Here is a 55,989-nt window from a genome sequence, read left to right as displayed (position 1 = left end):
GCAGCGGCCGCCATCGAGGCCGAACTGCTCGACGACGACGGCGTCGGACAGGACCGGATCAACGCGCTCGCGGGCGACGTGCTGATCGCGGGCGTCGCGGACCGCCGCGACGCGACGGTCGTCACCGAGAACGTCGACGACTTCGAAGCGCTCGGCGTTCCGGTCAAGGCGTACTGATGACCAAGCGACGAGCTAGCAACTGCCCGTACTGCGGGAGCGCACTGGAAACGAAGGGGTTCGACGGACGCGACCGCCGGTTCTGTCCCGACTGCGAGGAGTTCGTCTTCCAGAACCCGTTCCCCGGAGCGCACGTCGTCGTCCTCGACAGCGGGGGACGGAGTCCCCCGGACAGTGCGGCGACGCCGCACGACGGCGACTCCGTCCTCCTGATCGAGCGCGGTATCGAACCCGACGTGGGCGCGTGGGCGGTGCCCGGCGGCATCCTCGAAGTCGACGAATCGGCGCGGCTGGGCGCCGCGAGAGAACTCGAAGAGGAGACCGGTCTCTCGGTCGATCCCGATGCACTCGAACTCGCTCACACGGATTTCGACGTCGAGGACCCCGACGACGGCTCGTATCTCTCGATCACGTTCGCCGTCGAGCGCGACGACACTCGCGGGACGGTCGACATCGGACCAGAAGTGACCGACGCCCGGTTCTGGTCGCTCGGCGAACTGCCGGGCGAGGCGGAGTGGGTCCGATCGGTCGACCTGCGGCGGGTCGAGGCCGCCGTCGAGCGGTTGCGCGGGGAGGAACTGCGTTTCGAGACCGACTAGCGCCAGAGTTCGCGTTCGACGACGGAGTCGGCGTCGACCGAGAGTCTGGTCTCGGCGACGCCGTCGCGGTCCGGCGCGTCCGAGTAGAGGATGTAGCGACGGCTGTCGTCGCTCCGCGTCCTGACGACCGCCGGGAGGACGTCGTCCGGTTCCGCACCGGCCGGCGGCGGCGGCCCGACCACGACGCGACCCTCGCGACTCTCGGAGGACTCCTTCTCCATATCTCGACACAGGCTCTCTCCGATCATTGTTACGAGCGCGCTACCGGCGATCAGGACCCATTAACGCCCGCCATCCGGGACCGCACGGCCGTGTACCGCCGCGAATCGGTCGCCCGTCCGGCGCTCGACCGACACCGTTTCGTCGCTGGGAGTCGCGAGCACGCACATGACAGGAAGCGTCCACCACACCGGGACGACCGTCGCCGACCTGGACCGCGCCGTCGACTTCTACACCGACGTGTTCGACCTCGACGTGCTCGCCGAGTTCGAATCGTCCGGCGAGGCGTTCTCGACCGGCGTCGGCGTCGAGAACGCCACCGGCCGCTTCGCCCACCTCGACGGCGACGGCACCCGCGTCGAACTCGTCGAGTACGAGCCCGAGGGCGGGGACGCCCGCGCCGACTCCGTCAACGACCAGGGTGCCAAACACCTCGGCTTCGGCGTCGACGACGTCGAGGCGTTCTACGAGGGCCTCCCCGAGGACGTGGAGACGGTCAGCGAGCCCCAGACCTCCTCGACCGGCACGACCATCCTCTTCGTCCGCGACCCCGAGGGGAACCTGATCGAAGTGCTGGACGCGTAGGACCCGACTAATCCACCGTTCCGGCGCGCTGTCTTCTCGGAATCACGACCGATCCACCTGAGTCTCGACGTCACAGCTATCGCCGATTCGCTACCGTTCGGGATGCGTCGGTGCGTCGAACCCGCCCCTGACGAGCGGTTTCGCGACGTGTCGGCGCGCACACGGCGGCACCTCGTACCACCCCTCCTCCAGCGCCCGCTCCACGGGCACGTCGACTTTCCCGTCGGCGCTCGTCCCGCAGTCGCGACACCGGTACCCCTGTCCGGCCCCCGCGGAACTCATCGACCGGCCACACTCCGGGCAGTCGGGATTTGCGCGCTCCGTCGTCACGAGCTCCCGTACCGCGAACTTCTCCAGCTTTAGCGTCCCGTCGCTCACTTCGCCGCAGACGGTCAGGCGGTCGCCGGCGCGGAGCGCCCGCACCCGGTCCCGAAAGCGCTTCGTGGGCTCGAAGGCAGCGGCTTCCAGTCGCTCGCCGTCGGAACTCCGCAGTTCGCAGAACACGTGGCCTCCCTCCCGGGTCTCCGGCGGTCCGACGACTTCGGCGTCGACTCGAAACGCTCGCCCTTCCGAGACGGCCCCGAACCCGTCCGCGGACTGTAGATGTGCGTCGGTCCCCTGGTTCGTCACGAACAGCGCGCGACTCGCGACGGGTTCGCCGTCGATAGACTCGGCCACGGACCGCACGTTCTCCGGGTCGTCGCCGCGGATGCCGTGGAGGATGGGACAGGGCGTTCGCGGGACGCAGACGGGGTAGCCCTCGCCGTGGTCGACGGTGTCCCAGACGGCGGGGTACGCACGCTCGGCGGCGGCAAACACCGACTCCCGATCGACGTCCCGCTCGGTACCCCAGCGGTCGCGCTCGCGGTAGGAGATGCACTCGTAGGTCCAGTCGTCGAACGCGCGCCAGGCGCCGACGGCCGCGAGCGCGCCGATGCGGCCGCGGCCGTTGCCGGCGTGGGCGGTCCGATACCCCGCCTCCGCCGCCAGATCCACCGCGTCGTCGATGTCGTGGTAGTCGCGAACGGCCGCACGCGAGAAGTCGGCGACGGCCGCGGGCACGGCTTCGGGGTCGCCGGGCGCGACGACGACGCCGGGATTCGTCCGCGGGTCGGCGGTCTCGGCCAGGTCGAGGTGTTCCCGGGCGAGGTCGAGGGCGGAGGCCGGGTCGAGGTCGGTATGCACCGCGAGCGCGGCGTTACCGCGGGTCTTGTGCTCGACGCCGGGGTTGAGTCGGACGAGCACCCGGCGCTCGACGGTCCCGCCGGCGGCCCGCACCCGCTGGGCGAGGGTCGCGGCGACGTAGGTCGTACACATCCCGCGCTCGCGGGAATCCGTGTCGTCGAGGCCGATGACGGTCACGGAGACCCGTAGCGCGGTCGACGCCAAACGGGTTTCGACCGCGAAACTGTATATCAATCTATCGATTAGATAGAGAAATCGGGGCGCACGGCCAGTCTACGGGCGGCACAACGCATATATGCAGTGACGTACTTACCTACGACTATGTCACGGTCGGCACTGGTCGGCAACGTCACCGCGATGTTGGAGGACGCGGGCTTCGTGGTGAGCGAACGCTGTGCCATCCGGCCCAAGAGCTTCGACATCGCGGCCCGCCGCGGGGAGGAGACCCTCCTCGTGAAGATACTCGGAAACATCGACGCGTTCGACGGCCACACCGGCGCGGAGATGCGCCGGCTCGGCACCTATCTCGGCGCCACGCCGATGGTCATCGGTCTCCGAACGAGGGACGAAGAGCTGAAACCGGGCGTCACGTACTTCCGCCACGGCGTCCCGGTGCTCTCGCCCGACACGGCCATGGATCTCTTCGTCGAGGAGGTCCCGCCGCTCATCTACGCCGCGCCCGGCGGCCTCTACGTCAACATCGACAGCGAAGTCCTCGCGGACGTCCGCGAGAACAGAGACTGGTCGCTCGGGCGACTCGCCAACGAACTCGGCGTCTCCAGACGGACGGTCTCGAAGTACGAGGACGGCATGGACGCCTCCGTCGAGGTGGCCAGCCAGCTCGAGGAGCTCTTCGACGCGCCGCTCACGGCGCCCGTCGAGGTGCTCGACGGCGCCGAGGAGGTCCGCGACGACGAACCCACGCCCGAAGACCCCGAGGTCGACCCCGAGGACGAACCCATCGTCGCCGTCCTCACCCGCGTCGGCTTCGACGTCCACCCGACGGACCGCGCGCCGTTCAAAACGGTCAGCGAGAACGAGCGCCGGGAGGAGGAGATGCTGACGGGTCACTCGGAACTCACGAAGACCGCCGAGAAGCGCGCCCGGATCATGTCCTCCGTCGGCAAAGTCACCCGGACCCGCTCGGTGTACGTCGTCGACCGGGCCACGCGCGAATCGATCGAAGGTACCGCCATCGTCGAGGAAGCGGAGATGGAGAACATCGAGGAGGCCGACGAACTCCGCGACATCATCCGCGAACGCGCCGACCCCGAAGGCAGTTCCGCGTAGGCCCGGCCCGATTCTCGACTACGACAGCGTGTAGAGCGACAGCGTCGTCGGTTCGGGCCGCTCCGCGCGCGCCCTGTCCCGATTCGCCGGGAGCGTCTCCCAGCGGAGGGCGCGCGTCCGTCCGTCGTCGCCCGCTCCGGCGGACGAGTCCACGGCCCACTGGACCTCGTAGTCGTCGCGCTCCGCCGGTCGACGCAGTTCGTCGGGGAGCCCGTGCCACGGCGCGTCGGTCCGCTGGGGCGTCAGCGTCTTTCCGTCGAGGAGCCACCGTCCCGGCCCGTATTCGGCGTGCCAGAACGTCTGCACGAGGTCGCCGTCGACGACGCGGACGGGGTCGACCAGAATCTCGTCGTCGAGCGTCCCCTGTCCGCCGAACTCCCAGCGATACGCCCAGTCGCTGATCTGCGTAATCGTCCACTCGTCGGCGCCAGCCGCGTCGCCGTCGCCGTCGAGTCGGGCGGCGTAGACCTGCGTGTGCCCCTCGTCGCCGAACCTGTGATACGACAGGACGGGTCGCCCGTCGGCGTCGAATCCGAGCGCGACGTTGCTGTTGAGCAGTCCCTCGCCCGGCGGGACGGGGTCGACGACCGCGCCGTCGTCGGCGGTGATCGGCAGGTCGAGGGCCGTCCCGTCCGCTCGCTCCCAGTCGACGAGGTTCGGGCTCCGCGCGTAGGAGAGGTCGTGGTTCGTCGCCGCGTCGGGCGTGTTTCGCCACACCCACGCGAGGTGGTAGTCGCCGTCGAGCCCGCGCGTCGGACCGGTCGGATAGGCGTTCATCTCGCCGCGGCCGTCCAGCAGCGGCTCGTCGAGGAGCCGTCGCCACGTCTCGGTCTCGGGGTCGTACCCGTTCAGCAGGCGTCGACCGTCGCCGCTCCCGCCGTCGCGGTACCCGAAGACGAGGTCGCCGTCCGGTCCCGACAGGAACGTCGGATAGGTGACCGCGTCCTCGTCGCGACCCACGAGCCCGTCCACGCGCCGGAGCGTCGTCGCGTCGAGCGGGTCGGCGCTCCGGAAGTAGACCAGCGGGTCGACGTGCATGTTCCCGCTGACGTGGACGTGGCCGGCGTCGTCGACCGCCAGCACGACGTCGTTGTGACTGTCCCACCCGACCCGTTCGTCCAGTCGCGTCCGCGTCCACTGACTCTCCGGGTCCCGGTGGCTCGCCCCGAGGTCGCGCTGAGCAACGGTCAGCCGGCGCTCGGCGTCGTAGTACGCGACGAACTGTCGGCCGTCGTCGGTCGACAGGTCGAATCCGACGGGGTGGCCGGCCCACACGTCGTCGACCGTGACCGCGGACGCTACGCTGCGCTCCACTGGCGGTCGCATAGCCGCCGTTCAGCCGTCTCCGACGTAACTGTTCGGATAGCAGCAGTTCCGACGACCCGAACGAGCACGACCGCGTCCGGCCGGCCCCCCGCCCTCGTCTCCTCAGTCCGTGGAGCGGTCCCTCAGTCCGTGGAGCGGTCCCTCAGTCCGTGGAGCGGTCCCTCAGTCCGTGGAGCGGTCCCTCAGTCCGTAGAGCGGTCCCTCAGTCCGCGGAATGAGTCGGCAGTCGGCGCTCGTCCTCGTCGTCCTTGCGCCGGCGTCGGGCGACGACCTCGCTGGCGACGAACGGCGCGGCGACGATGGCGCCGACCAGTCCCCACAGCGAGGTCTGGAACAGGTCGATCCCGCCACCGCCGCCCGCGGCGGCGCCGGCGGGGTTGCCGACGACGATAGCCCCTTTCATCCCCGCCGCTTTGTGGGGCGTACAGGCGTACTTGACGACGCCCTGACCGTCGAACTGTAGCGCGTAGGTGTCGCCCTCCGACCCTTGCATCTCGCTCTCGAAGTCGTGGGTCTCGCCGGCGACGTTGTGCTGGCCGCCCTTGCCGGTCCACTCCCAGACGACTTTCGTCCCGGGGTCGACCCGCACCGCGGCGGGACCGAACGCGAACGGGCCGTCGTTGCCCTCGGCCCCGACCTCGATGGTCACCTCGTCCTGCCCCGTCCTGTCGACGGTGCCGTCGAAGTTGCCGACGCCGTCGAACCAGCCCTCGTAGTCCGGCTCGACGAACTCGCCGTCCCCGCCGCTCCCGTCGCCTCCGTCGCCGCCGCTCGTCTCCTCGCTCACGTCCCCGGCGGGCGTCGCGGTCGAGCTCCCGGCGGAGACGTCCACCTCGAAGTCGCCGACGATCACGGCGCCTTTCATCCCCATCGCCTGGTGGGGGACGCAGACGTACTTCGTGACGCCCGCCTCCTCGAAGGTGTGCGTGAAGGTGGCACCCGCTTCGGTGATCATGTCGCTCTCGAAACTGCCGTCCTCGGCGACGACGTTGTGCGGCGTGCCCTCGCCGGTCCACTCCCAGACGACGGTCGTCCCGGGGTCGACCCGGACCGCGGGCGGACCGAAGCCGAACGCGCCGTTGTTGGCCTGTGACCCGACGTCGACCGTCACTTCGTCCTTGCCGGTCTCGTCGACGACGCCGTCGAAGTTGCTCACGTTCGAGAACCACTCGCCCAGGTCTGACGACTGCGCGGACGCGGGCGCGGCCCCCGCCGCGGAGAGCCCGCCGACCGTCGCCCCGATAGCGAGGGTCTTCATCACCGTACGCCGCCCCTCGTCGATACCGTCGTCGGAGTTCATACCTGCGGATAGCCGCCTTTCCTAAATAACCTCCTCCGGGGGTTCCCGAGAACTGGGAAGCCCGATCCGGGGTCCCGAACATGTTCGCCCCTCTAACACGCCGGCGAGAACCCGCTTATCGGTATATATCCGCACACCCCCCACGTTCAGGTAGAGCCATGACCCAATCCACGGCCACCCGTCGAACGTTCCTGAAGACCAGCGCTGCGGCGGGCGCCGCCGCAGTCGCCGGCTGTGCCGGCGAGATTCCCGCGGACAAGGTCACCTACACGGAGGCCGACAGCGACCCCCGGTCGCTCGACGCCGCGCGATCGACGACCGTCGACCGCGTCGCCGCCGACCCCACCGACATCCCGGCTCCCATCGACCGTGACGAGCCCGCGACCGTCGAGGTCGAGCTGACGACGAAGGAGGTCACCGCGGAGATCGAGCCCGGCGTCACCTTCGAGTACATGACCTTCGACGGGCAGGTCCCCGGCCCGATGATCCGAACGCGCGTGGGTGACACGGTCGATCTGACCATCCACAACGCCGAGGACAACGGGATGCCCCACAACGTCGACCTGCACGCGGTGCGGGGCCCCGGCGGCGGCGCCGAGGCGACGATGGTCGCCCCCGGCGAGACCGAGCGCGTCCGCTTCAAGGTCACCTACCCGGGCGCGTTCATCTACCACTGCGCCGTCGCGAACATGGACTACCACATCTCCTCGGGGATGTTCGGCATCATCCTCGTCGAGCCCGAAGAGGGTCTGCCCGCGGTGGACAACGAGTTCTACCTCGGCCAGCACGAGGTGTACACCGACGGCGAGACCGGTCAGGAGGGCCACCACACCTTCGACATGGGCGCGATGGCCCGCGAGGACCCCACCTACGTCCTCATCAACGGCGAGAAGTTCGCCATCACGCCCGACAACTACGCCGACATGACCGCCCAGACGGGCGAGACCGCCCGCGTGTACTACTGCGTGGGCGGCCCGAACCTCGCCAGCAGCTTTCACCCCATCGGGAGCGTCTGGGACGAGGTGTACCCGCAGGGCGGTATCGGCGGCCGGCCCCAGCGGAACATCCAGACGACCCCCGTCCAGCCGGGCAGCACCGCCATCGCGACGATGCACTACCCGGTTCCCGGGCCGGTCAAGCTCGTCGACCACTCGCTCTCGCGGGTCGCCCGCAAGGGCGCACTGGCCGTGATCGACGTCCAGGGCGAGGAAGACCCCGAAATCTTCGACCCCGACGCCTGAGGAGCGTCGACGGACCGTCGGGGTTGGCGCTTCGGCGTGAGCGTCGTTCGGCGGTAGCAGGGACTCTCGTCTTTGTACCGTGGCGCGCGCTGTCGTCTCGGAATCGCGAGCGATTCCGAGGGCCGTCAGAGCTGTGCTCTGACGTTGGCGAGTTTCATCTCGCGACAGCAGTCGTGCGAGGTCTTCGCGAGTGAAACGAGCGAAGGCTCGGAAGACGACCGGAGGGAGTCTTCCGGTGAATGACCGAGGGAGCGCAGCGACCGAGGGAATCGGTTGGGGAGGCGTGAGGCGCGGTGCTGTGCGGTGCGGATTCCGGTTTCCTGGTGTCCTGGCGAGCGAAGCGAGCCAGGGCTCAGGAGCGCTTGCTCTCCTGGTGGACTGAAAGGGCGAGAGCAGAGACTCCTAGCGAGCGGGTCGAGGGCGTTCGCCGCGTACGGGCCGCGACGGTCAGACCGACTCCACGGCCACGAACACGATCAGTCGGAACTGTAAACACCGGTCCCGCCGTCGTGTCAGTCGACACAATGGACGCCGATCCGACGATCTACGACGAACGACTCGCCGCCGAGATGGAGCGCGGCGAGTTCGTGCTCGCGGTCGTCACCGCCACCAAGCCCGACTTCTACAAGCAAGCGCCGGTGGTCGCCGCCGCTCGCGAGCGCGGGTTCCCCTGCTTCGTGATCCACACCGGCCAGCACTACGACGACGTACTCGGCCACGGCCTCGAAGAGTACGACCTCGAACCGGCCATCGTCGCCGACCTGGGTATTCGAGGGGACCTCAGCGAGAAGACCGCCCAGATGATGCTCGCCGTTCGGCAACTCGCCGAGCGCCTGGAGGAGTGGCCGGACACGACCGTCCTGCCGCTGGTCCACGGCGACACCCACGCCGCGGCTATCTTCCCGCAGGCGTGGCTGTTCGCCACGAACCAGCAGGTCGCGCACAACGAGGCCGGTCTCCGCGGGATGGCACCCGACTACGACGCGGTCCCGACCGCAGGGGCGGGGACCACCACCGCCACCGACGCCGCCGACGCCGACGCCGCCCACGACCACGCCGACGGCGACTACCCCGACCCCGAAGCCTTCGTCGACGAGCAGTGGAACGGCGAGTGGACGGTCGACCGGACCGAACCGTTCCCCGAGCAGTACGACACGTTCGTCGGGTCGGCGGCCGCCCGGTATCACTTCGCGCCGGTCGAGTTGAACCACGAGCACCTCGAATCGGAGGGGTACCCTCGAACCGTCGACGGCCGCGAGCGCGTGCCGGTGGTCGGCAACTCCGTCGTCGACGCCATCGAGATGAAGCGCGGTCACGACGGTGAGAGCGTCTTCGACGTCTACCCCGTCCTCGAAGACCGGGACGACTGGATCCGCGTCGACATCCACCGCCGGGCGAACCTCCTGCCCGGCCGTTTCGAGGCGCTCGTCGAGGGCGTCCTGGGACTCGTCGAGGACGGCCGCAACGTCAACTTCGTCGAACTGACCGCGACGCGCCACGCGCTCGAACGCCACGGCTACCGCGAGCGCCTGCAGCGGCTGGCCGACGAGCGCGAGAACTTCCTGTTCACCGGGCTCTGGAAAAAACACGCCCACGTCTACGAGTTCCTCGAATCGGGGCAGTGCCTCGCGGAGCTGACCGACTCCGGGAGCATGCAGGAGGAACTCAACCACATCGACGAGGCGTGCTGTCTCACCGCGCGGTTCAACACCGACCGCCCGGAGACCGTCTTCGAGGCGAACACGAACCTGCTCGTCCCGCCGGTCTCCGGCGAGTTCGTCCACGAGATGGTCACGCACGCGCTCGATTCGCCCGACGTGCGCGAGCGACTGCAGTCCGGTCCCGACCTCTACGGCGAGGCCGTGGGCGAGCGCATCGTCGACTTCCTCGCAGAACGCCGCGACGAGGGCGTCTCCGAGTGGTCGCACGAACGCCAGGGCTTCGACGGCGTCGGCGGACAGACCGTCGACTACCTATAGCGGATCGAGTCGCGAAAACGGCACAGAGGTGGGCTTTAACTACCGTACTGCTTCTCGAGATACTCCACGATATCGTCGCTCTCGGGCATCCCGTCGACGTCGTTGTCGTGGTCGACGAGGACCGGGACGCCGGTCTGGCCGCTCACTTCTTCCACTTCGGTCCGCTCGGAGTGCGAGCGGGGGACCATGTGGGACTCGTACTCCAGCCCGAGCTCGTCGAGTTTCTCGATGACTTTCGCGCAGTAGGGACACCCTTCGAGTTCGTACAGTTCGAGGTTTGCCATCACCCGGAGTTGGGGATCGACGGCCAAGAGCCCACCGGTCGCGTGCATCGGCCGTACAGGAGCGTCTGGCCCGAGTACCGCGGCCGCCGTTCAAAGCCAGTTTGAAGCTACCGGGTGAGGTATTTGTGCGCCGGGAGACACTCCGAGTGCGATGGCAACCAGACGCCACCCTGACCGGTCCCCTCCGGGGCCGTCCTCCATCGACCGACGTATCGCCCGCAAACGACCGCGCGACGCCCGCTCGACCCGATCGGGGGTGGTCGCGTGATCGCCAGACGCGTCCTCGCCGCGCTCGTCGTCGCGACGCTGGTCACCGCGCCGCTGGCCGGCGTCGTCACCGCCGACGGCACGGCCGCGACGCCCTCCTTCGAGGAGTCCATCTACTCCGTCCACCAGGGCGAGACGGCCGAGATCGCGATCAACACGACCGACGCCGACGACACTGCTCGACTCACCGTCGGCGACGCCGCCGAGACGAACTTCGAGGTCCGGGCGACGGTCACCGACGCCGACGGCGACGGCACCGTGACGGTCCGGTTCGACACGGGCGCGGTCCACGAGTCCGGGCCCGGGTCGTACCTCACCGTCGCCGGCGACGACGCGATCGACAACCGGACCGAGGTCGCCGGCGTCGTCAGCCCGCTCGACCCCGCCTCCTACGACCTCTCGCTGGGCGACGCCGACGACCCGCACTCGATCGCCTCGCTGGCGCTACTGGCCGGCGACGGGACGGACGAGGGGGATGGGACGCCGAGCGACGGCACAGCGACGCCGAAGCCGACGCACGACGGGACGACGCTGGACACGACCGACGGTGAGGTCCGCGTCGCCCCCGCGAGCGAGCAGACGATCTCCGGCGAGACGACGCTGGACCCCGGGACCACCGTCTCGATCCGCGTGACCTCCGCCTCGTCGTCGTCACCGTTCCTCATGACGGTCGAGGCGACCGTCGACGACGACGGCACCTTCGCGGGCACGTTCGACTTCAGCGGGATGTCGTCCGGGACGCCGTTCGACGTGACCGTCCGCGACGGCGACAGGACCCTCGCCCGCGGCTCCGGACTGGTTACGGACTGCGAGACCGACTGTCCGGCGGCGACGGCGACGTCCGGCGGGGGCGACGGCGAGACCGCGACGCCCGCGCCGCTCGACGCAGACGAGATCCAGGTCCGTGACATCAACCGGGTCGACCGGGGTGACGTCGCTCGGATCCCGGTCACGTTCGGCGACGCCGACGCGCTGACGATCACCGTCGGCGACGAGGAGGCCGTCAACTACCAGACGACTGCCGTCGTCCGCGACACCGACGGCGACGGCCGTGCGGTCGTCCTGTTCCGCACGAACGCGACGGCCGACGCCGACAGGCCGGCGCTCGCCGTCGAGGAGAACGGGGAGTCCCGGCCGGTGAACGTCACGAGCGAGACGACGCTCGACTCGCCGGTCGACCCCGCGCCGTACTCGATAGACGTGTACAGCGGCCCCAGCACGGACGGGAACCCGGCCGATATCGGCACGCTCGTCGTCGAAGCGGCCGACGGGAGCGCGGACGGGTCCGACGACGCCGGTAGCGACGAGTCCGACGCGACCGACGCCGCGTCGGGCGACTCCCCGGCCGTGACCGTCGCCGCCGACGACAGCTCCGGCGCCTTCCTCACCGGCGTCGGCGCGCTCGCGCTCGGCGGCCTGATCGCCTTCGGCGGCATCGCCGTCTTCCTCGGCTTCGTCCGCGGGTAGTCGGCACTGGTCGAACGCGTCTCTCCGTTCCGCTCTCCGTCTGTTGCTCTGACTCTGACTCCGTCGACTGTTCCGTCTCTCGCTCCGAACGAGCTTCAGAAGCGATTTTCCGAACGTCCCTCAGAAATGATTTCCGAACGAGCCCGCCGCCAGAGTTCACCGCACCGAACAGTCGCTCACCGGTCGAGCGCGAGCGCCACGACGGCGGCGAGGGCGAGACAGGCGAAGAAGAAGAGGACGCCGGGTTCGATCACGTCGAAGACGAGCCAGCCGAGCGAGCCGGGCTCGCCCAGCGTCGCGTTCGGGCTGGCCGGGCCGGCACCGTTCCCGCCGACCGCCGGTCGGGCGATCCGTTCGGCGCCCCACTGGACGAACACGGCCGCGACCGAGAGCAGGCCGATGCCGCCGACCACGTCGGTCAGCGTCCGGTGGACGCGCGGTCGCATCTCGCTGTTCCCGACGATGACGAGCGGGTCGCTCGCCGGGCCGTAGACGGTCATCTCGTTGCCCTTCTCCGAGTAGCGGGTGTCGATCTCCTCGACGAGGCCGGCCGATTCGAGGTTCGAGAGGTGGTAGTGGACGTTCTGGACGGAGCTGTCGATCCGCTCTGCGATCTCCGAGGCGGTGCGAGGCTCCTCGAACAGCGACCGGTAGACCGCCCGCCGCGTGTCCGTCGCGAGCGCGTCGAGGACGTCGTCGGTCTCCTCGCCCTCGACGTCGAGGACTCGCAACGCTTCGTCGCTCGTGGCCGACCGGTCCTGGATGCGGCCGATGAGTCCGGACATGGTTCTTGGAATCGATCCAGACGGCAGTCATATAGCCCTATCCGTAGCTCAAAGCGCGATTTAAGCGGCGGCCGCCCAGTCGATCGGCGACCGTAGCGGATGGATACGGACCAGCCCCGTCACCCGGTTGCGTTCGAGGTGAGGTCGACCGCGCGACCGGGGACGACGAGGCCGTGACCGGCGACGGTGTCGGTGCCGTTCGGGCCGACGTCGACGGCCGTCCGTTCGAGGCGGTGTTCGACCTGTGTCGGCGTCGCGTCCGGCCGGGCGTCGAGGAGGAGCGCGGCGAGGCCGCCGACGTAGGGCGTCGCCGCCGACGAGCCGACGAGGGGGTCGTCGTACCCCCTGATTTCGTGTCGAGCGGGCGCGACCACGTCGACGCCGAGGCGGCCGTCGACGGTGGGCCCGCGGGAGCTGAACGGTTCGACCCGCTCGGCGACGGGGTCGTACGCGCCGACGCCGACGACGCCCTCGCCGGTCGCCGGTGCGGCCACGCTCCCGGCGGGGAGCGCCTGCTGGAAGCGGTGGGTCGGCGACGTGAGTCGGAGCCGCGCGCCGGTCGCGTTCGCCGGTCCGCTGACCGCGACGTAGTAGGTCCCGCCTTCGAGTTGGGCGTTGATCCGGGCGTTGGGCACGTCGTCGTCCTCGTAGGGCTGCGAGCGGGCGACCAGTCGCGACTCGTTCCCCGCCGCCCGGTAGAGCTCGACGCTGTAACTCTCGTTCGCGTGCGCGCGGTCCCAGGCGAGCCAGATCTCCGTCTGACTCCCCCGGCCGGCGACGTAGTTGCGCGTCGTGTCGTCGAAGCGGACGCGCCCGTCGCGGACGTCGTCGTAGCGGCCGCGCCAGTGCCCGCGGGCGAGGTTGCCGGTCGGCGCGACGAAGACGGTCCCCTGCCGGCGCGCCCAGTCGCCCAGTCGCTCGACGGCGGCGCTCCCGTCGCCGAGCGTCCCGTAGAACGACACCGGCGTCACGACCACGTCCACGTCGGCGGTGACGAGCCACGTCACCGCGCGACGGAAGTCGGTCGTCCCGTCGAAGGTCGCGAGGTACAGGTCGGCGTCGGGCGCGGTCCGCGCGAGGACGGCCGCCGTCGCCGTCCCGTGACGGTTCCGGCCGCCGTTCGTCACCGTCCCGTCGCCGAAGGCGCGCGCCGCGGCGACCCGCCCCGCGAGGGCCGGGTGGTCGGTGTCGAAACCGGTGACGCCGACGACGCCGACGGTGACGTTCTCGCCGGTGATCCCGGCGTCGTGGAGGTTCTGCAGGCCGGTGTCGGTCGGGTGGCGCTGCTGTCCGGGACTGCCGGTGGCGTCGGGGACCGACAGCGCCAGGGCGCCGACGGCGGCCGTCAGGCAGAGGAGGGCGACCGCGACGACCCCCAGCGCTCGCGTGCGGGGGTTCATGCGGGGAACTATCGGGACAGTGCGACTGCCGCCGAAAAAACGCTACCGGTGCGGCCCGTCGCGACGACGTTACTCGTCGAGGAAGTCGGGGTCGAGGCGCTTCTCTTCGCGCTCGGCCCGGAGGTGCTCGCGGAACTCGTCGGGGTCCACGTCGCGCCCCTCGCGTTCGGCCCGGTCGCGGACCGAGACGGTCCCGGCCGCTTCCTCGTCGGGACCGACGATCAGCATGTACGGGACGTTCTCGTCGTGGGCGCGGCGGATCTTCCGCTGGAGCGTGTCGTCGCCGTCGGCGACGGAGGCGCGGAAGCCGTCCGCGTGGAAGTCGTTCTTGAGGCGGTGCGCGTAGCCCAGCACCTCCTCGTTGAGCGGGAGCACGCGCACCTGTTCGGGCGCGAGCCACAGCGGGAACCGACCCGCAAAGTGCTCGATCATGACGCCCATGAACCGCTCGAACGTTCCGAGGAGGGCGCGGTGGATCATCACCGGCGTGTGCTCGTCGTTGTCCTCGCCGACGTAGTTCAGGTCGAACCGCTCTGGCTGGACGAAGTCCAGCTGGACCGTGCCGACGGTCCACTCGCGACCGATGGCGTCCTCGGCGTCCGCGGCGATCTTCGGGCCGTAGAAGGCGCCCTCGCCGGCCTCGACCTCGTACCCCTCGCCGAGCGCGTCGAGCGAGCTACGGAGGTCCTCCTCGGCGCGCTCCCAGAGGGCGTCGTCGCCGAAGGAGTCGTCGGGCTGGGTCTCCAGCTTGAAGGTCACGTCGAGCCCGAAGTCGTCGAGCACCTCGTCGATGACCTCGAGGGTGCGGGTGACCTCGCTCTGGATCTGGTCGCGGCGGACGAACGCGTGGCCGTCGTCCTGCGTGAAGCCGCGCACGCGGAGCATGCCCGAGAGCTCGCCCGAGCGCTCGTTGCGGTAGCAGGTGCCGAACTCCGAGTAGCGCTTCGGCAGCTCCCGATAGGAGCGCCGTTCGCGCTGGTAGAGGTGGACGTGGTTGGCGCAGTTCATCGGCTTCAGGCCGTACTCGTCGCCCTCGTCGCTCTCCGTGCGGGCGCTGGCCTGCTCCCAGTGGAACATCTCGTCCTCCTCGCAGAAGTGCTCGTAGTGGCCCGAGGTCTTCCACAGGTCCGTCTTGTTGAGTTCGGGCGTCCACACCTCCTCGTAGCCGAGTTCGTCGTTCTTCTCGCGGATGTACTCCTCCAGTTCCCGGCGGATGGCCATCCCGTCCGGGTGGAAGTGGACACAGCCCGGAGAGTGGTCGGGGATGGAGAAGAGATCCATCTCGCGACCGATGCGGCGGTGGTCGCGGCGTTCGGCCTCCTCCTTGCGCTCCCAGTACTCCTCCAGATCGGACTCGGACTCGAACGCGGTGCCGTAGACGCGGGTGAGGGGCGCCTCGTCCTCGTCGCCGCGCCAGTTGGTGGCGGCGATCTCACGGAGGTCGACCGCGCCGATCTGTCCGGTCGAGGCGACGTGGGGGCCGGCACAGAGGTCCGAGAACTCCCCCTGACTGTAGAAGGAGACCGTCTCGATGTCCTCGTCCGCGCCGCGCTCGCCGCTGGCGAGGTCCTCGAGGATCTCCTCCTTGTACGGGTCGCCCGCGACGCGCTCGCGGGCCTCCTCGATCGAGACCTCCTCGCGTTCGATCGCGAGGTCGTCCTCGAGTATCGACTCCATCTCGGCGACCAGGTCGTCGAGTTCGTCCTCGTCGACGTCGACGCCGTCGAAGTCGTAGTAGAACCCCTCCTCGGTGGGCGGGCCGGTGGCGAGTTTGGCGTCGGGGTAGCGCCGCAGGACGGCCTGCGCGAGGACGTGGGCCGCGGAGTGGCGCATCACCTGCAGGTACTCGTCGGCCGAGGGCGTGACGATCTCGATGGTCGCGCCGTCGTAGACGGGGTCGGCCTTCGAGACGAGTTCGCCGTCGAGTTTCCCCGCGACGGTGTCGTCGCCGAGGCCGGGACCGATCTCGTAGGCCACACCCTCGACTGTGGTGCCCGACGGAACGTCGAGCGTGTTTCCATCGGGCAGTTCCACCGTGACTGAGGATTCCTGTCGTGACATATCATCGGCCTCCTGACCGCCACGCGTCGCTTGTCAACCGGTTGCGAGCGTGAGAACGTGGCAGTGACTGATTAGAGGGCGGAGAGCCCGCCTGTAAAACAGACACCTGCCATCTTGCACTCGGCTAACGCGCAATCGGGTATAAGAGTTGTGACGTGCGACGGCCGTCGAACGGCTTTGTTAGTCATTACCACGCCCGATCTCGGCCGATACGGGTCTCGGGTTCGACCCGTCGGAAGTCGCGCTCGCGCCGGTCAGACGTCCACCTCGTCGGGCGCGTCGGCGAGCAGGTCGTCGGCGGTCAACAGCGACTGGAGTTCGAGGTCGTGGTCGGCGAGGTTCTCGGCGGCGCCCTCCTGTCGGTCGACGACGACGACCACGCGGTCGACGACGGCGCCCGCCTCGCGCAGGGCCTCGGCGGCGTCGACGGCGCTCTGGCCGGTCGTCGCGATGTCCTCGAGGACGACGACCTCCTCGCCCTCGGTGAGTTCCCCCTCGACGAGGTTCCCGGTGCCGTACTCCTTCTTCTGCTTGCGGACGATGACGTAGGGGTTGCCGGATTCGACGCTCGTGACGGCGACGAGCGGAACGGCGCCGAGCGCGACGCCGGCGAGTGTCGTGTCGCCTCCCTGCTGGCCGCCGACGCGCTCGGCGAACGCCTCGGCGATGAGTTCCAGGGAATGGGGGTCGGTCTCGAAGACGTACTTGTCGACGTAGTAGTTCGAGGTGCCGCCGTGGGAGAGCTCGAACTCGCCGAACTTCACGGCGTCGGCGGCCCGGAGCGCGTCGATGAGTCCCTGCTTGTCCATACGCGTGCTGTCGACACCCCGGCGTTTAGACGGTTCGATATCGGGCGCTGTCCCCGGGTGCGGTGGCCGCGGAGGGTGTCCGGAACCACTATGCGGCCTGACCGCCGAGTAGACGACAATGAGGGTCTTCGGGTCCAGCGGCGTACGCGGCGTGGTCAACGACGACCTCACACCGGAGGACGCGACGGCGGTCGCCCAGGCCACCGGAGCCGTCTGGACCGCCGACGGGATCGACCGCGCGGCCGTCGCGCGAGACACGCGAGCGACCGGCGAGATGCTCGTCGACGCCGTCGCGAGCGGCCTCGCGAGCGTCGGCATCGACGTCGACCGCCTCGGCGTCGTCCCCACACCCGGCCTCCAGGCGTACGCCGAACGCGAGAGCGTCCCCGGTCTCATGGTGACTGCCTCGCACAACCCGCCCGAGTACAACGGGATCAAACTCGTCGGCGCCGACGGGGTGGAACTCCCCCGCGAGCGCCTCGAAGCCATCGAGACGCGCCTCCTCGACGAGTCGGTCGACCGCGTCCCGTGGGGCGAGACCGGCGACAGTCGCCGCGTCGACGGCGCCGGCCGGACCTACGTCGACGACCTGCTGGCCGCCGTCGACCGCGAGGGGATCGCCGACGCGGACCTGACCGTCGCGCTCGACCCGGGTCACGGTGCGGGCTCCGTCACGAGTCCCGACTTCTTCCGTCGACTGGGCTGTCACGTCAAGACGATCCACGCCCAGCCCGACGGCCACTTCCCCGGGCGCGACCCCGAACCGGTCGCGGACAACCTCGGCGACCTCCGGCGGTTCGTCCGCGCGACCGACGCCGACCTCGGGGTCGCGCACGACGGCGACGCCGACCGCGCCATCTTCGTCGACGAGCGCGGCGAGTTCGTCGAGGGCGACGCCGCGCTGGCCGCGCTGACGGCCGCCGCCATCGACGAGGGCGACACCGTCGTCTCGGCGGTCAACGCCTCACAGCGCCTGGTCGACGTGGCCGCCGCCGCCGGTGCGGACCTCACGCTGACGCCCATCGGGAGCACGTACATCGTCTCGCGCATCCGCGACCTGCAGGCGACCGGCGAGTCGGTCTCCGTCGCCGGCGAGGGCAACGGTGGCATCCTCTTCCCGGGGTTCCGGATCGCTCGCGACGGCGCCTACACCGCCGCGCGGTTCTGCGAACTCCTCGCCCGGAGCGACGGGTCCGCCAGCGACGTCGTCGCGCGCTACGACGATTACGTGAACGTCCGCCGCGACGTCGAGTACGACGAGGACCACCAGCGCGAGGCCATGCTCGACGCCATCGAGCGGGCCGCTCGCGACTCCGTCGCCGACCTCGACACCACCGACGGCTACCGCCTCGACTACGGCGACGGCTGGGTGCTCGCCCGCCCCTCCGGGACTGAGCCCGTCGTCCGCATCTACGCGGAGGCCCGCTCGGCCGACCGCGCCGAGGACCTCGCCGACCAGCTGTACGACGCCGTCGCCGGCGTCCGCGTCGACTGACTCGCCGTCCCGAACCCCCTTCGTTTCGTGTCGAACCCGCCCGTCAACAGCTCAGGGTGACGACTCGGACGACGGCGTCTCCGCCTCGAGTTCCTCGGCCAGCCAGTCGAACTGCTGTTCGAGTTCGTGGCGGCGCTGGCGCTTGATGACGGTCGCGTCGAGAATCTGCCCCACCAGCGCCACGTCGAGTGCGAAGTCGGTCGTCGCGGTGATCTCTGAGCCGCCGTCGACCGCCTCGACCCAGTACTCCGTGTCCATCACCTCGAAGAAGCCGTCGGCCTGTTCGTACGCGAGGTCGGCCTCGCTGTCGACGACGCGCAGGTCGAGCGTGACCGTCGCCAGTCCGACCTGGTTCTCCAGGTGCATGTCGGCGCCGTCGACGGACACGTCGGTGAAGCCCGCGGCGAGCATGAACTCCTCTAAGTCCTCCATCGCTTCGCGGACTCGCTCGGGCGACGCGTCCAGCCGTCGCGACACCGTGACCGTCTGCATACGCGACCGGACACGCCCCAGCACCGTAGGTGTCACGCCGTACCGGTTCGGCGAACCGCCCGTCGACGCCCTCCCTCACAGGTTCTGTCGGACTCCGAAGCGTCGACAGGGCACCCGAACGTCTTCGGCACAACGCGCTCGCCCGGTCGCGCCCAACTACGGGTATGGCCAGCGAGGGATCGACAGACGCGACGCGGACGCTCGACGCCAGAGAGATCGAGGGCGAACCGTTCGGCGACATCGTGGCAGCTCTGCAGGAACTCCCGGAAGACGGGACACTGGAGCTCGTGAACAACTTCGAGCCGGAGCCGCTGTACGGGGTGCTCGCCGAGCGCGGGTTCGTCCACGAGACCGAACAGGTCGCCGACGACGAGTGGCACGTGTTCGTCAGCCACGCCGAGGGCGAGTGAGCGCACGAGCGGTCGACGCGCTCTCCTCCGTCGCAGCGGTGGTCGAACACGTTCGGGAAGACACGTAGTCGGACGGAGGACCAACCGCCTGTATGGTCAGCGTCCCATCGCCGTTCGGCGGGAGCGACGACTCCTTCGACGCCTACGACGAGTTCGTCCCGGAGCACGTCCCGGTACCGGGCGAGTTTCTCGAGGGCCACGACACGCTCGCCGGGCGCCGACATCTCGCGTTCCACAGGGTGTCACGCGAACTGTTCGAGGAGCGGGCGGTGTACGACATGACGTTCGGGTACAACCTCGCGCGGCTCAACTGCGACACTCGCCACCCCGACGCGGGCTACCGCTACGCCGTCGAGAACCCCGACCGAGTCCCGGACGCGATGGACGAGGGCGAAGACGGCCTCTCGACGGTCGACGAGGACGCGAGGGTGTTGCGCGCCGAGTTCACGCCGACGACGGCCTTTTGCCCGCAGAGCGACACGCTCACGAAGGGTTCCTTTCGCGCGTGGAACGGCCTCGCGGACCGCCACGAGTTCGACCTCGTGCGCGTCCGCGTCGCGCCGATGCACCAGCGCGCGGCGCAGATCAACGCCGCTCTCCGGGATCTGGAGGCGACCTTCGTCGAGACCGGCGAACTGCCCGAACCGTCCGACGACGGCGGGGCGGGGCCGGACACGGAGATCGACGACAGCGAGGTCCCCGGGGCGCCCGGCCGTGACGGGTCGCAAACGCCGTTCTGAGGCGCGGGCGGTCGCCGCGCGGCGTCCGCGACCCGTCACGGCCGCAGCGCATCGACACATCGATAGGTCGTTCGTCCCTTCGTCCGAGTGAATGACGGGTTCGCGCGACCGGTGGTCGCTGGCGGCGATGGTCTTCCTCGTCCTGCTCGCGCAGGTGCTCCTCTACCCGGGAATCGACCGACTGGTCGGCGTGCTCGGGGCGACGACGGACCTCGACGCCAGCATGTGGTTCCTCGCGGCGGAGTTCGCGGCCTTCGTCGCCTTCGCCGGCGTCTGGGGCGCCGCGAGCGACCGGACCGGCAGGCGCACCCCCTTCATCGCCGCCGGCGCGCTGGGCGGGAGCGTCGGCTACCTCGCGCTCGCGATACTCCCCGGACTCGCCGGGCTCACCTTCGGCGCCGTGCTCGTCGTCCGCGCGCTCCAGGGGGCGGCGACCATCGGCGCCTTCTCGCTCGCGATGACGATGCTGATGGACCTCGAGGGGGGACACGGTCGGAACATGGCCGCCGCCGGCGCCGCCATCGGCGGCGGGACGGCGCTCGGCGCGCCGCTGGGCGGACAGCTCTACGAGATCGGTCCGTTCGTGCCGCTGTATCTGGCGAGCGCGCTTCTCGCGGGCGTCGCCGCGCTCGCGCTGATCGTCGCCGACCGGGCGCCCGCCGGCGACCGGGACTCGCTCGCCCGCGCGCTGGCAGGACTCCGGCGGACGCCCGCACTCGGCGTCCCCTACGCCTTCGGCTTCCTCGACCGCCTCACGGCCGGCTTCTTCGCGCTCGTCGGCACCCTCTACTTCCGCTCGGCGTTCGAACTGGGGCCGGGCGCCACCGGCCTGCTGCTCGCGCTGTTCTTCGCTCCCTTCGCGCTCCTCCAGTACCCGATGGGGCTCCTCTCGGACCGCGTGGGTCGCACGGTCCCGATCGTCGCCGGGTCGGCGTGTTACGGACTCGTCGTGATCGCGATCGGGCAGGCGCCGACGGTCGCGCTCGCCGGGGCCGGAATGCTCGCAGTCGGCGTCCTCGGCGCGCTGATGTCTCCCGCGACGATGGCACTCGTGACCGACCTCGCCGCGGAGACCGAGCGCGGCGTCGCGATGGCCGGCTTCAACGTCTTCGGGAGTCTGGGCTTCCTCGCTGGCGTCGTCGTCGGCGGCAGCGTCGCTGGCGCGTTCGGCTATCCCGCCGCCTTCCTCGTCGCCGGCGGCATGGAGGTCCTCGTCGCGCTCGCGACGCTCCCCGTGTTCCTGCGACTCGACGTGGGCCGGACGGCGACGTTCGCCGATTGAGCGGTGAAGATACGTGTCGCCACTCGTACTGGGGTTCTCCAGCTGGACGGACACAGTGTCGGGCAGAAACGTACCGCGCGAACGGAGTGAGCGCGGTTTCACCGGACGCGAGGCGTAGCCGAGCGTCCGGCTTTTTGCCCCGGTACGCCAGAACTGGGAGCGAGCGAACGCGTCGCGTTCGCTCACCTCGCGGGACGCGTACGTCCCGCGGTGTTTGAACCAGAGGAAGACGTTCCGGGCGTGCGGTCTCGCTCCGCTCGACCGTTGCGGGGCTGCGACTTCTGTCAGAGCTACGCTCTGACAACGTCTTGCTCGCTACGCTCGCAAGACTTCCAGGGGTTCAAATCCCGGCCGAACGCGGTTCGACGCTCACGATGTCGAGCACACGCGGTGCTCGCCGAAGTTGTTCGCGTCAGAAGCGCCAGGACAGGGATTTGAACCCTGAATCCCAAAGGGAACACGCTTTCCAGGCGTGCGCCTTACCGTTCGGCCATCCTGGCTCAGGTGAAGATACCGCAGTCGGTCGGTTAATGGCTTTCGTTCTGTATCGGGGATTCGGGGCGGTCGAAACAGCGCGAACCGCTCACTCGCGGTCGAGGACGAGCACGTGGCGGACGAGCGAGCGGTGGACGCGGCGTTCGAAGTGTTCCGTGACTACCCACCCGGCGTCGACCGCCGCCTCGGTCCACGACCGGTCGGCGACGACGACGGCGCGCGGTGCGATCCGTCGGGCCTCCGCGAGCGCGTCGCCGACCAGCGCTTCGAGCGAGTCGCCCTCGATCTTCGACTGGCGGCCGTACGGGACGTCGAAGACCGCGGCGTCGGCGCAGTCGTCGGCCAGCGGGAGGCGCGTCACGTCGCCGCGGCACACGTCGAACGCCCCGTCGGCGCCGAGCGCGTCGCGCAGGTTCGCGCGCGTCCCGCGGGCCATCTTCGCCTGTGCGTCCGACCCGACGACGCGCGCGCCGACGAGTCCGGCCTCCAGAAGGAGGCCGCCGGTGCCGCACATCGGGTCGACGACGGTCGCTCCCTCGCGCGCGCCGGCGACGTTGACCAGCGCGCGGGCCAGCAGCGGGTCCATGCTCCCGGGCTGGAAGAAGGGGCGGTCCGTGGGTCGGCGCTCGCCGAAGTCCCGCCGGCTCTCCGCGGTGAGCCACCCGAGGACGCAGATTCCCGTCCCGTCCGCGGCGTCTGTCGCGTCCGGTTCGGCACTGTTCTCCGCAGTGCTGTCGGCGCCGGGCGGACCCGCGAACAGCGCCCGGAGTTCGTGGTCGGGGTCGTCCAGGTCGACGGCGAAGCCGCGGTCGACGAGCACCTGCCCGAGTTCGCGCTCGACTCGCTGGGTGTCGACGCCGGTCGTCGCGCGCACGTCGACGGCGCGGACGGCGACGCTCCCGGTGCGCTCGACGCTCGCGGCCGCGAGGAGCGCGCGGGCGTTCGCCACGCCGGGGTCGGTGTGGCCGACCACCTCGCTCGCGCGGTGGACGAACGCGAGATCGCGCACGCGCTCGGTGACCGCGCGCGCGGTCGCTAGTCCCGCGCCGACGACTTCGACGCCGGAGGCGGCGCTCGCGGCCTCACACGCCGCGAAACCGTCGTCCTGGCCGCCGAGTTCGAGGACGTACACGCCCGACAGTCGCCCGCCGCCGCCCAAGAACCCACCGGTGACCGGGCGGTCCGCGCCGACGCCTCGCACGCGACGATCCGTCACCCCTCCGACTACCGACCCCTCATAAAACCCACTCCTATCCCCATTAAAAGGCGTTTTTACGGGGATTCCGGGGGTGGCTACGTCACGAAGTTGACGGGTTTCCGGGCGTGACTTGTTAGTCCATCGTATGAAAGTTTATAAACCTTAAATACAACGTTTAAGTCGAGACATGGTTGACCCCAAGGAGACAATCAATATCGAAAACGTCGTCGCCTCGACTGGAATCGGGCAGGAGCTCGACCTGCAGAGCGTGGCGATGGACCTTGAAGGGGCGGACTACGACCCCGAGCAGTTCCCCGGCCTCGTCTACCGCACCCAGGAGCCCAAATCGGCGGCGCTCATCTTCCGCTCGGGCAAGATCGTCTGCACCGGCGCCAAGAGCACCGACGACGTGCACGAGAGCCTGCGCATCGTCTTCGACAAACTGCGCGACCTGAACATCCAGGTCGACGAGGACCCGGAGATCGTCGTGCAGAACATCGTCACCTCCGCCGACCTCGGTCGCAACCTCAACCTCAACGCGATCGCTATCGGGCTCGGTCTGGAGAACATCGAGTACGAACCGGAGCAGTTCCCCGGCCTCGTCTACCGCCTCGACGACCCCGACGTGGTCGCGCTGCTGTTCGGCTCGGGCAAACTCGTCATCACCGGCGGCAAACAGCCCGAGGACGCCGAGGAGGCCGTCGACAAGATCGTCTCCCGGCTCGAAGATCTCGGTCTGCTCGAGTAAGCCGTCCGCTCGCGGAGACCGGTGACCTCGCCTGTCGGTCGGAGCGGCAGCGCGCTGGCCCGCGCTCGCCAGCGATAGCAGGCTACAAGCGGCCCCCCTCCCTACCGCCGGCATGGACATCGTAGCGCAGCACTCGGCCGTCGACGCCGTCGGCCCGTCGACCGCGCTCGCTCCGCTCCAGACCGACGTCACCGGCGGGGGACTGTTCGCACTTCTCGTCACCTTTCTGCTCACCGCGCTCTTCTACGCCGTGACGCTCCACCTCGCGGCGACCTTCTTCATCGGCGACGTGCCCAGCCAGCGGGCGGCCTACGTCGGCCCCGTCCCCGCGCTCGTCTCCATCCTGCTGGGCCGCTACGGCGTGGAGAGCATCGGCTTCGTCACGCCGGGCCTCGGCATCGTCATCGTCTTGCTGGCGACGATGGTCGCCGACGCTATCGCCATCAGCGTCTCCTACCGCATCTCCTGGCGGCCGACCGCGGTCCTCACCGCGCTCCACCTCGCGTTCGCCGCCGTCCTCGGCTTCGCGCTGAACAACATCTTCGGCTTCTTCTGAGTCCGTCTGGTTCCGACCGGCGTCGAACCCCGTCCGCCGCAGCCGACAGCGCGCACGGTCGCTAAGAGATAGCCAGCCCGTCCTAATCCGGCGTTTCCAGCGGTCGGGCGACTGACGGAGACGCCCGTCCCACCGCGGACGCTCCATTTGCGGGGAAACTGAGCGTGCGCGCTCCGCCGATAGAGCGGTACCGACCACGGCGCTCGGGCGGGGCGACGGGTCGCCGATAAGTCGTCGGCGACTGACTCGGAACCGGCGGAGCCGACCGAAATAATTAACAATTCTACACATTTCGGACTGCGTATGGAGAGGCGAGCGTACGCCCGGCGAGACGTCCTCGGAGCGGTGTCGGCGGTCGGCGCGGTCGCGGTGGCGGGCTGTGACCGGCTGGGCGGGTCGGCGGACCAGCGGATCGAGGTCCCCGAGGAGTCGCTCAGGGACGAACCCGTCGAGATCCGACTGCGCGGGTTCGAACCGTCGTCGACCGTGACGGTCCGCGCGTCGACGACGTTCGGCGGTGGTCCGCACTGGGAGGCCGAAGCGACGTTCGAAGCGGACGACCGGGGCGAGGTCGACCTGACGACGCAGGCGCCGACGTCGGGAACCTACGACGAAACCGACGGGATGGGGCTGTTCTGGTCGATGGTCCGCGACGAGGGCGAAGCGACCGGAACGGGGGACGACGGAATGGCGTCTCCATCGCCGACACCGTCGAAGACGACACCCCGGACGGAGGCGATAGCGACGGGTACCCCGGCGGATCCGGGGTTACCGGACGCCTATGACGTGACGCTCCGGGCGGGGACCGACGGCGAGACGCGGACGACGGCGACGACGACGCGACGGTTCGTCGCCGAGGGAGTCGAGCGGACGAGCGTCGAGGAGGACGGCGTGGTCGGGGAGTTCTTCGTGCCGCCGGGTGACGGCCCGCATCCCGGGGTCGTCGCGCTCCACGGGTCGCGGGGGTACCCCATGATACGGCACGGACGTATGCTGGCGTCGCACGGGTACGCGACGCTGGCGCTCCGGTACTTCGGCCCCCACGAGGCGATTCCCGACGAACTGGTCGACGTTCCGCTGTCGTACTTTGAGAGGGCGATCACCTGGCTGCGTGACCGCGAGTCCGTCGGAACCGGGGACGTCGGCGTCCTCGGGAGCTCGCGCGGTGGCGAGGCCGCGCTGCTAGTCGGCGCTCGCGACGACCGCGTGGGTGCAGTCGTCGGCTACGTTCCGAGCGTGTATCTCTGGGGCGGGTGGGAGGCGGACGGCGACGAACTGCCGGCGGTCCCCCGGTTCGGCTCGCCGACCGTGACCGAGAACGGCACGAGTTTCGCGCCGATGTACCGCCAGTCGGTGGAGACCGCCGACGACGAACGCGTCGCGCAGGCGACGATCCCCGTCGAAGATATCGACGCTCCCGTCCTGCTGATCACCGGCGAGGACGACGAGATGTGGCCCGCCGCCTGGTTCGCCGAGGTCGCCGTCCAGCGGCTGTCGGAGGACGGATTCGAACACGACTACGACCACCGCTCGTACGCGGACGCGGGCCACGGTATCGGCATCCCATACGTCCCCACCGCCGAGACGACGTCGTCCGGGACGTGGGCGTTCGGCGGGACGCCGGCCGGGAACGCCCGCGCCGCGGCAGACTCCTGGCCCAGAGTCCTCGACTGGCTGGGGAAGGGGTTGGAGTGAGCGGTGCGAAGAGGAGACTCACTCCACGAGTCGCTCGATCTCGGTGACGAGCACGTCGCTGGCGCCGACGCCTTTGAGCGCGTTGATCGCCTCGAACACCGCGTCCTCGTCGACGACGGCGTGAACGGCCACGTCGTCCTTGCCGGCGATGTCCATCACGGTCGGGCCGCCCATCCCGGGCAGGACCTCCTTCACGTCGTCCAGACTGTCCTCGGGGACGTTCATCATCAGGTAGCGCTTGCCCTCCGCCGAGAGCACGGATTCGAGCGCCATCCGGGTCTGCTGGACCTTCTCGTCGTCGACGACGTCCTCGCGGCCGAAGAGGCGAACCGACGACTCCAGCACGTCCGCCACCTCGGCGAGGCGGTTCATCCGCAGGGTCGTCCCCGTCGAGGTGATGTCGACGATTGCGTCGGCGATGTCGACGTGCGGCGTGAGCTCCGTCGCGCCCGACACTTCCGTGATGTCGACGTCGACGTCGCGCTCGGCGAAGAAGTCGCGCGTGACGTTCGGGAACTCGGTGGCGACGCGGCCGCCGTCGAGGTCGTCGACGGTCTCGATGTCGCCGTCCTCCGGGGCCGCGAGGACGAGCCGACAGGCGCCGAAGTCGAGGTCCAGCATGTCGACGAGGGAGTCAGTGTCGGCCTCGCGGGCCTGGTCGAGACCGGTGATTCCCACGTCGGCGGCGCCGTCGGCGACGTATTCGGGGATGTCGGCGGCCCGCGCGTAGAGGATAGTTACGTCGGGGTCGACGGTCTGGGCGTAGAGCTTCCGGTCGGCCCCGTCGACGACGTGGAGGCCGGCCCGGTCGAGGAGATCGATCGCTGGGTCGTGCAGGCGACCCTTGTTTGGGACGGCGATGCGCATACGCCCACTGGACGGGCCGCGGGCAACTGTCTTTCCCTCTCTCCACGGGCGACGAGCGGTGGGGCCGTCGGGCGAACGTTTATATCCGAACGCGGGGCCAGCGGCTCGTGTGACGACAGTCAGTGCGGTGAACGGTCTCGCGTACGGGTTCAAAGTGATGGCAGTGTTCGGGGTCGTCCTCACGGTGGCAGCGGTGCTGACGGCGGTGGGTACGAACATGATCGCGACCGCCCGGACGGTGAGCTACCTCGGCGGAGTGGCTACGGACTGGCCGCGGCTGATAGCGGGTGCGGTCCTGTCGCTGACCGGCGGACTGACGCTGTACGCCGGGTCGATGGGGTTGCTGTACAAAGTGATCGCCGACGGCGTCCGACGGGGGAACAGCCGGACCGCATGAGGGGCGAACGTGTCGACACACAACCCTTTTCGGCGATCCGGTCGCACCGCCGCTCGTGCCCGCCCTCCAGCCCCACCTCCGAAGAATCGACGCGTCGGGATCGACTCCGGTCCAGTCCGGGGTGAACGCCGGCGCGCTCGTCGACTCGCTCGGTGTGCTCGCCGCGGCGTCGGTCGTCGGCGCGCTCGCGTTCTCCCTGTACGGCCGATACTTGCTCCGGGCCGACGACCGGAGAGCGGCGCTGTCCCGGCTCCGTCGGGCGCTCAGAGTCGGTCTGACGGTCGTCTACGCGGTCACGGTCGTCGGGATGCTCGTCTCCGACTGGGCGACCGTCGTCGCGGCCGCGATCGATCCCGTGCTGGGCGCGGCGACGCAGGTCGGCGACGCCGTCACGCTGACGCTCACGATAGCGACGCCGCTCGTGGCGGTGTTCGCGTCGTACTTCGGCGCGTTCCCCGCGGCACAGGCGCTCCGGGAGACCGACGTGTCGGCGGTCGCCGCCGCCGCCCGCCTCGCCCGCTACGCCGCCGGGATGACCCTGCTGTTCGTCGTGCTGGTCGTCGCGCTGGACGGTCTCCGGGACAGCCCCGCGGTCGCGTTCCCGTTCTTCGCCCTCGTGGGTGCGGTCGTGCTCGCGGTCTGGGTCGCGTCGCCGTGGCTCGTCCGCGTCCTCCAGTCGACGCGCTCGCCGACGGCCGCGGAACGCGACCGCCTCGACCGCCTCCGCGAGGATGTCGAACTGAACGTCCGGGGCGTGCGCGTCCTCGAGACGGCCGACGCGAAACAGGCGTTCGCGTTCGCGCGCGGCGTCCCGGGTCGCCGCCACCTCTTCGTCTCCGACTACCTGCTCGCCGAACTCGACGACGACCGCCTCCGGGCGTATCTCGCGCTCAAGGCCGGGCGGCTGGAGACCCGTCACCTCGAAGCGCGGCTGGCGGTCGTCGCGGGGGCGCTCAGCATCCTCGTGGCGCTGTTCACCGGTTCGGTCTCAGTCCCTGGCGTCGGCGCCGGCGCGGCCGCGCTGGTCGTCGTCGCGGCCGCCGCTGTCGCCCTGTGGGCGGGTCAGCGGCTGGTCTACCGGGCAGACGCCGCCGCCGTCCAGCGAACCAGTCGGGACGCGGTCGAGGCGGCGATCCGGCGGTACGCGGACCTCAACGACGCGCCGCTGGAGCGGGGGCGGGTGGCCGCGCTCCGGCGGATGGAGCCGTCACTGTCGGACCGCATCGACCGGTTGCGGGACCGCGCGTCCCGTGAGTAATTCCGGTCACCGGGTCCGACCGCGAAGGAATAGATTCAGGCACCCGCCGGGCGAATTCCGGGCCATGACCGAACGTCTCGTCGCCGGTGGACAGGTACTGCGACCCGATCTCACCGTCGAGCGTGCGGACGTGCTCGTCGACGACGACAGCGGCGATATCGTCGACGTGGCCGACCCCGGAACGCTCGACGGCGACGACGAACTCGACGCGAGCGACGGGCTGGTGATCCCGGGACTCGTCAACGCCCACACGCACGTCGCGATGACACTCCTGCGGGGCTACGCCGACGACAAGGCGCTCGACGCGTGGCTCCAGGAGGACGTCTGGCCGGTCGAGGGCGAACTCACCCCCGACGATGTCGAGGTCGGCGCGGAACTCGGCTTCGTCGAGATGATCAAGTCCGGGACGACGGCGCTCTCGGACATGTACTTCCACGTCGACCGGACCGCCGACGCGGTCGAGCGAGCGGGCGTCCGGGCGGTGCTGGGCCACACGGCCGTCACCGTCGGTAAGGACGACGAGGCGGCGCGCGCGGACCTCCAGCAGAGCCTCGACGTCGCGACGGAACTCGACGGCGCGGCGGACGGGCGGATCACGACGACCTTCCAGCCCCACTCGCTGACGACCGTCGGCGAGGAGTACCTCCGCGAGTTCGTCCCGAAGGCCCGCGAGGCGGGCCTGCCGATCCACTACCACGCCAACGAGACCGAGAACGAGGTCGCCCCCATCGTCGAGGAACACGGCGTGCGCCCGCTCGAATACGCCGACGACCTCGACCTCCTGGCCGAGGACACCTACGTCGCCCACGGCGCCCACGTCGACGAGACGGAGATCGAACTGCTCGCCGAGCGCGACACCGGCGTCGCCCACTGCCCGGCCTCGAACATGAAACTCGCCAGCGGGATGGCGCCGGTCCAGCGCCTGCGCGACGCGGGCGTCACCGTCGGCATCGGCACGGACGGCGCCGCGTCGAACAACGACCTCGACGCCTTCGACGAGGTGCGCGACGCGGCGATGATCGGCAAACTCGCCGCCGACGACGCCAGCGCCGTCCCCGCGGAGGCCGTCGTCGAGATGGTCACGCAGGGGAGTGCCGACCTGCTTGGCTTCGACAGCGGCCGCGTCGAAGCGGGCGCGAACGCCGACCTGGCCGTGATCGACCTCGACGCGCCCCACCTCACGCCCGCTCACGACCTCGTGAGCCACCTCGCCTACGCCGTTCACGGGAGCGACGTGCGCCACACCGTCTGTGACGGCGAGGTCCTGATGCGCGACCGCGAAGTCCTGACGCTGGACGAGGCCGCGGTGCGCGAGCGCGCGAACGAACACGCCCGAGACCTTATCGCGCGAGCGGAAGCCGACGACTGACCGGTTCGAACCGGCGGACGACCGGAACGGGCACGCGACCCCGATTCGGACGCTTCAGCGGTCGAACGTGTCGATTCTCACTTCCAAGAACGGCTTAAATCGGGCAAAATCGGGCCAAATTGGCGCAACTGTAAGCGGTACCTAAGTGGGATCCAGTCCTGGTGTAGTCCGTATGAGTTCACACACACGCGCGATCGTGCTGGCGGCACTGATGGTCGTCTCGGTGGCGGCACCGGCGATGGGGGCGACGACGGTGGAGTCGCTGAGCGTCGACGTGACGCAGAGCGACGGGGCTACCGTGACGGTCACGAACGGGACGACTGACAACGGCACGGGGGTCGAAAACGCGACGGTCAACGTCACGACGGTGACCGAGAACGTCACGTACGGGGGCGCGGGCGAGTACGAGACCGGGCCGAACGGGACGGTCGACCTCCCGGCGCCCAATCAGACCGTGACGGTGTCGGTCACGGCCGAGATCGACGGCGTGTCCGACTCGACCACGGCCGAGCTGACCACCGGCGAGAACGAGACGACGATGCCGTTCGGACTCCAGGTCGTCGACTTCATGGCCGGGCTGAACGAGACCGAAGGGCCGCGCGGTCAGGCGGTCGCGGCCTGGGTCACGGCGAACAACCCCGGCAACGGGAACGGCCCGCCGGAGCACGCCGGACCGGGCAACGAGACCGCGAACAAGACGCAGGGGCCGCCGGCCCACGCGGGTAACAACAAGACCGAGAACGGGACGCAGGGACCGCCTGCCCACGCCGGTGGCAACCACTCCGAGAACGGCACGCAGGGCCCGCCCGAACACGCTGGCGGCGGCAACGACGACGAAGAGGGCGACAAGAACGATAACGGCGGCAACAACGGCGGCGGGAACGGCGGCGCGAACGGCAAGGAGAAGTAACCGAGTCGCACCGAGGTAGCGGTCGCTCATTTTCCGCACACCGACGCTCCGGGAGCGGACGTGCCGGCGGACGCCGGTGGCGTCTGACTCTCGCACTGTCGGTCACCTGACGGCCACGGTGTAGATCACCTGACGACCACGGTGTCGGCGACGCGGTCGCCGATCCGCTGGGCCGAGTCGGACGCGGCGACCGCGGCGATCCCGACGACGTAGAGCGCGGGGATCCAGTCGACGAATCGGAGAACGTTCCGAACCGCCGCCGCCCGCAGCGAGAGCGGCGACCCGTCGGCGGCGTCGGTCACCCGGATCCTGACGAGGTACTTTCCGACCGTCCTGCCGAAACGCCACTCCATGACGGTGTGATATCCGATCCCCAGTGCGAACCACAGCACGAGCGCGACGAGCGCCGGCGTCCCGCTGAGGTCGGCGTCCACCCCGCTCGCGGTCGCCGTGATATCCCCCGTGATCGCCGTGACCGGGTACACCGCGACGAACGCCAGCGAGAACCAGACGACGGTGTCGATCGCCATCGCCACGCCGCGGATCCCCGGTCCGCATCGCTCTGTACCGTCCGCTGTGTGCCCCCTGCGTTCCCCCATACATCGCGATTGACACTAGCTCTCAATATTTCTTGCCGTTCTGGAGGCTGTCGGGATAAGGACGGTTCGAGGGCGGGGCGAAGACGGAAGAAGACAGAGCGAGGGCGGGGCGAAAACGGAAGAAGACAGAGCGGGGGCGGGGCGCGGATAGCCCGTCAGAAGCTGTCGATGACGGGGATACCGACCGTCTCGAAGTCGGTCATGTCGTCGAGGACGTCGGAGACGTCTTCGAGGCCGATGCGTTCGGTGATGATCGCGGCGGGGTCGAGTTTCCCCGTGGCGACCATCCGGAAGATCTCGTCGTATCGTTCGGGCGGCATCCCCAGCGCGCCGAGGAAGTCGATCTCGCTGGTGACCATCTCGTCGGTCGGGAGCGGGAGGTTCCCGCCCGCTTCCTTCGTCGTCAGCCCCACCTGAACGTGCTGGCCGGTCTTGCCGAGGCTCGCGACCGCGTTGCGACAGGTCGTCTCGATGCCCAGCGCGTCCATCGACACGTCGGCGCCGCCGTCGGTGATAGCCCGCACTTCCGCAGCGGGATCCTCGACCTCGGCGGCGTTGATCGTGTGGACCGCGCCCTGCTCCTCGGCGAAGTCGAGTTTCTCGTCCATGAGGTCGACGCCGATCACGTTGGCGCCGATGGCGTCGGCGATCTGGACCGCAGAGAGGCCTACGCCGCCACAGCCGTGGACGACGAACCAGTCGCCCGCGCCCACGTCCGCCCGGTGGGCCAGCCCGTGGAAGGCGGTCATGAACCGACAGCCCAGCCCCGCCATGTCGACCGAGGAGACGCCCTCGGGGAGGGTGACGAGGTTGTGGTCGGCGTGGGGCACCGGTACCTGTTCGGCGAAGGCACCCGGTGCAGCGGGCTGGAGACCCAGCGCCTGCCGGTTCTCACAGATGTTGGAGTGGCCGGTCTGACAGAGGTGACACGACCCGTCGCCGAGGTTGAACGGGACGGCGACGTGGTCGCCCTCGGAGACGCCGTCGACCTCGTCGCCGACGGCGACGACGTGCCCGGCGGGTTCGTGCCCGAGGATGTGGCCGGGGACGGGGTCGAGGCCGCGCCACTCCCAGTCGCCCTGCCAGGCGTGCCAGTCGCTGCGGCAGACGCCGCAGGCCTCGACGGCGACCACCGCGCCGTGGGGCTCGGGCTCCGGGTCGTCGACCTCCCGCACGTCCAGCGGTTCGCCGTAGTCCGTGAAGACTGCTGCTCGCATACCCGAGACATCGGAGTCGCCCGTGAAATAGTCTCGCCAAACCGGCGCGACTCGGCGGTCCAGAACACCCACGGTACCGGTGAACCCCGCCGACCGGCGGTGCGTTACGCGCGACCGACGGACGTGCCCCTCCGAGAGCCGGTAGTGCCACGCCCAGCCGGCAGTCGGTTTCCGAAGTGATCACAGCGGAGTGACGTGGCTACTCAGGTATCGGTTCTCGTCCCGTTCCGTCAGTCTCCCTCGCCCGTGGGTGAAATAACGTTGATCGGACGGATCTCCACGTCGTCCGAAGCGACGATCCGGACGGTGATATCGTCAGAAGACCTGATGATGACACTTTGTTCCCGGATCTGTTCGCCGTCGATCCGGATCGCGAGTGTCGCCGCGTGGGTGTAATCGAGTCGGGGGACGAAGTCGGAGACGGTCTCGGACTGGTTCGGGTCCAGTTCGCCCGCCGTACTCCGTTCCTCGAAGTCGCCCGACGCGACGACCCTGAACTCGTGACTCCGGTCGTCGGTGTTTTCGACGTCGAGATCGACGTCGTCCGAACCGAGCACTTCCGAACACCCCGAGGAAACCAGTGCCGCGACGGGTACGGAAACGAGAGATAGAAACTTCCGCCTGTTCACGTGGATTCGATCGTTCCTGTCCGGTATATCGTTTCCGTCGCCGGACGCCGCTGTTCGTGGCTGTCGCCACTACGGTAGAACGAGAGGGACAGTCCTCGGAAGCGACGACAGGGTCGGACGTCTAGCCCGTGAACTTGTGGTAGTCGAGGCCCTTGTGTTTCATCTCGTTGTGCTTCTCTTCGAGGAAGGAGTAGACGGTGCCGTGGGGCGCACCTTCGATGATCATCTCGGCGGCTTCGCGGACCACGTCGACCTGTTCGGGGCCGCCGATGATGCCGACGGTCGAGCCGTAGATGACGACGGATGCGCCGCTGAGTTCCTCCATGAGTTCGCGCGTTCGGCCGTCCTCGCCGATGAGTCGGCCCTTGTGGCGCTGGAGGTCGTTCTGGTTGCGCGCCGCGGCGGCCACGTCGATGATGTCGAACATCATCATGTCGTCGTCGAGCAGGCGCATGGCCTCGTCGGGCGCGAACCCGCGTCCGATGGCCTTGACGATGTCCGGGCCTTTCAGGGCGGTGATGGGGTCGCCGGTCTGTTCGACCTTGACCTGCCCCGTCTCGCTGTCGACGTCGAGTCGGACCTCCGCTCGGTCCTCGATCTGCCGCAACGTCTCACCCCCTTCGCCGATGAGCGCACCGATCCGGTCCTGCGGAATCTTCACGTGTTGCATGCCCAACCGTAGGTGACTCCGCCGTTTTAAGGCTTTGCTGGCATCGTCGGCGTGTGACAGGGGCACACGACCGGTCGTCGCGGCGGCGCGATTCACCGAACCGACACGGTAATGTCGGCTCGGAGAAACTATCGGTCGTGGTCCAGTCGCTCATGGGGAGACAGCGCGGGGGGCTCTACGTCGTCGTAGGGTTCGCGCTGTTGCTGAACCCGTTCGTCGTAGGGGCACTCGATATCGGCGACCCGGACAGTCACACGTACGAACCGACGGAGGTCACGTTCCACGACAACGGAACCCTCGACCGGCCGGGCGGCGTCGGGGAGATCGATCCGGCGGTCGCCTGCTTCGAGTCGATCCCGCAGCGGACCTGTATGCTCGAACGGGCGATCCGCGCGAACGGTGGGGTACAGTACGACGGGCTCTCGTCGACGTTTCTCCGACACGACTACCGGTTCGTCTACGTCTACGGCGAGGGATTCTTCGAACCGGTGGCCGACGACCCGGGCAACGGGACCGTCGAGTACACGCTCGCCCCCGTCTCGCAGTCGGCGGCGCTCGACTCGATCTCGGATCCGAGTCGCGAGGCGACGGAGGGCGTCCGCACCGCGCTCGAAACCGGCGAGTACCGAACGAGCGACCCGCTCGACGGCGCGAACGAACTCGTCGTGTACGACGGGTCGTACTACGTCGTCTCCGAGGTCAGTTCCCGGACGACGACGGGCGAACGCCGCACCATCGTCGTCTTCCTGCAGTGGACGCTCGGTGCCGCCGGTGCGTGGCTCGTCCTCCGCGGTCAGCGCCTCCGTGTGGCCGCCGGCGGGTAGCCGCGGCGGACGAGCGATCCACGCCGAGTCACTCGTAGCGCAACGCGTCGATCGGGTCGACCCGGGCCGCGCGCCAGGCCGGGTAGAGTCCCGCGACCACGCCCACGAGGACGCCGACGACGACGGCGAGCGCGGCCCAGCCCGGTGCGAGGGTCAACGGAATCTCGGCGTACCGGGTCGCGACCCACCCGCCGGCGACGCCGAGCGGCACCCCGAGGACGGCGCCGAGCGCGCCCAGCAGGACCGCCTCGGCGAGGAACAGCTGCATCACGTCGCGGCTGCGGGCGCCGACGGCTTTCATGATCCCGATCTCGCGGGTCCGCTCGGTGACGCTGACGAGCATGATGTTCGCGATGCCGACGGCGCCGACGACCAGCGCGATGACGGCGATGCCGGTGACGAAGCGGGTGAGGCGCGTGACGATGCGCTCGATGCGGTCGACGAGGTCGTCGTTGGTCTGGGCCGACACCGCGTACCCGTCGGGGACGAGCAGCGCGGCGTCGGAACGGTCGCCGGCGAAGTACCCGCGGACGCGCTCTTTCGTGGCGGTCGTGTCGCCGGGGTCGGTGACCACGGTCACCTGCGGGTAGACGAACTGGTTCCCGACCGCGTTGGGGCTCTCGACGACCGACTGGTAGAACGGGTCGGCGGGCAGGAACACGCGCGGCTGGTCGCTGAACGAGCTGAAGGGCAGTTGCCCGCCGGTGCCGTTGACGATGCCGACGACGGTGACGTTCTCCCGGTCGCCCGAGGCCCGCGTGACCGTCAGCCGGTCACCGGCCGAGAGGTTCCCGTCGAAGAGCCGCGCGGCCGGCCGGTTGACGACCGCTTCGCGCTCACCGTTGCGAAACGAGCGCCCCTCCTCGAACGTGGCCGTCGCGAACGCGGTGGCGTTGGTCGCAGTGACCTGACTGCGGGCGATAGTCTGGTCGCCGTGGCCGATTGCGCTCACCGGGACGATCCCTCGCGGGACGACCCGCTGGACCCCCTCGATATCGCGCAACTGCCCGAGGTCGTACTCGGTGAACACCGGCTGTCCCGCACCGCCGAAACCGCCCTCGTCCGCCTCGCTCGCGACGAGGTAGATCTCGTTGGCGCTGGAGCCCTCGATCTCCGAGACGACGTCGGCCTTGAGGCTCGCGCCGAAAGTAGCGAACGTGACGACCGCGGCGATGCCGATGACGATGCCGATCACCGTCAGCGCCGCCCGCAGTCGGTGGGCGCGCAGCGAGCGAACGCTGATCCGGAGCGTCTCCGCGGCGTCCATCTACGCGTCCTCCGTCTCTGTGCCGGCCCCTGACCCCTCACTGTCTCCGTCCCCTGTCTCGACCACGGTCTCGACGCCCTCGATCTCGCCGTCGCGGAAGTGGACGATCCGGTCGGCGTGCTCGGCGATGTGGCGCTCGTGGGTGACGAGCAGGATGGTGTTGCCCGCTTCGTGCAACTCCTCGAAGAGGTCCATGATCCGCTCGCCGGTCTCCGTGTCGACGTTCCCGGTGGGTTCGTCGGCCAGCAGGAGGGCGGGGTCGGCCGCCAGCGCGCGGGCGATCGCGACCCGCTGGCGCTGGCCGCCCGAGAGCTCCGTCGGCTGGTGGTCGAGTCGGTCGCCCAGTCCGACGTCCGCGAGCAGTTCCTCGGCGCGTTCTCGCCGGTCCGCGCGGGGCCACTCCTGGAACACCAGCGGGAGCGCGACGTTCTCGACGGCGGTGAGCCGCGGCATCAGGTTGAACGTCTGGAAGACGAAGCCGACCGTCCGCCCGCGGACGCGCGCCCGTTCGGCCTCCGAGAGCGCCGCCAGGTCCTGTCCGTCGAGCCTGACCGTTCCTGCGGTGGGGGTGTCGAGCCCACCGACGAGGTTGAGGAGCGTGCTCTTGCCCGATCCGCTGGGGCCCATCACCGCGGTGTAGGAGCCCTCGGGGAGCGAGAGCGAGACGTCCGACAGCGCGTCGACCGTGGCTCCGCCCTCGTACGTCCGGGTCACGGCTGCCAGTTCCACCACCGTGTCGGCGTCGCCGGGGTCCCGTCCCGCCGCCCCCGGCGGCGGATCGGTGCCCGCCTCCGTCCGCTCGGTCGCGTCGGTCACACCCGTCCCAGGGGTCGCACTCAGATTAATCATCGGACGGTCGTCCCGGCGACCCCGGCGACGTGACAGGCGAAGACGACTCCGTAGAGGACGAGGTGCGCGGGACTGTCCGGCGTGAAGACGACCGCGATTCCGGCCATCACGACGACGTAGGCCAGCGCCGCGCCGGCCGCGAACTCGCGAACGCCGACGCCGGTGAGCGCCCCGAACGCGGCGCCGAGCGCGACCGCCGCGGTAAACACCGCGACGAGCGTCGCGGTCTCGCCGATCGCCGCGGCCACCGCCGTCCAGTAGACGGCGCCGGGCGGCCAGAGGACGAGCGCCGCGACCGCGGCGAAGACGGCACTGGCCGCGACCGCTCTGGCGTCCACGTTCACGGCGGTGGGTTCGACGCCCGCCCGGAAATCAGTTGGCGCGGGCGCTCGGGCCGGCGGTCCGGTTCGGCAATACTCGGAGACGGTTCACGCCCTACTCCGCGGTGGAGACCCAGGCGTCCGGGCCGAGCGCCTTGATCGTCGAGAGGTCCTCCTGGGCCTCGACGCGGCTCGGGAAGGTCGCGATGCTCTCGGCGAGTTCCACGCCGTGGTCGTCGACGAGCCGCCAGGTCCAGCCGTCGTCCGTCCGGTGGAACTCGAAGGCGGCGGAGTCGATCTCGAGGACGCTCGCGTCCTCGAACGCGTCGCGGGCCGACTCGATGTCGCGCTCCGCGGCCGCCTGGGACTCGTGATACCCGGCGGCGGCCCCGATGGCGCGCTGTTCCTCGTCGACGAGGCGCCAGGTCCAGCCCTCCTCGTCCTCCTGGAGTTCGAAGGCCAGTTCGTCGTAGTCGAGAACGTCCGCGTCCGGTGCGAGCGCGCTCACGCGGCCGACCGCGGACTCGACGGCCTCGCGGTCGTCGTACGTCGCCGACGCGCGGGCGAGCGACTGGTGGTCGGCGTCGACGAGTCGCCACGTCCAGCCGTCGTCCGTGCGGTAACAGTCGAACGCGGCGTCCCTGATCTCGTAGACGGTCGTGTCCGCGGCCGAGGCCTGCAGGTCCGAGATCGCCGCCGCGACCGCGTCTCGGTCGTCGTAGGACACGCGACCGGTCGCCACCGGCTCGCGGTCCTCGTCGACGAGTTCCCAGTGCCAGTCGTCGGGGTCGAGGCGGACCGCGAGTCTGCCGACGGTCGCCACCGACGCGTCGGTCGCGTCGGCCGTCATCGATTCGACGGCCGCTTCGGCCTGGTGGCGGGTCCCGAACTCCGACGGCGACTCGGCGACGATCCGGCCGTCGGGGCGGACGAACCGCCACCACCACTCGTCGTCGCCGTCGGCGTAGACCTGGAAGATACCGTCGCGCATCCGGCGCTCCTCGACGTCGCCGACGGAGCCGACGAGGCTGTCCATCGCCTGCCGGGCGCCCTCCTCGGAGTCGTAGCGCGTCGCGCTGTCCGCGATGGTGTCGCCGATGTCGTCGACGAGCCGCCAGCCCCAGCCGCCGTCGTCCTGGAACAGCTCGAAGGCCGCGTTCTCGATCTCGAGGTGCTCGGCGTCGGGAGCGTTCTCCTGCAGGGTCATCATCGCGCTCATCGCGTCGTCCTTCGACTCGTACTCGCCCTGGCCGCTGTCGGCCAGGACCGTCCCGTCCTCGTCGATGAGGCGCCACCGCCAGGCGCCGCCCTCGGCCTCGTACACCTGGAAGGCGGCCGTGTCGAACTCGATGAGGTCCGCCTCGGGCGCCTCGGTTCGGACGCGCTCGACCGCCGCGGCGGCCTCGTCTTCGGACTCGTAGTCGTCCGTGCTCCGGCCGTGGACCGCCCGCTCCGAGTCGACGAGCCGCCAGTGCCACGCGCCGTCGTGGCGGTACGTCTCGAACTCCCGGTCCTCGATCTCGACGACCTCGGCCGACCCGGCGTGGGACTTCAACTCCCCGGCACCGGCCGCGGCCGTCTCCGCGTCGCCGACGGACTCGACGCCGCGAGCGACCGGCGAGCCCGCGTCGTCGACGAGGCGCCACGCCCAGTCGCTCCCGGTCCGGTAGACGTCGTAGCTCGGCTCGCCGGCGACGACGGTGGTCGCGTCCTCGACCGTTTCGAGGAGGTCGTAGACGGCCTCTTCGGCGACGCCCTTCGACTCGTAGGCGTCCGTGCTCGACGCGAGGCGGCGGTGACCGTCGTCCCGGAGATGCCAGCGCCAGCCGTCGTCGGCCGAGCGCAGTTCGACGCCGTAGGAGTCGACGACGAGTTCGGTCGCCTCGCCGACCCGGTCGCGGAACGCGTCGAGGTCGGCCCGGGCCCCCGAGCGGTCGCCCTGGGTCTCGACGCACTCGGCGAGCGGGGTCCGGTCCTCGTCGACGAGTCGCCAGGAGAACTCGGAGCCTCGCTGCTGGACGTCGAAGGCGGCCTCGTCGCGGACGATGACGTCGGCGTCCGGTCCGTGGTCCTTGATCACGTTGATGACCGACTCCGCGGTGTCGCGCGACTCGAAGTCGCGCCCGCCTTCCGCCACGGCGCCCCCGTCGTCGCGCAGGAGGTGCCACTGCCACTCGCCGTCGCCGCTCTCGTACAGCCGGAAGGCCGCGTGCTTGATCTCCAGCAGGCCCGCGTCGGCGACCTGCTCTTTGACCGCCTCGACCCGCTCCTCGGCCTCGAGCCGCGAGAGGAACGACCCCGTGCTGCCCGCGACGGCGTTCTGGTCGATGAACCGCCAGTTCCACTCCGTCCCCCGTTTGAACACCGCGAACAGCCCGCCGCGGTCGGTCTTCCCGAGGGCGATGTCCGGGTGCTCGTACTCGTGGCCGACCGTCGTCTCCGAGAAGTAACTCCGCTCGCCGGTGACGACCGGGACCATGATCACCACCCCGGCCACGATAGCGACGCCCGCGGTGTAGACGGCGATGATCTCCTCGCTGTAGCTCGGCGTCCCGAAGTGCCAGTTCTGCGGGTAGTGAATCGCGAACAGCACGACCGCCGCGAGCCCGACGAGCGTCCCGATGACGGCCGCGTAGAGGCTCCGGTTGGTCACCGGTAACAGCGACACGATCCCGAGCAACGAGATCACCAGCCCCGGTGCGGCCAGGAGCACCGCGACCTTCCGCACCAGGTACAGCGTATCGGTGGCCGCCCCCGACCCGCTCGGCCCGATCAGGTAGACGAGCATCCCCCCGATCGCCAGGAGGTACCCCGTCATGAGCAGGGTGTACCCGTAAACGTCTATCTTCGACTCCGGTTCTCGAACGTACTTCGTGTACAGTTCGAACAGCCGCCCGTCGTAGGGCGTCCCCCGACTGTTCGTTTCTGTCGACATGGCCCACCGAACAGAGGTGGGTATAATAAGTCTTCAGACAGTTCATCGCGCTCTGGGGCTGATTGTAAACCGCGAGCGTCCGGTAATCAGCCGATCAGAAGCCGGATACTGCGCCCCGTCCCCGACTCGTTGACTTCCCGACAGCTCCGCGCGGGAGGGACGTTTCGGTCGGTTCGCCGTCGACCCGCTCCCCGTCCGTGTCGTTAACCGTCTGCAGTCCCAATCTGGGATCATGACAGACGAGCGAGGATCTCTCGCCACGCGGGTCGCGCCGCTGGCCGTCGGCGTGGTCGTGGTCGCCCTCCTGGCGGTCGTCGCGGTCGGCGCCCTCCCCGCGGACGCCCTCTCGTCCGACGATTCACCGGCGGCCGACGAGATACTCGACCGGGTCGAACAGCGCTACGACAGCGCCGAGACGCTGGCCGGTGACGCGACGATCACGACCGAGAACGCCACCGCCGAGCGGTCGGCGAACGTCTCCTTCGTCGCCGAGAAACCCAACAGCACCCGGTTATCAGTCGTGAAAAACGGAAGCGAGTACGTCGTCGGCACGAACGGCACGGTCGCGTGGGCCTACGACCCCGCGAACGAGACCGTCCGCGTGCGCAAACTCCCCGACAACGAGAGCGCGTGGAATCACTCCGAAGCGTACGGGAACTACTCGAAAGCGCACGGAAACCACACCTGGAACGGGACCCACGCCTGGGCCGACGAGAACGGGACCGACGGCCCGGCGAACGTCTCCGTCGAGCGACTCCTCGAGGAGAACGTGAGCGCCGAACTGCTCCGAACGACGACGCTCGACGGCGCCGAGACCTACGTCGTCGGGCTCGAACACGACAACGAGTCGTATCGCGGGAACGCGACGCTGTGGGTCGACACCGACGACTACCGCGTCCACCAGTTCCGGGCGAGTTACGGCGAGAACCGAACGACCGTCGCCTTCGACGGGGTGCAGTTCAACGCCAGCGTCCACGAGAGCACGTTTCGACCGCCCGACGACGCCTCGGTGACGACCGTCTCGCAGGAGCGTTACGATAGCTTCGAGGCCGCACAGGAGGGCACCGACCTCACACTCCAGCGCCTCGACGCGGAGGGGTACGACTTCGACGGCGCGACCGTCGTCACCCGCGCCGGACAGACGGTCGTCGCGCAGGAGTACACCGGCGACGCGGACGTGAGTGTCGTCGCCACCGCCGACGACCTGCCCGGCGGACTGAACGCGACCGAGGGAGAGTCGGTCTCCGTGAACGGCGAGAACGCGACCTACGTCGAGCGCGACGACGGCTCTGCGGTCGTCTGGGAGGACGACGGCGTCACGCGAGCGGTGGTCGGCGACCTCACGCGGGCGGAACTGGTGGAACTGGCCGAAGCGGTCCGGTGACTTCGCGTCGACCACCGTCCGACCCGCTCAGTCGAACACCGACGGCCGCAGTCGCTCGCGCTCTTCCTCGGTCAGCCGATACGGGCCGAGTTCCTCGCGCAGGTCGCCGAGCGCCTCTCGACGCTCCTGATGCTCGGCCAGGAACTCCCCGATCCGCTCGGCGGCGACTTCCTTCAGTTCGCCCGTCAGCAACTCGCCCGAGCGATACTGCGCCGCGAGGTCCTCGACGCGCTCGTCGTCGGGTTCGAAGAACGTGTGCAGGTACTGGTAGGCCACGTCCACGGCGGGGTCGCCGCCGTGCTCGCGGTGTTCCTCGATATCGACCCGTCCCCCGGAGTGGGCGTACTGCATGATCTTCTCCCGGACGGTGTCGCGGTCGTCGGTCAACTCGATAGCAGGCGCGTCCGAGGAGGAGGACATCTTCCCCGGTCCGTCGAGGGCGGGGAGGAACTTCCCGAGGAGCGCGCCGGGTTTGTCCACCGCAAATCGCTCCTTGGCGGCCACGTCGCGACAGACCCGGACGTGCGGGTCCTGGTCGACGGCGATGGGGACCAGCGTCGGGTGGCGCCCGTGGACCAGCTGGGGGAGGAGCAGGTGGGTGGCCTGCATCGCCGGATAGAAGGAGAGACCGACGTTGTCGGGGTCGCCGTAGGTCGCGTCGACGGTGGACTGCGTGATGTCCGCGGCGACGCGCGCGGCCTGCGGGTAGAGGGCGTCGGCGTCGAGGCGGTCGACGACGATGCGCGTGCGCTCGGGGTCGAAGCCGACGGCGAGGAGGTCCCGCAGGTTGCTCCGGGTCGCGGCCTCGATCTCCGAAAAGGAGAGGTCCTTCGCGTAGAACTTCTCGTCGTCCGAGAGCGGGACGTAGACGTACGCGCCCGTCGCCTCCTGCAGTCGCTTCGCGAGGTAGAAGACGAGGACGTGCCCGAGGTGCATCGGGCCGGAGGGTCCGATCCCGGTGACGATCGAGTGTGTCTCGCCGGCCTCGGCGGCGCCGAGATAGGGGTCGACGTCGCGCCCGGCGTAGAAGACCCGTCGGCGGAGCATCGGATGGTCGGGGAACCGTCCGACCTGCTCGTCGGTGAGTCGGTCGGCGCCGAACTGCTCCAGCAGGCGGTCGTAGTCGACCGTCCCCTCGACGTCGTAGGGCGTGACGGTGAACTCGTCGGAGTCCGATCCGGACGGTTCGGTGGCGGGGGTGTTCTGGTCGGCGTGCTGTGCGTCGGTGGCTGTGTCGTCGTGCATGTGTCTCTGTGGGATCTGCGGTGGCTGGCGGGCGAATCGGTCGGAAGAACGAGTGAGCACCGCGCCCCGGGCGGCCGGGTTACGCCCGGACGCCCACGGTCACGACACTGTCCGCTCTCGAAGCACGCGCACGCCAGCGCCACCCGAGAGCGGACTCTCTCATCGGTTCACGGTATTCTGTTCGCGTAGAAATACGTTTCGGAGCACAGTCGTGAGCACGGAGTCCCGTGCTCTGAACGAGCGTCCGCTACAGCGACCGCTAGCTCGAACGGAGCCGCGAACAGCGTGAAAGCCCCGACGCGTTCGACCGTCCGGGGATCGCTGCGCGCGCTCACTCCGTTCGCGTGCTTACGTCGCCCGGGCCGAACGCGTGCTCGTCCGGTTCCTGACGACGCAAGCACCGCAGTGACCGGAGAACGAGGAGCGCAGCGAGTCGGAACCGGACGAGCGCTCGGGGGCTTTCACGCTGTTCGCGGTCGTTCTGACTGCGGTCGCTCGACTGGTCCGAAGCACCCCTCCCCGAGACTCGACGTATCCCACTCACAACTCGAAGTACTCGCCGTCGACGGCGAGTGGCTCCTCGAACGCGTCGTCGGCGTCGAGGAAGTGCGAGACGTGGACAACCCTCGTTTCGGCCGCGTCGAGATCCTCGCCGAGCGCCTGTGCGCCTTCGACGGTCATGTGCTTCGTGCCGAAGGTGCGCGGGACGCCGTCGTCGTCGAAGTGCGCGCCGCCGGCGGGGTGGTGCGCACAGAGGTCGGCGGTGACGATGCCGTCGGCCAGCAACAGGTCCGGGTCGGCGAGGGCGGTGCGGGACTCCTCGCCGATACCGTACGTCGAGTCCCCCGAAATCGAGAGCTTCGCGCCGGTCTCGGGGTCCTCGATGGCGAGGCCGTAGCACACGAGCGGCGGGTGGTCGACGGGGACGAGCGTCACCTCGAACCCGCAGGTCTCGACGGGTTCGAAGGGGGTCGTCGGGACCTCCTCGACCTGTTCGAGGTAGTCGTAGCGCCGGCGGACGGTCTCGGCGACGCTCTCGCCGGTCTGCGGGTCGGTCTCGTCGGCGGCGTACACTGGCAGGTGGTCGATCAGGCGGTAGACGTGGCCCAGCCCGTCCAGATGGTCGAAGTGGATGTGCGTGATCACCGCCGCGTCGGGGAGGGGCACGTCGCGGGCGAGAAACTGGTGGCGGAAGTCGGGGCTGGTGTCGACCAGCAGGGACTCGCCGGTGCGTTCGTTGCGGACGTGGACGGAGAAGCGGGAGCGCTCGACGCCCAGTGCGTCCGCTCGGTCGCAGGTCTCGCAGTCACAGCCGGGCGTCGGCGTCCCCGTCGTGTCGCCCGTTCCGAGGAGGGTGACCTCCATCGGCCGAGGCAAGGGGAGGTGGGCGCCTAAAGGGTGCGGTCGGCGGCGAGGGCATCCGCCCCCGTTTCGGGTGGAACGGCCGCTCGGCTCACTCCGATTCGTCGTCCCACGGTTCGACGCTGACCTCGTAGGCGTGCGTGTTGGTGAGGAGCCGCGCCGTGTCGTCGGCGAACTCGTGGACAGCCTCAGAGACGGGCGGACCCGAGACGGCGGGGGTGCCGGCGGTCTTCTTCCAGTCCTGTAGCGCCCCGTCGACGACGGTGCGGACCGACGACTCGACCTCGGGTAATCGGAGTTCCACCGGGTCGTCGGCGTCGTCGACCGGCGACAGCGTGAGGACGTACCAGACCTCCGTGCTGAAGAAGACCGCGTCGGTCGCGTGGATCTCGCTCCCGCGGTAGGTCGTCCCCTTCTGACTGACGTACTCGCCGAAGAAGTGCTCGCGCACCCACTCGCCGGTCTCCGTCTCGGGGTAGACTGACGGCCAGTCGCGAGAGTCGTCGAGGGCCTCGACGACGACCTCGCGGTGGGCCCCCGGTATCTCCGAAACGGGCGTCACCGAGGCGTCGTCGGGCGGGGTCGCCTCCTCGGCTTTCAGGCCCATCCTGTGCCGTGGGCCGCCCTCGGCCGAGATCTCGTAGACGCCGCCGGCGTCGCCGACGGGGTCGACGATCTCGACCGCGTCGAACGCCGGGAGGACCGGTTCGGGCGCGTAGACGAACGCGTCGGCGGCCGCGCGGACCGGTCCGTCGCCGGTCGCGGCGCCCCGGAGGATCGAGGCCAGTTTCGGCGGGTAGACGGTCAGCGGCGCGTCACCCGACGGATCGCCGGGGTCGAGCACGAGCGACGGGTCGGCCGGCGTCCCGCTCGGCGTTCGGGTGGACCCGTCGGTCGCGGTGCCGGTCGACGTCGGAGAGCGCGCCTCGGTCGGCGTCTCGGCGGGCGTGTCCGTCGGCGTCGCGGTCGACGAGGCGTCGGTGGCGTCGTCGCTCGCGAGACAGCCCCCGAACCCGGCCGCGACGCCGGCGACCAGTCCGAGGTATCGTCGTCGGTCGTCGTCCATCGTGTTCGATCGACGACAGCCTGCGGAAAAGTATCTTCAGGTGGATCAAGCGACCGTTTGACCGGTGGGCAGGTGATGCCGGGCGCTGCCGTGCCGCGGTCGCGACGCGGGCCGCGGGTTCCGCGACCGGCACGCCGAAGGGGTCGGGCGCCGATCCGCGGACGATGCCAACGGACGCGCTCCCCCGGATCGGGCTGGGCACCTACTCCGACGACGACCGCGAGCAGTGGCGCGACAACGTCGCCACCGCGCTCGACGAGGGGTATCGCCACCTCGACACCGCACAGGACTACGGCAACGAGCGGTACGTCGGCGACGGCCTCGCCACCGCGGACGTGGACCGCGACGAGGTGTTCCTCGCCACGAAACTCGCGACCGGGAACCTCGCCTACGACGACGTGCTCGCCACGACCGAGGACAGTCTCGACCGACTCGGGGTCGAGTCCCTCGACCTCCTCTACGTCCACTGGCCGGTCGGCGCTTACGACCCCGACGGGACCCTGCGCGCGCTCGACGAACTCCACGACGCGGGGACGATCGACCACGTCGGGCTGTCGAACTTCTCGCCGGAACTCCTCGACGAGGCCCGCGACCGCCTCGACGCGCCGGTCGCCGCCCACCAGGCGGAGTGTCACCCGCTCCTCCAGCAGGACGAACTCCGCGAGTACGCCCGCGAGCACGACCACTGGCTCGTCGCCTACTCGCCGCTGGCGCAGGGAGCGGTGTTCGACGAGCCCGTGATCGCAGACGTCGCCGAGAAACACGACGCGTCGCCCGCACAGGTGTCGCTGGCGTGGCTGCTCTCGAAGGACAACGTCGCCGTCATCCCGAAGGCGAGCAGTCGCGAGCATCAGCGACAGAATTTCGCCGCTCGCGACCTGTCCCTCGACGGCGAAGACCTCGCGCGCATCGACGGGATCGAACGCGAACACCGCGTCATCGACCCCGACTTCGGCCCCTGGAACTGACGGGCCCCCGCCGGCCGCGGTCGGCGCCGCTCAGACGAGTTCGTTCGTCCGCGACCCGGCCCGCTCCAGCGAGTCGAGCGGATTCGCCCCCTCGTACTCGTAGATCAGCCACTCGCTGTCGTTCTCGTCGACCGCGTCGGCGACCGCGTCCAGGTCGAGGTCGCCCTCGCCGACCGGGACCGACTCCCCGGCGTCCACGTCGTAGTCTTTCAGGTGGACGAGCCGCGAGCGGTCGCCGAGCGCGTGCAGACGCTCGACTACGTCGTCGCCCGCCGCGAGCGCCAGCCCGAGGTCGAGTTCGATGCCGAACGACGTCTCGTCGACGAAGGCGTCGAAGCCGGTCCGGTCGCCCAGGTCGGTGTACTCGTGGTCGTGGTTGTGGTAGTGGAGCGCCATCCCGTGGGCGGAGAGTTCGTCCGCGAGTTTCGCGAGGCGGGCGGCCGCGGCTTCGACGGCCGCCACCGACTCGAAGTGTTCGGCGTCGAGCCACGGGACGACGACGTGGTCGACGCCGAGGTCGTCGTAGAAGGCGACCGTCTCGTCGAAGTCGTCTTCGAGCGCGTCGAGCCCGACGTGTGCGCCGGCCACGTCGAGGCCCGTCTCGTCGAGGGTCGCCCGGACCGCATCCGGGTCGGCCTCGGTGACGCGGTAGGCGAACTCGACACCCTCGAAGCCGGCGTCGGCGACGAGTTCGAGCACCTCGGTGAACGGGCGGTCCACGTCGCGGAGCGTGTACAGCTGGACGGCCGAGCGAGTCATATCGAGAGGTGGGTCGGCTCGCCGAAAGGCGTTGGCCTCCCAGTGAGTCGCGCCGGTTCCCGGCGGTGGCTTTTCGGTCGGGGGCGTCCACCCGTCCGGTAGCGATGGACGAAGACGCCCCGCGGGCGCTCCCCGCCGTCTCCCGACTGGAACCGCGAGACGAACTCCCCGACCCGCTCGAACCGCTCGACGGCGACCGCGTCAGGACCGCCGAGGACTGGCGCGAACGGCGGCGCGAGCTCCGACGACTCCTCCGCCACTACGTGTACGGCTACGCGCCCGAGGCGCCCGACATCGAGACCGAAACGGAGCGCACCGCGGGGGTTCTCGACGGCGCGGCGACGCTCGTCGAGACCGAGATCGGGTTCCCCGACCTGCCCGCCGACGCGCCGTCGATCACGCTCGCGCTCTACCTCCCGACCGAGGTTGCCGACGCCGACGAGTCGGCCCCCGTCCTGCTCGGGCTCAACTGGGGTGGGAACCACGCGGCGGTCGCGGACGAGGCGGTCACGATCACCGACCGCGCCCGCGAGTACGGCGCCGACGAGCGCGGCGTCGCCAGCGACTACTGGTGCGTGGACCGGGTCCTCTCCCGGGGGTACGGCTTCGCCACCTACCACCTCGCCGACGTCGACCCCGACAACCCGGACCGCGCCGACGGGATCCGCCCGTACTTCGACGACGAACTGCCAGGGCCGCCCGGGACGGAGTGGGGCAGCCTCGCCGCGTGGGCGTGGGGGCTCCAGCGCTGTGTCGACGCCCTCCGCGAGCGCGACGGCGTACGGAGCGACGAGATCGCCGTCACCGGTCACTCCCGCTGTGGCAAGGCCGCGCTCCTCGCCGGCGCGACCGACGAGCGGATCGGCCTCGTCGCGCCCCACCAGTCCGGGACCGGCGGGACGGCGCTCAGCCGCGACAACGGGCAGGAGTCCGTCGGCGACATCACCGGCACGTTCCCTCACTGGTTCGCCGACACCTTCTCGGCGTTCCACGGGCAGGTCGACCGGCTCCCCGTCGACGCGCACTGCCTCGCCGCGCTCGTCGCCCCGCGCCCGCTGATCGACACCGAAGGCGCTCGCGACTACTGGGCTAACCCCGGCCGCGCGCTCGACGCGCTCCGGGCGGCCGAACCGGTCTGGGAACTCCTCGGCGAGGACGGGGCCGCCGACGACCTCCCGCTCCACGAGGGCGACGAGATGAGCGAGGAGACGGTCGGGGCGGTCTGTCAGTTCCGCCGCGAGACCGAACACACCCTCGACGCCGGCTACGTCGACGCGATCCTCGACTTCGCCGACGTGCACTTCGACCGGGCGTGACCGACCGGGCGTGACCGACCGTATGCCCACCGTGTGACCCAGTGTGCTCCCTCGCACGGCAGAACCGGTCTGTGTTTCACGCTCCGTATCACAGCGGTCGGTTCGGCTCTCTCTCCACGGGTTTTTTTCAAATGAGTCAGCGTACTGGTCGTTACTATCCGCCGGCTGGTTTCGAAAGAAACTGTGTTTCAGTGGGGTCTAAACGCCAAACGTGCCGACAGGACCGGTGTCGGATCGTGGGCGTAGTGGCTCTCTGTGAATTCCACATACTGATCGAGTACTCGACTACTAGGCTGTCACTCACTTACTCAAACGTTCAGCAAAGTAGAAAATATGGGGGAGTTATACTTGTACGCAAGATATTACACGTATGGGCTCTGGTGAATCGCTAGACTGCGTCGGCTTCGACCGTCAGAACTAGGAAGATGAAGCGGGAAACCGTCGATGCCTATGTCGAAAATTTCCCGCTTCACGAGCAAAGTCGTTCAGTTAGCTAAAAATGCTGTTGGTGGGCGAGGCGAAGTCGCCGCCCCCGAAGGGGGTGGCGGCTTCGCCGAGTATGCGGTAGTGTCGCTGCACTGTCTGCGGGTTTACCTGGAAAAATCCTACCGAGAAGCACTCGATTTGCTAAGCGAGATGCCGCAAATACTCGGGGAGATCGGCCTCAACGCGGCCGATCTCCCCGACCACTCCACGCTAGTCAAGTGGTTTGACAGAATCAAGACAGCGCTCTGGCGAGTGCTGCTGCGCCTTTCGGCGCAGCTGCACGAGCCAAGCGGTCACGCCGCCATCGATGCGACGTTTTTCGACCGCGAAAACGCTAGCAAACACTACTGTCGGCGGACGAATTACCGGGTTCAGACGCTCAAAGCAACTGCTCTCGTCGACACAGAAAACCACGCCATTCTGGACGTTCACTGTACGACGGAGAAACGCCACGACACACAGCTCGGCTGGCAGGTCGCCCGCCGCAACGCGGGCGACCTCGCCAGCCTCGCTGCTGACAAAGGCTATGACTGGATGGATTTACGCGAGAAACTTCGTGAAGAGGACGTAAGACCGCTGATCAAACATCGTGAGTTCCGGCCCATCGATCACGCGCATAACGCGCGGATCGATGGGCCTCGCTACCGCCAGAGAGCAATGTGTGAGACCGTCTTCTCCACGATCAAGCGCACGCTCGGCGACGCCGTGCGTGCGCGAACCTGGTACGGTGAATTTCGTGAACTCGTCCTGATGTGTGCGGTTCACAATATCAAGAAGACTCTGAAGCCGTGAAATCAAGCTATGTCTGGCGATTCACCACGGCCCACGTATGAGAAGTAGGAGCGGGACGCTTTCTTTCGACGAGATGGTCGACTCTCTGGCGAACGTGCAACGGCGGAAACTGTTGGTCGCGCTGATGGACCACAATCCGCAGGACGATACACCGGTGGCCGTCGTCGGGAGCGACGAGGACGCCGTCGGGCAGTTGATCGAGATGCAGCACATCCACCTGCCGAAACTCGCGGAGTACGGGTTCATCGACTGGGACAAGGAGTCCCACGAGGTGGCGAAAGGGCCGAAGTTCGACGAGATCAGGCCGCTGCTCGAACTGCTCGACGACCACGCGGAGGAACTGCCGCCCGACTGGCTGTAAGTCGTCGGCGTCGCCGCCTTTTCACGAGTGTCCGTCCCGTCACCCCGGGAGGTGTTCGGTCCGGTCCCGGGCGACGAGCGACGGCTCGGTCCGGCACTCGATCGCGGTGACGCCGCAGTTCGACGGCGAGAAGTCCGCGGCGAACGACGACAGGTCGCGGCCCGTTATCTCGGCGAGGACGGCGCGGATGGGGCCGCCGTGCGTGACGACCACGGCGGTCTCGCCCGCGTCCACCGCGTCGACCAGCGCCCGCCAGCCCTCGCGGACGCGCGTCTCGAAGGCGGGCAGGCTCTCTCCGCCGGGGACCGACTGCACGGCCAGCAGGGACCCCTCGCGGTGAAAGGTCGCGTGGCGACTGGCGGCGTCGGTCCGGGTCGCCCCCTGCAGTTCGCCGAAGTGCCGCTCGCGCCACGCCCGCGACGGCGAGGGCCCGACGTCGAGGCCCGTTTCCCGCAGTACTTCGGCGGTCTCACGGGTGCGTTTCAGGTCGGAGACGACCAGCCGGTCGACCGCGTAGTCGTCGAGGAGATGCGAGCCGACCGCGCGGGCCTGGTCGCGACCGCGGTCGGTGAGCGTCGAGTCGGCCCACCCCTGGATCCGGCCGGCGCGGTTCCACGTGGTCTCGCCGTGCCGGACCAGTAGGACCGTCGCCGTCACCCTCGGTTCTGGTACCAGTCGAGGACGACGACGACGAACTCGAACGTGACGACCAGTCCGACGACGACGCCCGCGGCCTCGACCGGCGCGAGGTCCACCGCGCCGACCCGCTGGAGCAGTTCGGGGTCGGGGCTCCCGAGGTAGCCGACGAACAGCGAGAGCGGCCAGACGGCCACGCGCGCCCTCGCGAGTCGGCCGTACGTGCGGGCGCTGTCACCGAAGCGACGGTAGAGGTACAGTACCCCTTCGTACGTCCCGATCAGGGCGACGCCGATCAGGAGCGGCGTCATGCGGGTCATGCCCACCTGCGCGAGCGTCTCCGTGAGGGCGGCGGGCAACCGGTCGTAGTACCCCTGCGGGAGCGGCGCGGTGCTGACCGCGTAGCCGGCGACGACCGAGACGAGCCACGCGAACGGCCGGCGGGCCGCGACGGCCTCGGCCTCGGGCAGGGTCGTCGCCTCGCCCGTCCAGTAGAGGAGCAGGAGCGTCCCCTCGAACAGGAGGATCATCGTCGCGGCGACGAGGATAGGCGCCATCCCGGTCGGGTCCGGGCTGAAGAGGAAGGCGACGGTCGCGAACCCGCCCCAGAAGTAGATGCGGCGGCCGGCCAGCCAGCGCCGCGAGGTGACGCCCATCATGACCGCGAGCATGATGAGCAGCGGGATCTGGAAGACGAGCGCGAAGAAGCCGAGCATCATCACGATGAGGTTGAACGTCTCGGTCAGGCTGAACGTGACCTCCGCGGCCTGTTCCGTGTAGCCGGTGAAGTAGACGAACAGCGTCGGCAGGATGAGCAGGTACGCGAAGAGGACGCCGACGCCGGCCAGGACGAGGCTCGTCGGGACCGACGCGAGGTAGTAGCGTCGCTCGCGGGGGTAGAGACCGGGACGCATGAAGAGGTACGACTGGTAGACGGTGAGGGGCAGCGCGGCGATGAAGCCGACCAGCGAGGCGACCTTCAGCCGGGCGAACATCAGCGCGAGCGGGTGGAAGAGGTGCGGACAGGCCGCGGCGGTGGTGTCGGTGGTCGGACACACCTCGGGGGACCCCGAGAGGAACGAGTACCACAGGAAGGTGATGAGCCGGTCGGCGAAGGGGAACGTCAGCCCGCTGACGAGCGCCATCACGACGATGACGATGCCGAGGCGGCGGACCATCTCCTCGATGTGCTGGGCCAGCGGCATCTCCTCGTCGTCCGGTGCGCCGCCGAGCCCGCCGGCGTCCTCCGGGGCGGCCGGCGCGCCCTCCGCGGGCCCGCCTGTCGACGGGTCGACGTGCGGGTTGATGTCCCCGCCGAACTCCGTGGCCTCGGACCCGCCGTCCGCCGTGGCGTCGTCGTCGGCATCGTCGTCACGATACTCCGACGGATCGCCGGGGGCCTCGTCGTCGTCGACCCCTGGGAGGGCGTCGGGTGTGGGAGAGGGGTTGGCGTCGCGCCCGTCGTGGCCGTCGCTCTCGCTCTCGCTCTCGTCCTCGTCGTCCCAGCGGTCGGAGTCGTAGGTCTCGTCGGGCGGCGGTCCGGGCTCGTCGCCGTCTCCGTCTCCATCTCCGTCTCCGCCGTCGCCGCTCGCCTCGGAATCGCCGCCCGCTTCGTCGTCGGTCCGGCGTTCGTCCGTGGGGTCGTGCCTGTCGGGGTCGCCGGGGATCGACTCGTCTGGCGGACCGGCGGCTTCCTCGTTGTCGTCCGAGTCGCCGGGCCGCTCGTCAGTCATTCGTCGCTGGGTTTGCGCCCCCCTATTGTAAGCCTTCTTTTCGCGTCACCTCACAGCGGGCCGTGACCGCCGCTCGGCGCCTCGTCGCACCGAGTCGTCCCGCCGTTTGTCTCGTGATGAATAGATTGATAACAGTCACTCGGTTACCACTCCCCGAGATGGCTGCAGCGATCGACGAGGACACCAAGCAGACTGTCGCACAGGGTCGCGCGACCCTCGGGTCTCTGATCGGCAGCGCCCGCGACGACCTGCGAAAGGCGTTCCTCGTCTTCGTGTTCGGGTTCATGGGGACGTTCTACGCGCTCAGACTCTACGTCTGGGACAATCTCAAGGCCGACCTCAACCAGCACGAAGAGATCCGGATCGTCGCCACCACCCCCTTCGACGTGATCCTCCTGCAGGCGAAGATCGGGATCTTCGTCGGCATACTGATCACTATCCCCGTCCTCATCTACTACGGCCGCGACGCCCTGCGGGCGCGTGGCTGGTGGCCCGCCGAGGACGTGCCGCGCTGGAAGCTCGCCTTCCCCGCGACCCTCTCGGTGGTCCTGTTCGCTGGCGGCCTCGCCTACGCCTACTACCTCTTCTTCCCGCTCATGCTCGGCTTCCTCGCCGGGAACGCCGTCAACGCCGGCTTCGAGCCCACGTGGTCGATCGTCAAGTGGACGCAGTTCATCGCGTTCCTCGGGCTCTCCTTTGGCCTCGCGGCCCAGTTGCCCCTCGTGATGAGCCTGCTGGCGTACCTGCGCATCGCCAGCTACCAGGCGATGCGCGACCGCTGGCGCTACGCGGTGATGGGTATCTTCGTGTTCGGCGCCTTCTTCTCCCCGCCGGACCCGCTCACCCAGATCATGTGGGCGCTCCCGCTCGTCGGCCTCTACGCCTTCAGCCTCGCACTCGCCCGCTTCGCCGAACTCCTGCGGCGCTCGGCGGACGAGGTGTCGGCCAGGCTGGTCGTCGGCAACCACTGGAACGAACTGGCGGCGCTGGTCGTCCTCGCCTTCGGCCTCGGCTACCTCGTCGTCGCCCGCTACGGCGTTACCGCGGTCAACGAGGCGTTCGCGATACTCCCCGAGCAGTACCAGCGTGGTCCCTTCCCGAGCATCGCCGAGGCGACGGGACTGGACCCGCAGCTCGTCGCCGTGCTCGTCGGGATCGTCGTCGCGCTCGTCGCGCTCGGCGTCGGCCTGTTCGCCTTCGCGTTCCGCGAACTCGACGCCGCGCGCGACCCCACGGAACCGATGGGCTCCCCCTCGGACATCGACCTGCTCGCTCTCGACGCGGCGGCCATCCCGGCCACGCCGCCCGAGCGCTTCGAGGAGATGAACGAGGGCGAAGCGACCGAACTCGCCCGGGAGGCCCTCCAGGACCAGGAAGACCCCGACAAGGCACAGGCCATCCTCGACCGCTTCGACGAGGTCCAGGAGGCCCAGGAGGCCCGCGCCGAAGCCGAGAGCGAGGGCGGCGAGGGGACGGCCGACGGGAGCGACGGCGCGACCGCGGACGACGAGGAGGGGGGCGGCATCCTCTCCTCGACGACGGCGGGCGTCGTCGACTCGTTCACCGAGGAGGAGACCACCGAGGACGACATCGGCGGCTACTACTACGACATCGCGTTCATCCTCGAGAGCCTCACCTCGCGGGCGTTCCGACTCGTCGCCGTGTTCGGCGTCGTCATGGCCGCGACGTTCGTCTTCCTCTACCAGGGCGGGATCGGGACGCTCAAGGAGGTCTTCTTCAGCCGGATGCCCGAGAGCCAGGAGGTCCAGGCCAACATCGTGACGCTCCACCCCGCGGAGGCGCTCATCTTCGAGATCAAGTTCGCCACGTTACTCGGGCTGGTGGCGACGCTGCCGCTGATCCTCTACTACATCTGGCCGGCGCTCAAAGAGCGCGGGCTCGTGGGCGGCGACCGCCGCCTGCTCGGCGTGTGGGCCGTGACGCTGCTCGTCGGCATCGTCGGCGGGAGCCTCTTCGGCTTCCTCTACGTCGCGCCGGCGATCATCTCGTGGCTGGCGGCCGACGCCATCCAGTCGAGCATGGTCATCCACTACCGGATCAACAACTTCGGCTGGCTGGTCGTCGCCACGACCGTCGGCGTCGGGCTGCTCGTCGAGGTGCCCGTGACGATGTTCCTCTTCCACCGGGGCCGGCTGATCACCTTCCAGAGCATGTTCGACCGCTGGCGGACGGTCGTCATGGCTATCATCGTCACAGCCGCCTTCATCACCCCGTCCAGCTTGCTCACGATGCTCGTGTTCTCCATCCCGACGGCCGGCGCGTACATGGTCGGTCTCGGCATCCTCTGGCTGTACACGCTCGGCGGCCGACGCACGCCGCGCCGCGAAGGCGAAGCCGCCGACTGACGCGCCCGGTCCGTATTCCTCCGTCGGCGACAGCCGACCAGTCAGAACCCGCCTACCAGCGTGTGGCGACCTGTTCGTGCGTGGCTCCTCCGCTGTTTGCGCGTGACTCCTCCACTGCTCGCACGTGACGCCGTTACTCCCCGCGCGTGACGCCGGTGAACTCGAAGCGCGCGCCGGGGAGCTGCTCGCCGTCGGTCGCCTGCACCGACCAGCCGTGGGCCTCGGCGATCTCCCGGACGATGGCGAGGCCGAACCCGGTGCCGTCCTCGTTGGTCGTGACGCCCCGTTCGAACACCTCGTCGCGCTCCGCTTCGGGGATCCCGGGGCCATCGTCTTCGACGTAGAATCCGGGGACGTCGTCGAGCGTGCCGACGCGGACGGTCACGTCCTCGCCGCCGTGCTCGACTGCGTTGCGAAAGAGGTTCTCGAAGAGGCGCGCGAGTCGGCTCGGGTCGCCCTTGATCGCGTACTCCCAGTTCTGGTCGAACGACGCGGCAGCGGTGGCGACCCCCTCCCAGGCGCCGGCGGCGACGTCGGTGGCGTCGAACCACTCCATCTCCTCGATGTGACTCCCCTCGCGAGCGTAGGCGAGGACCTCCTCGATGATCGACTCGATGCGCTCGTGCATCTCCTCGACGGCGTCCAGTTCGGACTCGTCTCCCGACTGGCGGTAGAGGTCGAGGCGCCCCTGGGCGACGTTCAGCGGGTTGCGCAGGTCGTGGGAGACGATGCTGGCGAACTCGTCGAGGCGCTCGTTCTGCCGGTCGAGTTCGCGCTCGCGGTGTTTCTGGTCGGTGATGTCGACGGTGACGCCGATGATGCCTTGGGCGACGCCGTCGCTGTCGTACCACGGCGCCTTGGTGGTCTGGTAGAACAGATCCCTCCCGTTGGGCGGCTGGGCGTGTTCCACCCGGTTGCGGATCGGCTCGCCGCTCTCGATGACCTGTCGGTCGTCTTCGACCGCCTCCTCGGCGAGGTGCATCTCGTAGAGGTCGAAGTCCGTCTTCCCGTGGACCCCCTCGGGCGTGTGGATGATCTTCCCCTCGGGCGACTCGATGAACGGCTCGACGACGTCGTCGCTGACGAGGACGTGCCGGCTCCGGTCGTCCTTGAAGTACACCGACATCGGGACGTGCTCGACGAGCGAGCGCAACATGGCCGCCTCGTCGTGGTCGAGCGGGCCGTCGCCGGTCCGGTCGTCCGATGGCTCGGGCACCGTGGCGACGAGGTACCCGGTCCCGCCGCGCTCGTCGACGACGAGGTCGACCTCGGTCTTGAACGCGGTCCCGTCGGTCGCGTTGCAGTGCCACTCCCGGGTC

Annotated in this window: 52 protein-coding genes and 1 tRNA gene (2 of these 53 cut by a window edge); 25 read left to right on the top strand and 28 right to left on the bottom strand. The window is 69.4% G+C overall.

Annotated features, from left to right (window positions below; all coding sequences use genetic code 11):
* Both D1409_RS06145 and D1409_RS06140 read left to right on the top strand, forming a co-directional pair.
* Positions 1-177, top strand: the end of a protein-coding gene (locus tag D1409_RS06145) for a type II toxin-antitoxin system VapC family toxin (RefSeq protein ID WP_123535163.1). Its footprint begins 231 nt before the window's first position; only the last 177 of its 408 coding nucleotides appear in the window; its start codon lies beyond the left edge, outside the window; its stop codon occupies positions 175-177.
* On the top strand, positions 177-776 hold the full coding sequence (locus D1409_RS06140) for an NUDIX hydrolase (protein ID WP_123535161.1): 600 nt from the start codon (positions 177-179) through the stop codon (positions 774-776). The genes D1409_RS06145 and D1409_RS06140 overlap by 1 nt, the downstream gene beginning before the upstream one ends.
* Here the strand turns inward: D1409_RS06140 and D1409_RS06135 are convergent.
* On the bottom strand, positions 773-997 hold the full coding sequence (locus tag D1409_RS06135) for a hypothetical protein (RefSeq protein ID WP_123535159.1): 225 nt from the start codon (positions 995-997) through the stop codon (positions 773-775). The genes D1409_RS06140 and D1409_RS06135 overlap by 4 nt on opposite strands.
* A 166-nt stretch (positions 998-1,163) precedes the next feature.
* On the opposite strand from D1409_RS06135, the gene D1409_RS06130 reads away from it, so the two are divergent.
* Complete coding sequence (locus D1409_RS06130; protein ID WP_123535157.1) at positions 1,164-1,580, top strand: VOC family protein; 417 nt, start codon at positions 1,164-1,166, stop codon at positions 1,578-1,580.
* Between the two features lie 90 nt (positions 1,581-1,670).
* Here the strand turns inward: D1409_RS06130 and D1409_RS06125 are convergent, their stop codons facing one another.
* A complete protein-coding gene (locus D1409_RS06125) occupies positions 1,671-2,942 on the bottom strand; it encodes a tRNA(Ile)(2)-agmatinylcytidine synthase (protein ID WP_123535945.1) in 1,272 nt (423 codons plus the stop codon).
* A 144-nt stretch (positions 2,943-3,086) separates the two neighbouring features.
* On the opposite strand from D1409_RS06125, the gene D1409_RS06120 reads away from it, so the two are divergent.
* Positions 3,087-4,055 carry a transcriptional regulator gene (locus tag D1409_RS06120; protein ID WP_123535155.1) on the top strand — a complete coding sequence of 323 codons (969 nt, stop codon included), beginning with the start codon at positions 3,087-3,089 and terminating at the stop codon, positions 4,053-4,055.
* A gap of 18 nt (positions 4,056-4,073) precedes the next feature.
* On the opposite strand, the gene D1409_RS06115 is transcribed toward D1409_RS06120, so the two are convergent.
* Both D1409_RS06115 and D1409_RS06110 read right to left on the bottom strand, forming a co-directional pair.
* The gene (locus D1409_RS06115; protein WP_123535153.1) at positions 4,074-5,381 is read right to left on the bottom strand and encodes a BNR repeat-containing protein; all 1,308 of its coding nucleotides are present in this window, start codon (positions 5,379-5,381) and stop codon (positions 4,074-4,076) included.
* A gap of 202 nt (positions 5,382-5,583) precedes the next feature.
* The gene (locus tag D1409_RS06110) at positions 5,584-6,681 is read right to left on the bottom strand and encodes a halocyanin domain-containing protein (RefSeq protein WP_123535151.1); all 1,098 of its coding nucleotides are present in this window, start codon (positions 6,679-6,681) and stop codon (positions 5,584-5,586) included.
* A 158-nt stretch (positions 6,682-6,839) separates the two neighbouring features.
* On the opposite strand from D1409_RS06110, the gene nirK reads away from it, so the two are divergent.
* On the top strand, positions 6,840-7,922 hold the full coding sequence (gene nirK / locus D1409_RS06105) for a copper-containing nitrite reductase (RefSeq protein ID WP_123535149.1): 1,083 nt from the start codon (positions 6,840-6,842) through the stop codon (positions 7,920-7,922).
* Positions 7,923-8,446: 524 nt separating this feature from the next.
* A complete protein-coding gene (locus tag D1409_RS06100; protein WP_123535147.1) occupies positions 8,447-9,901 on the top strand; it encodes a UDP-N-acetyl glucosamine 2-epimerase in 1,455 nt (484 codons plus the stop codon).
* Positions 9,902-9,936: 35 nt separating this feature from the next.
* On the opposite strand, the gene D1409_RS06095 is transcribed toward D1409_RS06100, so the two are convergent.
* Entirely contained in the window at positions 9,937-10,185 is a 249-nt protein-coding gene (locus tag D1409_RS06095) for a glutathione S-transferase N-terminal domain-containing protein (RefSeq protein WP_123535145.1), read from the bottom strand.
* Positions 10,186-10,449: 264 nt separating this feature from the next.
* Between D1409_RS06095 and D1409_RS06090 the strand changes: the two genes are divergently transcribed.
* Positions 10,450-11,919 carry a BGTF surface domain-containing protein gene (locus D1409_RS06090; RefSeq protein WP_123535143.1) on the top strand — a complete coding sequence of 490 codons (1,470 nt, stop codon included), beginning with the start codon at positions 10,450-10,452 and terminating at the stop codon, positions 11,917-11,919.
* Between the two features lie 176 nt (positions 11,920-12,095).
* On the opposite strand, the gene D1409_RS06085 is transcribed toward D1409_RS06090, so the two are convergent.
* The 4 genes from D1409_RS06085 to pyrE form a co-directional block, all read right to left on the bottom strand.
* Positions 12,096-12,704: an ArsR/SmtB family transcription factor gene (locus tag D1409_RS06085; protein WP_123535141.1), complete on the bottom strand. Its 609-nt coding sequence runs from the start codon at positions 12,702-12,704 to the stop codon at positions 12,096-12,098.
* A gap of 119 nt (positions 12,705-12,823) precedes the next feature.
* On the bottom strand, positions 12,824-14,104 hold the full coding sequence (locus D1409_RS06080) for a S8 family serine peptidase (protein WP_123535139.1): 1,281 nt from the start codon (positions 14,102-14,104) through the stop codon (positions 12,824-12,826).
* A gap of 69 nt (positions 14,105-14,173) precedes the next feature.
* Positions 14,174-16,165, bottom strand: coding sequence for a threonine--tRNA ligase (thrS, locus tag D1409_RS06075; protein ID WP_123535137.1), 1,992 nt, complete (start codon positions 16,163-16,165; stop codon positions 14,174-14,176).
* 254 nt (positions 16,166-16,419) lie between these two features.
* Entirely contained in the window at positions 16,420-16,974 is a 555-nt protein-coding gene (pyrE, locus tag D1409_RS06070; protein WP_123535135.1) for an orotate phosphoribosyltransferase, read from the bottom strand.
* A 118-nt stretch (positions 16,975-17,092) separates the two neighbouring features.
* Between pyrE and glmM the strand changes: the two genes are divergently transcribed.
* A complete protein-coding gene (glmM, locus tag D1409_RS06065) occupies positions 17,093-18,469 on the top strand; it encodes a phosphoglucosamine mutase (protein ID WP_123535133.1) in 1,377 nt (458 codons plus the stop codon).
* A 51-nt stretch (positions 18,470-18,520) separates the two neighbouring features.
* Here glmM and D1409_RS06060 read toward each other — a convergent pair whose 3' ends face one another.
* Positions 18,521-18,961, bottom strand: coding sequence for an SRPBCC family protein (locus D1409_RS06060; RefSeq protein WP_123535131.1), 441 nt, complete (start codon positions 18,959-18,961; stop codon positions 18,521-18,523).
* Between the two features lie 164 nt (positions 18,962-19,125).
* Here D1409_RS06060 and D1409_RS06055 point away from each other — a divergent pair, with 164 nt between their 5' ends.
* The 3 genes from D1409_RS06055 (at position 19,126) to D1409_RS06045 (ending at position 21,393) form a co-directional block, all read left to right on the top strand.
* Positions 19,126-19,371 (top strand): DUF2249 domain-containing protein, encoded by a 246-nt coding sequence (locus D1409_RS06055; RefSeq protein WP_123535129.1) that lies wholly within the window; start codon positions 19,126-19,128, stop codon positions 19,369-19,371.
* Positions 19,372-19,463: 92 nt separating this feature from the next.
* Positions 19,464-20,111, top strand: a complete 648-nt coding sequence (locus D1409_RS06050; RefSeq protein WP_123535127.1) for a hypothetical protein — start codon at positions 19,464-19,466, stop codon at positions 20,109-20,111.
* 91 nt (positions 20,112-20,202) lie between these two features.
* The gene (locus D1409_RS06045; RefSeq protein WP_123535125.1) at positions 20,203-21,393 is read left to right on the top strand and encodes an MFS transporter; all 1,191 of its coding nucleotides are present in this window, start codon (positions 20,203-20,205) and stop codon (positions 21,391-21,393) included.
* Between the two features lie 419 nt (positions 21,394-21,812).
* Here the strand turns inward: D1409_RS06045 and D1409_RS06040 are convergent.
* Both D1409_RS06040 and D1409_RS06035 read right to left on the bottom strand, forming a co-directional pair.
* Positions 21,813-21,893: transfer RNA gene (locus tag D1409_RS06040), tRNA-Ser, on the bottom strand.
* An 83-nt stretch (positions 21,894-21,976) separates the two neighbouring features.
* Entirely contained in the window at positions 21,977-23,020 is a 1,044-nt protein-coding gene (locus D1409_RS06035) for a methyltransferase domain-containing protein (protein ID WP_123535943.1), read from the bottom strand.
* Between the two features lie 253 nt (positions 23,021-23,273).
* On the opposite strand from D1409_RS06035, the gene D1409_RS06030 reads away from it, so the two are divergent.
* The 3 genes from D1409_RS06030 (at position 23,274) to D1409_RS06020 (ending at position 26,085) form a co-directional block, all read left to right on the top strand.
* A complete protein-coding gene (locus D1409_RS06030) occupies positions 23,274-23,834 on the top strand; it encodes a TATA-box-binding protein (RefSeq protein WP_123535123.1) in 561 nt (186 codons plus the stop codon).
* A gap of 112 nt (positions 23,835-23,946) precedes the next feature.
* Positions 23,947-24,390 (top strand): DUF7473 family protein, encoded by a 444-nt coding sequence (locus D1409_RS06025; protein WP_235853518.1) that lies wholly within the window; start codon positions 23,947-23,949, stop codon positions 24,388-24,390.
* Positions 24,391-24,693: 303 nt separating this feature from the next.
* On the top strand, positions 24,694-26,085 hold the full coding sequence (locus D1409_RS06020; RefSeq protein ID WP_123535121.1) for an acyl-CoA thioester hydrolase/BAAT C-terminal domain-containing protein: 1,392 nt from the start codon (positions 24,694-24,696) through the stop codon (positions 26,083-26,085).
* Between the two features lie 18 nt (positions 26,086-26,103).
* Here D1409_RS06020 and hisG read toward each other — a convergent pair whose 3' ends face one another.
* The gene (gene hisG, locus D1409_RS06015) at positions 26,104-26,952 is read right to left on the bottom strand and encodes an ATP phosphoribosyltransferase (protein ID WP_123535119.1); all 849 of its coding nucleotides are present in this window, start codon (positions 26,950-26,952) and stop codon (positions 26,104-26,106) included.
* Positions 26,953-27,061: 109 nt separating this feature from the next.
* On the opposite strand from hisG, the gene D1409_RS06010 reads away from it, so the two are divergent.
* The 4 genes from D1409_RS06010 to D1409_RS05995 all read left to right on the top strand — a co-directional run bounded on the left by D1409_RS06010 (position 27,062) and on the right by D1409_RS05995 (position 30,886).
* Entirely contained in the window at positions 27,062-27,349 is a 288-nt protein-coding gene (locus D1409_RS06010; RefSeq protein WP_123535117.1) for a hypothetical protein, read from the top strand.
* 55 nt (positions 27,350-27,404) lie between these two features.
* Entirely contained in the window at positions 27,405-28,607 is a 1,203-nt protein-coding gene (locus tag D1409_RS06005) for a M48 family metalloprotease (RefSeq protein WP_123535115.1), read from the top strand.
* A gap of 64 nt (positions 28,608-28,671) precedes the next feature.
* Positions 28,672-29,976: an amidohydrolase gene (locus D1409_RS06000; protein WP_123535112.1), complete on the top strand. Its 1,305-nt coding sequence runs from the start codon at positions 28,672-28,674 to the stop codon at positions 29,974-29,976.
* Between the two features lie 172 nt (positions 29,977-30,148).
* Positions 30,149-30,886, top strand: a complete 738-nt coding sequence (locus D1409_RS05995) for a hypothetical protein (RefSeq protein ID WP_123535110.1) — start codon at positions 30,149-30,151, stop codon at positions 30,884-30,886.
* Positions 30,887-31,011: 125 nt separating this feature from the next.
* Here D1409_RS05995 and D1409_RS05990 read toward each other — a convergent pair whose 3' ends face one another.
* From D1409_RS05990 to D1409_RS05975, 4 genes are all read right to left on the bottom strand, one after another.
* Positions 31,012-31,485 carry an RDD family protein gene (locus tag D1409_RS05990; RefSeq protein WP_123535108.1) on the bottom strand — a complete coding sequence of 158 codons (474 nt, stop codon included), beginning with the start codon at positions 31,483-31,485 and terminating at the stop codon, positions 31,012-31,014.
* Between the two features lie 155 nt (positions 31,486-31,640).
* Positions 31,641-32,702, bottom strand: coding sequence for a zinc-dependent alcohol dehydrogenase family protein (locus D1409_RS05985; RefSeq protein ID WP_123535106.1), 1,062 nt, complete (start codon positions 32,700-32,702; stop codon positions 31,641-31,643).
* A gap of 230 nt (positions 32,703-32,932) precedes the next feature.
* Positions 32,933-33,259 (bottom strand): hypothetical protein, encoded by a 327-nt coding sequence (locus D1409_RS05980; protein WP_123535104.1) that lies wholly within the window; start codon positions 33,257-33,259, stop codon positions 32,933-32,935.
* A 193-nt stretch (positions 33,260-33,452) separates the two neighbouring features.
* Positions 33,453-34,001: a KH domain-containing protein gene (locus D1409_RS05975; RefSeq protein WP_123535102.1), complete on the bottom strand. Its 549-nt coding sequence runs from the start codon at positions 33,999-34,001 to the stop codon at positions 33,453-33,455.
* A 137-nt stretch (positions 34,002-34,138) separates the two neighbouring features.
* On the opposite strand from D1409_RS05975, the gene D1409_RS05970 reads away from it, so the two are divergent.
* A complete protein-coding gene (locus D1409_RS05970) occupies positions 34,139-34,825 on the top strand; it encodes a hypothetical protein (RefSeq protein WP_235853517.1) in 687 nt (228 codons plus the stop codon).
* Between the two features lie 28 nt (positions 34,826-34,853).
* On the opposite strand, the gene D1409_RS05965 is transcribed toward D1409_RS05970, so the two are convergent.
* The 4 genes from D1409_RS05965 to D1409_RS05950 form a co-directional block, all read right to left on the bottom strand.
* Entirely contained in the window at positions 34,854-36,092 is a 1,239-nt protein-coding gene (locus tag D1409_RS05965; protein ID WP_123535100.1) for an ABC transporter permease, read from the bottom strand.
* Positions 36,093-36,908, bottom strand: a complete 816-nt coding sequence (locus tag D1409_RS05960; RefSeq protein WP_394339019.1) for an ABC transporter ATP-binding protein — start codon at positions 36,906-36,908, stop codon at positions 36,093-36,095.
* Between the two features lie 29 nt (positions 36,909-36,937).
* A complete protein-coding gene (locus D1409_RS05955; protein ID WP_123535096.1) occupies positions 36,938-37,285 on the bottom strand; it encodes a hypothetical protein in 348 nt (115 codons plus the stop codon).
* Between the two features lie 91 nt (positions 37,286-37,376).
* Positions 37,377-40,196 (bottom strand): DUF1508 domain-containing protein, encoded by a 2,820-nt coding sequence (locus D1409_RS05950; protein WP_123535094.1) that lies wholly within the window; start codon positions 40,194-40,196, stop codon positions 37,377-37,379.
* A gap of 232 nt (positions 40,197-40,428) precedes the next feature.
* Here D1409_RS05950 and D1409_RS05945 point away from each other — a divergent pair, with 232 nt between their 5' ends.
* On the top strand, positions 40,429-41,580 hold the full coding sequence (locus D1409_RS05945) for a DUF4367 domain-containing protein (RefSeq protein ID WP_123535092.1): 1,152 nt from the start codon (positions 40,429-40,431) through the stop codon (positions 41,578-41,580).
* Between the two features lie 27 nt (positions 41,581-41,607).
* On the opposite strand, the gene D1409_RS05940 is transcribed toward D1409_RS05945, so the two are convergent.
* From D1409_RS05940 to D1409_RS05930, 3 genes are all read right to left on the bottom strand, one after another.
* Entirely contained in the window at positions 41,608-42,825 is a 1,218-nt protein-coding gene (locus D1409_RS05940; protein ID WP_123535090.1) for a tryptophan--tRNA ligase, read from the bottom strand.
* Between the two features lie 540 nt (positions 42,826-43,365).
* Positions 43,366-44,190, bottom strand: a complete 825-nt coding sequence (locus D1409_RS05935) for an MBL fold metallo-hydrolase (RefSeq protein WP_123535088.1) — start codon at positions 44,188-44,190, stop codon at positions 43,366-43,368.
* 88 nt (positions 44,191-44,278) lie between these two features.
* On the bottom strand, positions 44,279-45,253 hold the full coding sequence (locus D1409_RS05930) for a RodZ family helix-turn-helix domain-containing protein (RefSeq protein ID WP_123535086.1): 975 nt from the start codon (positions 45,251-45,253) through the stop codon (positions 44,279-44,281).
* 164 nt (positions 45,254-45,417) lie between these two features.
* Here D1409_RS05930 and D1409_RS05925 point away from each other — a divergent pair, with 164 nt between their 5' ends.
* Positions 45,418-46,221: an aldo/keto reductase gene (locus D1409_RS05925; RefSeq protein ID WP_123535084.1), complete on the top strand. Its 804-nt coding sequence runs from the start codon at positions 45,418-45,420 to the stop codon at positions 46,219-46,221.
* A 30-nt stretch (positions 46,222-46,251) separates the two neighbouring features.
* Here the strand turns inward: D1409_RS05925 and D1409_RS05920 are convergent, their stop codons facing one another.
* Positions 46,252-46,980 (bottom strand): sugar phosphate isomerase/epimerase family protein, encoded by a 729-nt coding sequence (locus D1409_RS05920; protein ID WP_123535082.1) that lies wholly within the window; start codon positions 46,978-46,980, stop codon positions 46,252-46,254.
* Positions 46,981-47,084: 104 nt separating this feature from the next.
* Here D1409_RS05920 and D1409_RS05915 point away from each other — a divergent pair, with 104 nt between their 5' ends.
* The 3 genes from D1409_RS05915 to D1409_RS05905 all read left to right on the top strand — a co-directional run bounded on the left by D1409_RS05915 (position 47,085) and on the right by D1409_RS05905 (position 49,935).
* On the top strand, positions 47,085-48,296 hold the full coding sequence (locus D1409_RS05915; protein WP_123535080.1) for a glucuronyl esterase domain-containing protein: 1,212 nt from the start codon (positions 47,085-47,087) through the stop codon (positions 48,294-48,296).
* 450 nt (positions 48,297-48,746) lie between these two features.
* A complete protein-coding gene (locus D1409_RS05910; RefSeq protein WP_123535078.1) occupies positions 48,747-49,574 on the top strand; it encodes an IS5 family transposase in 828 nt (275 codons plus the stop codon).
* A gap of 37 nt (positions 49,575-49,611) precedes the next feature.
* Positions 49,612-49,935: an ArsR family transcriptional regulator gene (locus D1409_RS05905; protein ID WP_123535077.1), complete on the top strand. Its 324-nt coding sequence runs from the start codon at positions 49,612-49,614 to the stop codon at positions 49,933-49,935.
* A gap of 39 nt (positions 49,936-49,974) precedes the next feature.
* Here D1409_RS05905 and D1409_RS05900 read toward each other — a convergent pair whose 3' ends face one another.
* Together D1409_RS05900 and tatC are read right to left on the bottom strand one after the other, a co-directional pair.
* Positions 49,975-50,592 carry a histidine phosphatase family protein gene (locus D1409_RS05900; protein ID WP_164471583.1) on the bottom strand — a complete coding sequence of 206 codons (618 nt, stop codon included), beginning with the start codon at positions 50,590-50,592 and terminating at the stop codon, positions 49,975-49,977.
* A complete protein-coding gene (tatC, locus tag D1409_RS05895; RefSeq protein WP_123535073.1) occupies positions 50,589-52,304 on the bottom strand; it encodes a twin-arginine translocase subunit TatC in 1,716 nt (571 codons plus the stop codon). Before tatC ends, D1409_RS05900 begins: the two co-directional genes overlap by 4 nt.
* Before the next feature lie 158 nt (positions 52,305-52,462).
* On the opposite strand from tatC, the gene D1409_RS05890 reads away from it, so the two are divergent.
* The gene (locus tag D1409_RS05890) at positions 52,463-54,670 is read left to right on the top strand and encodes a twin-arginine translocase subunit TatC (protein WP_123535071.1); all 2,208 of its coding nucleotides are present in this window, start codon (positions 52,463-52,465) and stop codon (positions 54,668-54,670) included.
* Positions 54,671-54,803: 133 nt separating this feature from the next.
* Here the strand turns inward: D1409_RS05890 and D1409_RS05885 are convergent, their stop codons facing one another.
* Positions 54,804-55,989, bottom strand: the 3' portion of a protein-coding gene (locus D1409_RS05885) for a PAS domain-containing sensor histidine kinase (RefSeq protein ID WP_123535069.1). 638 nt of this gene lie beyond the right edge of the window; 1,186 of the gene's 1,824 nt are visible here — the last part of the coding sequence; its start codon lies off the right edge, out of view; the stop codon is at positions 54,804-54,806.

Source organism: Halosimplex salinum (assembly GCF_003730195.1).
In the GTDB taxonomy this organism is placed as follows: Archaea; Halobacteriota; Halobacteria; order Halobacteriales; family Haloarculaceae; genus Halosimplex; species Halosimplex salinum.
The sequence above is the reverse complement of the archived record's forward strand: the minus strand, read 5'-3'. Positions and strand labels throughout refer to the sequence as shown.

What these genes read in the sequence shown, in the direction of transcription:
- D1409_RS06140 (WP_123535161.1), top strand. Translation starts at nt 177, where the DNA reads ATGACCAAGCGACGAGCTAGCAACTGCCCGTACTGCGGGAGCGCACTG.
- D1409_RS06135 (WP_123535159.1), bottom strand. Translation starts at nt 997, where the DNA reads ATGGAGAAGGAGTCCTCCGAGAGTCGCGAGGGTCGCGTCGTGGTCGGG.
- D1409_RS06130 (WP_123535157.1), top strand. Translation starts at nt 1,164, where the DNA reads ATGACAGGAAGCGTCCACCACACCGGGACGACCGTCGCCGACCTGGAC.
- D1409_RS06120 (WP_123535155.1), top strand. Translation starts at nt 3,087, where the DNA reads ATGTCACGGTCGGCACTGGTCGGCAACGTCACCGCGATGTTGGAGGAC.
- D1409_RS06115 (WP_123535153.1), bottom strand. Translation starts at nt 5,381, where the DNA reads ATGCGACCGCCAGTGGAGCGCAGCGTAGCGTCCGCGGTCACGGTCGAC.
- D1409_RS06110 (WP_123535151.1), bottom strand. Translation starts at nt 6,681, where the DNA reads ATGAACTCCGACGACGGTATCGACGAGGGGCGGCGTACGGTGATGAAG.
- nirK (WP_123535149.1), top strand. Translation starts at nt 6,840, where the DNA reads ATGACCCAATCCACGGCCACCCGTCGAACGTTCCTGAAGACCAGCGCT.
- D1409_RS06100 (WP_123535147.1), top strand. Translation starts at nt 8,447, where the DNA reads ATGGACGCCGATCCGACGATCTACGACGAACGACTCGCCGCCGAGATG.
- D1409_RS06095 (WP_123535145.1), bottom strand. Translation starts at nt 10,185, where the DNA reads ATGGCAAACCTCGAACTGTACGAACTCGAAGGGTGTCCCTACTGCGCG.
- D1409_RS06085 (WP_123535141.1), bottom strand. Translation starts at nt 12,704, where the DNA reads ATGTCCGGACTCATCGGCCGCATCCAGGACCGGTCGGCCACGAGCGAC.
- D1409_RS06080 (WP_123535139.1), bottom strand. Translation starts at nt 14,104, where the DNA reads ATGAACCCCCGCACGCGAGCGCTGGGGGTCGTCGCGGTCGCCCTCCTC.
- thrS (WP_123535137.1), bottom strand. Translation starts at nt 16,165, where the DNA reads ATGTCACGACAGGAATCCTCAGTCACGGTGGAACTGCCCGATGGAAAC.
- pyrE (WP_123535135.1), bottom strand. Translation starts at nt 16,974, where the DNA reads ATGGACAAGCAGGGACTCATCGACGCGCTCCGGGCCGCCGACGCCGTG.
- glmM (WP_123535133.1), top strand. Translation starts at nt 17,093, where the DNA reads ATGAGGGTCTTCGGGTCCAGCGGCGTACGCGGCGTGGTCAACGACGAC.
- D1409_RS06060 (WP_123535131.1), bottom strand. Translation starts at nt 18,961, where the DNA reads ATGCAGACGGTCACGGTGTCGCGACGGCTGGACGCGTCGCCCGAGCGA.
- D1409_RS06055 (WP_123535129.1), top strand. Translation starts at nt 19,126, where the DNA reads ATGGCCAGCGAGGGATCGACAGACGCGACGCGGACGCTCGACGCCAGA.
- D1409_RS06050 (WP_123535127.1), top strand. Translation starts at nt 19,464, where the DNA reads ATGGTCAGCGTCCCATCGCCGTTCGGCGGGAGCGACGACTCCTTCGAC.
- D1409_RS06045 (WP_123535125.1), top strand. Translation starts at nt 20,203, where the DNA reads ATGACGGGTTCGCGCGACCGGTGGTCGCTGGCGGCGATGGTCTTCCTC.
- D1409_RS06030 (WP_123535123.1), top strand. Translation starts at nt 23,274, where the DNA reads ATGGTTGACCCCAAGGAGACAATCAATATCGAAAACGTCGTCGCCTCG.
- D1409_RS06025 (WP_235853518.1), top strand. Translation starts at nt 23,947, where the DNA reads ATGGACATCGTAGCGCAGCACTCGGCCGTCGACGCCGTCGGCCCGTCG.
- D1409_RS06020 (WP_123535121.1), top strand. Translation starts at nt 24,694, where the DNA reads ATGGAGAGGCGAGCGTACGCCCGGCGAGACGTCCTCGGAGCGGTGTCG.
- hisG (WP_123535119.1), bottom strand. Translation starts at nt 26,952, where the DNA reads ATGCGCATCGCCGTCCCAAACAAGGGTCGCCTGCACGACCCAGCGATC.
- D1409_RS06000 (WP_123535112.1), top strand. Translation starts at nt 28,672, where the DNA reads ATGACCGAACGTCTCGTCGCCGGTGGACAGGTACTGCGACCCGATCTC.
- D1409_RS05995 (WP_123535110.1), top strand. Translation starts at nt 30,149, where the DNA reads ATGAGTTCACACACACGCGCGATCGTGCTGGCGGCACTGATGGTCGTC.
- D1409_RS05990 (WP_123535108.1), bottom strand. Translation starts at nt 31,485, where the DNA reads ATGGGGGAACGCAGGGGGCACACAGCGGACGGTACAGAGCGATGCGGA.
- D1409_RS05985 (WP_123535106.1), bottom strand. Translation starts at nt 32,702, where the DNA reads ATGCGAGCAGCAGTCTTCACGGACTACGGCGAACCGCTGGACGTGCGG.
- D1409_RS05975 (WP_123535102.1), bottom strand. Translation starts at nt 34,001, where the DNA reads ATGCAACACGTGAAGATTCCGCAGGACCGGATCGGTGCGCTCATCGGC.
- D1409_RS05965 (WP_123535100.1), bottom strand. Translation starts at nt 36,092, where the DNA reads ATGGACGCCGCGGAGACGCTCCGGATCAGCGTTCGCTCGCTGCGCGCC.
- D1409_RS05950 (WP_123535094.1), bottom strand. Translation starts at nt 40,196, where the DNA reads ATGTCGACAGAAACGAACAGTCGGGGGACGCCCTACGACGGGCGGCTG.
- D1409_RS05945 (WP_123535092.1), top strand. Translation starts at nt 40,429, where the DNA reads ATGACAGACGAGCGAGGATCTCTCGCCACGCGGGTCGCGCCGCTGGCC.
- D1409_RS05940 (WP_123535090.1), bottom strand. Translation starts at nt 42,825, where the DNA reads ATGCACGACGACACAGCCACCGACGCACAGCACGCCGACCAGAACACC.
- D1409_RS05935 (WP_123535088.1), bottom strand. Translation starts at nt 44,190, where the DNA reads ATGGAGGTCACCCTCCTCGGAACGGGCGACACGACGGGGACGCCGACG.
- D1409_RS05930 (WP_123535086.1), bottom strand. Translation starts at nt 45,253, where the DNA reads ATGGACGACGACCGACGACGATACCTCGGACTGGTCGCCGGCGTCGCG.
- D1409_RS05925 (WP_123535084.1), top strand. Translation starts at nt 45,418, where the DNA reads ATGCCAACGGACGCGCTCCCCCGGATCGGGCTGGGCACCTACTCCGAC.
- D1409_RS05920 (WP_123535082.1), bottom strand. Translation starts at nt 46,980, where the DNA reads ATGACTCGCTCGGCCGTCCAGCTGTACACGCTCCGCGACGTGGACCGC.
- D1409_RS05915 (WP_123535080.1), top strand. Translation starts at nt 47,085, where the DNA reads ATGGACGAAGACGCCCCGCGGGCGCTCCCCGCCGTCTCCCGACTGGAA.
- D1409_RS05910 (WP_123535078.1), top strand. Translation starts at nt 48,747, where the DNA reads ATGTCGAAAATTTCCCGCTTCACGAGCAAAGTCGTTCAGTTAGCTAAA.
- D1409_RS05905 (WP_123535077.1), top strand. Translation starts at nt 49,612, where the DNA reads ATGAGAAGTAGGAGCGGGACGCTTTCTTTCGACGAGATGGTCGACTCT.
- tatC (WP_123535073.1), bottom strand. Translation starts at nt 52,304, where the DNA reads ATGACTGACGAGCGGCCCGGCGACTCGGACGACAACGAGGAAGCCGCC.
- D1409_RS05890 (WP_123535071.1), top strand. Translation starts at nt 52,463, where the DNA reads ATGGCTGCAGCGATCGACGAGGACACCAAGCAGACTGTCGCACAGGGT.